Raw genomic sequence first — 57671 nt, 5'->3', positions numbered from 1 at the left:
CCCAAGATCCTGCTGGCCGCCTACTACCAGTTCCGGGGCATCGGCCTGCTGGTGCTGCCGCTGCTGCTCGGCTCCACCGTGGAACCGAGCATGATCATCTTCGTGGTGGTCTATGGCCTGGACTGGGTGGCCACCGTGCCCCCGACGGCGGCCATCTGCCGCAAGGTGTTCGGCGCCGACGGTTCCGTGGTGTTCGGCTGGGTGTTCGCCGCGCACCAGCTGGGCGCGGCCGCCGCAGCCCTGTTGGCCGGCTACATCCGCGATGCCACCGGCCACTACACCTACGCCTGGATCGGCGCCGCGGCCATGTGCACCGTGGCCGCCGTCATCAGCGCCACCATCCGCAAGGACGCGGGCACCAAGGAACCGGTGCCGGTAGGGGCCGCCTGACGCGAGCAGCCTCCCCAACTAGGTAGCAGCAGGTGTCGTTATGAGCCTTCAAAACGACGTTAACTGCTACCCAGTTGGGGTTCCCACTGCGTTTCTGGACGTTACCCGGCCGTCCCGATGCGCAGGGTCAGCGTGCGGGCCTCCGGGCGGAGCATGAAGTCCGGCCAGACGTCCGGGCCGCACGCCCGCGAGCCCAGGCCGTGTTGGGCAGCGTCCAGGTACAGGTAACTGTGCTTGCTCGGAGGCAGCTCGTGGGGATGGGCCGCGGCGCTGACCTCCTGTGCCGTGTGGCGGGCCAGCGTGAACCCGGGCCGGCGGCCGCGGGCATCCGGCACGGTGTCGATCCGCAGCCACGGAGCACCCGCGTTGTCCAGCTCGAGCGAACGCACTGCGCTGCGGTGCCCGCTCTCCTGTGGCTTTGCATACGGCACCGTGAGGTCCCCGATTGCTGCCGAATACCGCCCGATCATTGCTGCGTGCATGCTGTCCGGATACGATTCCCGGGGCCCGGCGCCAAACCAGCTGGCGCGGTCAACGGATCCGGGCAAGTCGAACCTGACGCCGAGGCGCGGCCAGACCATGTCCCATCCGGCGCTGGGAATCATGTCCAGGCGCAGCCACAGATCGCCGTCCATCAGTTGCCACTGCTCGTCCACCGTCACCGATTCCGCCCGGTCGGCCGCGGCGTACCGCGTCCGGACCAGGACACCTTCGGCGTCCGCCGAGACCGTCTCCACGCGGGCAGTTAGCCGGTCGAGCCCTGCCTGGCGCCACATCGCGGCCGACGCCGCGCCGTCGTTGTCGGTGGGTGCGCGCCAGAGTTCCAGGCGGGGGCCGGCCACTGACACGCCGCCGAGCGACACCAGCCGGCCATCCTCGAAGACCGCTGCTCCGAGGGTCACCGTTCCGGCGGCCAAGGAACCGGCGGCCGCCCCGGCTTCGACACGGCCGGAAGCCACTGGCCGTGGCCCGCGAACCGCCGGTGCAGGTACCGAGAGATCCAGCTGGGCGGACGAGATGACGTGCCCGGCCGGAGCCCAGCCGGTGTGCTTGCGGAGCACCACTTCAACGGTGAGCCAATGCTCCCCGCTGCCCGGGGCAGCGAACGCCGGCAGCTCCAGCCGCGCGGATTCGCCTGCGGCCAGGGCCTTGCCGGAGGCGCCGGAGACCGCCAGTTCGCCAGATTCGCTGCGGACACCGTCCACCTCGGTCCGCCAGCGAAGCACGACGTCGGACGCGTCCGCTGAGTGCCGCAGATTGGCGACGGAGACGAATCGCCGGGCACCGCCGTCGGACGCTTCTGTTTCGAAGCCCAAGCGGAGGGGGGCCACGATCTGCTTGTATTCAAAGAGCCCTGGGCTCGGCGTCGAATCGGAGAGGACCATGCCGTCCATGACGAAGTTGCCGTCGTGGACCACCTCGCCAAAGTCGCCGCCATAGGCAAAGAACTCGGTTCCGTCCTCCGTGTGGGTGCGGATGCCGTGATCGCGCCATTCCCAGACGAAGCCGCCGTGCAGCCGCGGGTAGCGGTCCACGAGGTCCTCGTACTGGTCGATGGCACCCGGGCCGTTGCCCATCGCATGCACGTACTCGCACAGGATGAACGGCTTGCTCCGCTGGCGTGCCGACTCGGCGGCGGAGCAGCCGAGCAGCAGCGAGCCGGAATCGTCCCGTCCGATGGCCTCGGTCTCGGGCACCGAGGAGTACATCCGCGAATAGACGTCCGTGTAGGCGCCGGTGTAGTCGCCTTCGTAGTGGACCGGACGGCTGCTGTCCCGGGCATGGGCCCACGCGGCCATGGCTGCGAGGTTGGCGCCCGTGCCGGCCTCGTTGCCAAGCGACCACATGACGATGGACGGGTGGTTCTTGTCGCGTTCGATGGTGCGCTCGATGCGGTCCACGAAGGCGTCGCGCCAGGCGGGATCGTCGCTGGGATTGCCAACCCAGTTCCGGGCATGGAAGCCGTGCGTTTCGAGGTCGCATTCCAGGATCACCCAGAAGCCCATTTCGTCGGCCAGGTCCAGCAGCCGCGGGTGCGGCGGGTAGTGGCTGGTGCGGATCGCGTTGACGTTGAACCGCTTCATGAGGGCCAGATCTGCGCGGGCAAACTCTTCGTCGAAGACGCGGCCCCGGTCGGGATGGGTCTCGTGCCGGTTCATGCCGTGGAACACCACACGCCGTCCGTTGATCAGGAAGCGGTCGCCCACGATTTCCACCGTGCGGAAGCCCAGGCGGAGGGAGATCGTCTCGGCGGCGCTGCTCACCGTTGCGTCATACAGCCGGGGGATCTCGGCGGACCACGGTTCGACGGCGGCGATCACCACCGGGGCGACGTCCGCGGCCGAGTTCCACGTGACGTCCACGCCCAGTTCCGGAACCGAGAGCGTCACGGGGAAGGCGCCGCCGCCGGCTGTGATTTCCGGCTCGATCCTGCCGGTGCCGGAATCACCGGAGCCGCTGAACGAAGTACGCAACCAGACGTCGTCGACGCCGCCTGCCGGCCGCGCCTGCAGCGTCACGTCGCGGAAGATGCCCGGCAGCCACCACTGGTCCTGGTCTTCGACGTAGCTCGACGCCGACCACTGGTGCACGCGCACCGCCAGCACATTTGCTCCAGGGCGCACGGCATCAGTGACGTCGAACTCCTGGGCCAGCCGGCTTCCGGTGCCGACGCCGATCGGAACGCCGTTGAGCCACACTTTGTAACGCGATTCGACGCCGTCGAACCGCAGCAGGATCCGCTCGGCAGCGGTCCATGATTCCGGCAGTTCGAAGCTGCGCCGGTAGTCGCCGGTGGGGTTCTCATCGGGGACGTGGGGTGCATCCGTGGGGAACGGGAACTGGACGTTCGTGTAGATCGGCCGCCCGTAGTGCCCATCGCCTTCCAGCACCCAATGGGCCGGAACGGGGATCTCGTCCCAGGACGAGTCGTCGAAAGCCTCTTCGGCGATGCCCTCCACGGCTTCGCCGGCGGGCAGGACGCCGCGGCCACCGGGGGTGCCGGGCGCGCCGGGCAGGAGCCGGAAGCGCCACATGCCGTTGAGTGACTGCGTGGGGGCATCGCTGTGCAGCCAGGAACGGGCGGCGCTCCGCCTGCCCGAGCCCGGTCCGCGGCTGGTGATGTAGGACGCATCGGCGGAGTCTGCCGGGGATGGGGTCATGTTGTGACGGCTCCTTCTATGGAACGGGGGGCTCCGGGTGTGACAACGCTAACATAAAATTCGAGTAAGAACTCTGGTTTCAAAGAAATGGGCTCTGCCCGCCTGTACACTGGCTTGCCATGACCACAAAGGACGCGGGCCGCACCGGGCGGAGGGGGCCGTACGCAAAATCCGAGGAACGGCGACGCACCATCCTTGACGCCGCGCACGCAGTGTTTGCCGCCCGGGGATACCGGGGCGGGTCCCTGCAGGATGTCGCCGACCGCGCCGGAATGAGCCAGACCAGCCTGCTGCACTACTTCCCCTCGAAGAGCGATCTCCTGATGGCCGTCCTGCAATGGCGCGACGAAGTCAGCGGCCGGGCGAACCCTGCCGAAGCGGAGGAATCATTCGTGGACGCGGTGATCCGCACGGCGCTCTACAACGAGGACATCCCCGGCGTCATCGAGCTCTACACCGTGTTGTGCGCGGAATCCGTCACGGACGGCCATCCGGGCCGGGCCTACTTCACTGAACGGTTCGAACGCCTGCGGCGGAGCTACGCGCGCCGCTTCGCCGAGTTGGCCGAGGCAGGCAGGCTGCGCCCCGGTGTCGATCCCGGGCAGGCGGCAACGTCCCTGGTTGCTCTGTGGGACGGCATCCAGACCCAGTGGTTGCTCGCGCCGGACACGGTGGACGTGGCGCAGTGCCTGCGTAGCTACTTCGAGCTGGTTATCCTGCCCGCGGAAAGCTAAGCCGCGCAGCTCGACGGGGCGCGGCTACCCCCTGAAAGCCGGAATTCCCGTGATGTGCTGCCCCAGGATCAGGGTGTGGACCTCGTCGGTGCCCTCGTAGGTGCGCACCGATTCCAGATTGTTGGCGTGGCGCAGGGGCGAGTAGTCCAAGGTCATGCCGTTGCCGCCCAGGATGGTGCGGGCTTCGCGGGCGATCTTGATGGCCTCGCGGACGTTGTTCAGCTTGCCCATGGAGATCTGTTGCGGCTGCAGGTGTCCGGCGTCCTTGAGCCGTCCCAAATGGAGTGCCAGCATGGTCCCTTTCTGGATTTCCAGGAGCATGTTCACCAGCTTCTCCTGGGTCAGCTGGTAACCGGCCAGCGGCTTGCCGAACTGCAGGCGCGTCCCTGCGTACTCAAGTGCAGCCTCGTAGGAATCCCGGGCGGCCCCCATGGCGCCCCAGGCGATGCCGTACCGCGCTTCGTTCAGGCAGGAGAACGGGCCGCGGAGCCCCTGCGCGCCCGGGAGGAGGGCGTCCGCCCCCAGCACCACGCCGTCGAACACTACATCGCACTGGATGGAGGCACGCATGGAGAGCTTCGGCTCGATGGGAGTGGCGGTGACGCCCGGCGTTCCGGCGGGGACCAGGAAGCCGCGGATGCCGTCCTCGGTGTTCGCCCACACCACCATGACGTCGGCGATCGAGGCCAGCCCGATCCAGCGCTTGGCGCCGTCCAGGACCCAGCCGGCGTCCTCGCCCGAGCCGTCGCGGCGGGCAAAGGTGGTCATCGACGACGGGTCCGAACCCGCCGTCGGCTCCGTCAGTGCGAAGCAGCCGATCAGCTCGCCGGCGGCCATCCGCGGCAGCCACTGTTCCTTCTGCGCCTCGGAGCCCCACTTGTGGATGGCCGTCATGGCCAGGGAGCCCTGAACCGAGACGAAGGTGCGGATGCCGGAGTCGCCGGCCTCCAGTTCCATGGCGGCCAGGCCGTATTCGACGGCGGAACGGCCGGGGCAGCCGTAGCCCTCCAGGTGCATGCCGAGCACGCCGAGTTCGCCGAGCTCGGGGACGATCCCGCGCGGGAAGACGGCGTCCTCGTACCAGCGGGCGATGTTGGGGCGGATCCGCTGCCGGGTGAAATCGCCCACCCGTTCCCGGAGCGCCAGTTCCTCCTCACTCAGGAGGGAATCGAGGGCAAGGAAATCCGAGGGATTCGTCGTTGAATGGCTCATGCCAGCATCCTACGGCCGTAGCCCGTGTGGCCGTCCAAGCCGCCCGTTTGGCCGCTTAAGTAGTATGTATTCGGGGGCCGGACCGTTCCCCGCTGCAACATCCGGAATATTGGGGGATACGGAATGGCACTGCCTGACGTCGATTTACGCGCCACGGCGGATGCCGCGGCACCGCGCACGGCCACATCAAAAACCGCTGCGCTTCTCCGCTGGCTGCCGCTGGCCGCCGTCGCCTGGCCACTGTGGATGCTGCTTGCCGACTGGGGCAAGCAGGGGATCGACTTCAGCGTGTACTGGTTCGGCGGGAGCATCCTGAACGACGCCGGTGCCTCGCCGTCGGATCTCTACGGCCCCAGCGTTGACTGGGCCGGCGGACCGAACCTCCCGTTCACTTACCCGCCCTTTGCAGCGCTCATCTTCGGCCTGCTGGCCCGCTTGCCCCAGCCCGTGGCACTGATGCTGTTCAATGTGGCCGGAGTGGCTGTGGCAGCCTGGGTCGGCGTCACCATCGTGCGGTACTGGGAGTCGAAGTCGAGCCTGCGCGGTGCCCTTGCATCGGCCCGGAACTGCTGGATTGCTGCCGCGCTGTTCCTTGCTGCCCTGTTCCTGGGGCCCTGGCGCGAAACGCTGGCGTTCGGCCAGATCAACATCCTGCTGATGGGCCTGATGGCCGCCGACTTGCTGGCGCGCAGTCCGCGCTGGCAGCGGGGCATCCCCGGCAGCGGCTTCCTGGTGGGCATTGCCGCCGGGATCAAGCTGACGCCCCTGGTCTTCGGCCTGTACTTCCTCATGCGCAAGGACTGGCGCGGGCTCGCGAACATGTCCATCGGCTTCGCTGGAACGGTTCTGCTGGGCTGGCTTCTCCGGCCGCTCGAATCGTTCCAGTTCTGGCTGGAGATCCTGCCGGATACGTCCCGGATCGGCGGGGCCGGGTATGTTGACAACCTTTCGATCAAGGGTGCGCTGCTGCACTTCGGCGTCCCGCAGGACGCCGTGACGCTTCCGTGGCTGGCATTGAGCCTCGCCGTCGTGGTCCTGGCCGCTGTCCTGATCCGTGCGGCGAGCGCCCAGGGCGCACGTGTCGTGGCGATGTCCGCCGCGGCGCTGGCCATGCTGCTCATCAGCCCTGTGTCCTGGTCCCACCACTGGGTGTGGATGGCCGCCGTGCTGCCGGCGTTCGCCTGGACGCTCCGGGAAACGCCGCGCCGCTACCGGGCCGGCAGGCTCACCATGGCCGCGGTCCTGTTCGTGTCCACGGTGGTGTTCTTCTTTTCGCCCAAGACGATCGGCACTGCACTGGGTGCCGCCGAGCTGAACGTCCAGACCCCGGGGCTGTGGATCATGGCCTCCAGCGCCGGCGTGTTCTGCGCCCTGGCGATCATGGCGTGCTGGCTTATTGCCCTGCGGCGGGGTGCACTGCCTGCTTCTGCGTGAAGTAGCCGCGCGTTGCCGGGGCGAAGCGGCACACCACGGCCAGGACCACGCCCAGGGCCAGCAGCACCACGCCGCTCACGAAGGCACCGCCGATGCCGGCGATCTGGGTGTCGCCGTATTCCGGGTCCCACATCTGCACGGCCGAGATGAAGAATGCCGCCGTCAGCAGCAGGGCACCCAGGAACGGCAGGATGCCGCGGAACCAGAGGTTGCGGGCGGAGTCGCGCAGTGTGCCGCGGAAGTACCAGGCACAGGCGAAGCCGGTAAGCGCGTAATAGAAGGCGATGAACAGGCTGATGGCGCTGATGGAATCGGACAGCAGGTTCTCGCTGAGGAAGCTCATGGCCACGTAATAGGCCGCGGCGGCCACGCCCATGACCTGGGTGGAGAAGCCGGGGGTCTGGTAGCGCTGGTGCACCTTGCCGAAACGGGCCGGCAGGGCGCCGTGCACGCCCATGGAAAGAGTGCCGCGGGCCGTGGGCAGGATGGTGGTCTGCGTGGAGGACAGCACGGAGGCCAGGACGGCCACCACGATCAGCCAGCCCCAGGGGCCCAGCACCACGTCCTTCATGGCCAGGAACACGTCGGCCTGGTTGGCCTCGTTGCCCAGGCCGATCCCTTCGGTGCCCACGTTGGCGTACATCATCACCAGCAGCGCGACGGAAACATAGATGGCCACCAGCACGAAGGCCGAGATCACGGCACCGCGGCCAGGGGTCTTGGCCGGGTTCTCCGTTTCCTCGTTGAGGGCCAGGCAGGTGTCCCAGCCCCAGTAGATGAACAGGGCCAGGAGCACGCCGTGCACCACGGCGCCAGGATCGGCAAAGGCCCCCGCAGGGTTGAACCATTCAAGGGCGAAGGCCTGGCCGCCCGCCGCTCCGCCCGTGGCGATCGCCACGATGACCGCAACGCCGAAGATGCCCAGCGAAATGTACTGGATATACGTCAGGGTGCGCTGCACGTGCTCGCCGAGGCGGATGCCGCGGTGGTTCACGTAGGTCATGAAGGCGATGAAGACGACGCCGGTGCCCGTCACCAGCCAGGTGTTCCCGGCCAGGGAACCGTCGCCGATCAGCAGCCAGAGGTACTGCCCGGCCACCTGGGCCAGGTTGGCGAGGACCACGATGCCGGCCAGCGCCACGCCCCAGCCGCCCAGCCAGCCCGCCCACGGGCCGAAGGCCCGCCGCGCCCACGTGAAGGTGGTGCCGCAGTCCGGCATGGCGCTGTTGAGCTCGCGGAAGGCGTAGGCGATGAACAGCACGGGGATGAAGCCCAGCAGCAGGATCAGCGGCGTGTAGTTGCCGTTGACCGCCACGATCAGGCCGAGGGTGGCGGCCAGCGAGTAGACCGGCGCAGTGGACGCCAGCCCCAGCATGACGGAGTCGCCAAGGTCCAGGATGCCGGCGTGCAGGCCCTTGGAAGGGACCGCACCGGCCCCGGGGCCGCCTGCCGGCGTCGACGTTTCTGTGCTCATAGCGCGGCTCCGTTGTTGGCGGCAGAGGTGGTGGCGCCGTGCGGCGCGGGGGCATCGATGGTGTTGGGGACGAAGCGGCAGAAGTAGTCCGTGACGGGGCCGTCCGATTCCCGGATGCCGCAGCCCACGGATTCGCCGTCTACCACCCACAGCCCCAGGACCGGCCGGTTGCCGTCGAAGTCCGGGAGTGCGTGGAACTGCTGGTAGCACCAGCCCTCGCGGCCGTAGTCGCCGGGCTGTTCGATCTCGATGCCGGGGGCATGGATGCGGATGTTGTCGCCTTCGCGCCCGTGCAGCGGCTTGGCCACCCATTCCTTGAGCGGCCCGGGGTTGTCCAGGTAGGCCGGCAGCAGGTTCTCGTGGCCGGGGAACAGGTGCCACAGGGCGGCCAGCAGGGCCTTGTTGGACAGCAGCATCTTCCAGGCCGGCTCCACCCAGCGCGGGTTGTGGGCGCGCTCCAGCAGCCGGTGCCCGAACGGCTCCTTCATCATCAGCTCCCACGGGTACAGCTTGAACAGGGTGCTGATCATGAAGTTGTCCAGGTCCACGAAACGGTTCAGGTTCGGGTCCCAGCCGATGTCCGACATGTTGATGCCGATGGTGGTCCAGCCGCCCTGGCTGGCGACATCGCGCATGTACGCGGCGGTCATCCAGTCCTCGCCGGATTCCTCCGCCTCCGAGTGCGCCACGTGCAGGGTGCTCATGCCGGTGCGGTACTGCAGCTTCTTCCACTGCCGAATCAGGGCCTCGTGGATGCCGTTCCACTGGTCCTTCTCCGGGAAGACGTCCTGCAGCCAGAACCACTGCGCCACCGCGGCCTCGATCAGCCCGGTGGGCGTGTCCGCGTTGTACTCAAGCATCTTGGCGGGGCCGCCCCGGCCGTCGTAGACAAAATCGAAGCGGCCGTAGATGTCCGGGTCGCCCGCCTGCAGCGACTCTGCTGCGAGTTCAAGGGCCTGGGGGCCGATGCCGATCCCGCCCATGGCCCCGGTGGCCAGGAACTTGGCGGCCTCCAGGCACATGAGGTGCATGTCCTCGGCGGTCTTCTCGAGGGTTTCCACCTCGTCCATGGTGAATTCGTAGTAGGCGGATTCGTGCCAGTACTCGATCTTCTTGCCGTCCGGCATGGTGGTGGTCGAAAAGACCAGGCCCTGTTCCTCGATCTTCTGCTTCCAGTCCGGGCGCGGCACGGAGGGGTATCGCTGCACGCCTAGCCTCCCGAGCTCTTGCCGCTGCCGCCACTGCCACCGCTGGTTCCGCTCTTGGAGCTGGTGCCGAAACCGCCGCGGCTCACGGTCCCGCCCTTGGTGCTGTACCCGGCGGAGGTCTTGGCCCCTGGCGGCACCGTGGTGGTGTAGCTGGGGTAGCTGGAGCGGTTCTGCCCCACGGCAGGCACGCTGGCGCCGCGGGAGTAGAAGTACCAGGCATAGAGCGCGGAGCTCCGGCCGGCGGAGCTGTTGCAGTTGGTGTCCTCGACGCGCTCGCCGGTTTCGTCGTTGAAACAGACCTGGGCGTAGTCGGCCTCGGCCTCGCTGCTGGCCACGACGGCGGTGATGGTGCCGGCCAGCAGGGCGGTGACGCCGAGGCCCACGACGACGGTGCGCCGCTGCGAGCGCTTCTTGCGCGCCACCGCCTGGGCTGCCTCGTGTTGGCGCTCCTTGGCGAAGGGATCCACGGTGGGGAGGGGCCCGGCCTCGCCCTGCTGGAGGAGTTCGGGGTGGAGCTCGGGCTTGGGCACCTGCCAGGGCGGGGGCTTGGGCTGGCCCTGTGGCTTCCCGGGGTCCTCCGGGCCCGGCGTTGCTGCACCGCCGGGCTGGTGGTTCGCGTTCATCTGCGTCCCCCTGACGTGGATGTGATCTTGACTGTGATGAGGTGCCCGGCCCGCTGCCGGACCGGAATCCTGAAGCAAGCCTAGTCCCTGGGGCCGACACCCGGCACTGGCTGCGGGGCAGGAACGCCGCCCGTCCAGACCGTGCAAAAATGAAGCCATGCCCGCCCCTGACGAGAACAGCCTCCATCTGCAGCTGCCACCCGTCAGTGGCATCGGCCGCGGCCGCGTTGCAGCCGGGCTCGTGCTCGCCGTACTCCTTCCGCCCGCCGTGGAAGTCCTGGTCACCGTGGCCGGCTACCGCAACTTTTCGATGATCATGCTCCTGCAGCTCGCCGTGGCCGTGGCCATCGCCGCGATCGGCGGACTCTGGCCCGCCGTCGTCGCGGCTGTCCTGGGCAGCTTCCTGCTGAACTACTTTTCCGCGGAGCCGGTGGGGTCCCTGTCCATTGCCGACCCCAGTACCCTGTTCACCCTGGTCATCTTCCTTGCCGTGGCCTGCGGGGTGGCGCTCGCCGTGGGGCTCGCCAGCCGCCGCGCCCAGGAAGCCGCGCGGTCCGGGGCGGAGGCCACCGCGCTGAGCGAGCTGTCCTTGCGGATCCTGCGTTCGGACGGCAGCCTGGAGTCCTTCCTGGACAAGGTCCGCGCCAACCTGGGCATGGACGCGGTCACGCTGCTGGCCAGCACGGGCAGCACGCCCGGCGGCATGCAGAGCGGCGGAGGCACCCGCCTGCCGGCCACGCCCGGCTGGCGGGTCCTGGCCACGTCCGGCCCGCAACCGCCGGTGACGCACGCCGCCGCCGACCATGCCGCCGTCGTCGATCCGCAGTACACGCTGCTGCTGCGCGGCGGACCGCTGTCCGCGCAGCACCGCCGCCTGCTGGCCGCGTTCGGCGCCTATGTGGTGGCCGTGCGCGAGCGGCAGCAGCTGGTCAGGAGCCGGCAGGACAATCTGCGGCTCTCCGAGGGCAACAGGATGCGGACCTCCATCCTGCGCGCCGTCTCGCACGATCTCCGCACCCCGCTGGCCGGGATCAAGCTGGCCGTCAGCAGCCTGCGCCAGGAGGACGTGCAGTTCGCGCCGGAGGACGAACGCGAGCTGCTGGCCACCATCGAGAACTACGCGGACCGCCTGGACCATCTGGTGGACAACCTGCTGGACATGTCCCGGCTGACCGCGGACGCCGTGAACCCGCTCCTGGCCGGAATCAGCTGGGCCGAGGTGCTGCCCGAGGCACTGCGCGGCGTGCCGCGGGAGCGGCTGCGCAACGAGCTGCCCGCCAACCTGCCGGCCGTGCAGGCCGACGCCGGCATGCTGGAGCGCGTGGTGGCCAACATCGTGGAGAACGCGGTGAAGTACGCGCCCGGCTCGGACGTCGTCTTGACTGCCCGGACCGGGGCGGGCATCACGCTGGGGGACCGGCCCGCCGGCGAGCTGCGCGTGGTGGACCACGGCCGGGGCGTGGACATCGCCGAAATCCTGGACATGTTCCGCCCTTTCCAGCGGCTCAGCGATTCTGCGGCAGCCACGGGGACCCAGAGCGGCATCGGGCTGGGGCTGGCGGTGGCCAAGGGTTTCAGCGAGGCGATGGGCGGCACCCTGGTGGCGGAGCCGACTCCGGGAGGCGGGCTCACCATGGTGGTGACCCTGCCGCTGTGGACCGGTTACGGGAGCAACGGAAGTGGCATGCAATGACGCTGGTGCTGATCGTCGAGGACGAGGCCCAGATCGCCCGGGCCATGCAGATCAATCTCCATGCCCACGGCTACCAGGCCCTGACAGTGTCCAACGGCGCCGAAGCCCTCCGGGCCGCGGCCCAGCAGCCCGTGGACATCGTGGTCCTGGACCTTGGCCTGCCGGACATGGACGGCGTGGACGTCATCCGGCGCATCCGGGGCTGGAGCAGCATGCCGATCATCGTGCTGTCCGCCCGGCACGCCTCCGAGGACAAGGTGGAAGCGCTCGACGCCGGTGCGGACGACTATGTGACCAAGCCCTTCGGACTCGATGAGCTGCTTGCGCGGCTGCGCGTGGCGTCCCGGCGCGTGGTCCCGGACGATGAGGAGCCCACCTTGGCCACGGCCGACTTCATGGTGGACCTCGCCGGAAAGAAGATCGTCAAGGACGGCGCCGAGGTCCGGCTCACCCCCACCGAGTGGAACATCCTGGAACTGCTGGTCCGCAACAAGGGCAAGCTGGTCAGCCAGCAGCAGATCCTCACCCAGGTGTGGGGCCAGGCCTACGCCAAGGAAACCCAGTACCTCCGCGTGTACATCGCCCAGCTGCGGCGCAAGCTCGAACGGGATCCTGCCGTTCCTCGCCACCTGCACACCGAAGCCGGAATGGGCTACCGTTTCGATCCGTAGACGCGCTGCCGCCGATCCGTAAACTGGTCCCATGGACACCGCCTCATTGATCGCAGTCTGCCGGGTACGCCAGCTCTTGGAAGACGGCGAGAGCCGGGTGGGCGTGACCGCCATCGACAAACAGCCCCTCGAAGGTCCCGTGAAGGTCCACAAGCTGGGCGTCCACGGCGATGTCCAGGCGGACAGGGTCAATCACGGCGGCGAGGACCAGGCCCTGTACGCCTACTCGCAGGACGATGCGGACTACTGGGTGGCGGAGCTCCAGCGTGAGATGCCGCCCGGGATCTTCGGCGAGAACCTGCGTGTCTCCGGCATTGCGACCACGGGCGCCGTGATCGGCGAGCGCTGGAAGATCGGCCTCGACGTGGAAGTGGAAGTGACCTCTCCCCGGGTCCCGTGCAGCACCTTCCAGCGGCGCATGGGGGAGCCCCATTGGGTCAAGCGCTTCACCGAGGCCGGCCGGGTGGGCACGTACCTGCGCGTCGTCAAGACCGGCACCATCAGCGCCGGGGACCACATCCACCGCCTGTTCGTGCCCAAGCACGGGGTGACGGTGGGTGCCTGGTTCAGTGATCCGACGGCGGAAGCCATGCAGATGCTGCTCGACGCCGAGGCCGACGGCGAGATCCGCCTGCAGCCCGAATATTACGACGAGTTCGAGAAGCTCAGGCGCCGCCAGGGCGCCTGAAACACAGGGCCCGCGGTGCTTGTGTGGGCAAGCTCACCGCCGCCGTCGACAGTTCTGTCACCAGGGCGCTAATCTGTGCCCTACAATTGAAACATCCCCCACTCCGGAAATCCCTTTATCCTGCCCAATTTTTGAGGCAGGACTGGTAAGTGTTGGGGCCCGCAAAATGTGTGCGGGCATTTTCATAGGGAGAGCCGGCTAAAGAAAACGCTGTACAGACTGCTGGGATAGCAGCCAAGAGATGCAGCGGGAAGTCCTGCCATGGGATTGCGACAGCGCCGGACTTCTTGCGAGCAGCAGAGCAACATCTGCCCTGCTTCTTGCAACGCGTACTGCGGCCAAGCCCAACCGGGCCGCGCCGACTGCCCTATGGATGAGGAATTCCCCTATGCCCGAAAATCTCAACGATCCCTTCGTCACCGAAAACGCCGAGTCTGCCGTTGTAGCAGAGACCGCCGTCGAGGTCATCGAAGCTGAAGCCCCGGCCGCTGCCGAGGCCCCCGTCGAGACCGCTGCCGCTGAAGCCGCAGCACCCGCCCACACCGACGCTCCTGCCCCGAAGGCGGAAGAAGAGGAAGAAGAAGGCGTCCGCTTCGTCGATCTCGGCATCGACGGCCGCGTTCTGGCCGCCCTGCAGGATGTCGGCTACGAAAAGCCGTCCCCCATCCAGGCAGCCACCATCCCGCTGCTGCTCGAAGGCCGCGACGTGGTTGGCCTGGCCCAGACCGGTACCGGCAAGACTGCAGCCTTCGCTGTTCCGGCCCTGTCCCGCCTTGCCGAACTCCACGACCTCAACGGCCCGTCCCGCAAAACCCAGGCACTGGTCCTGGCTCCGACGCGTGAACTGGCCCTGCAGGTTGCCGAGGCCTTCACCTCCTACGCCAAGCACATCGACGACTTCACGGTCCTGCCCGTCTACGGCGGCTCCGCCTACGGCCCGCAGCTCGCCGGCCTGCGCCGGGGTGCCCAGGTTGTTGTCGGTACCCCGGGCCGCGTGATCGACCACATCGCCAAGGGTTCCCTGGACCTGTCCGAACTCCAGTACCTCGTGCTGGACGAAGCTGACGAAATGCTGCGCATGGGCTTTGCCGATGACGTGGAGCAGATCTTCCAGCAGACCCCGGAGACCCGCCAGGTTGCCCTGTTCTCTGCCACCATGCCGGGCCAGATCCGCCGCATGTCCAAGCAGTACCTGAACGACCCCGCCGAAATCTCCGTGAAGTCCAAGACCTCCACGGGCACCAACATCAAGCAGCGCTACCTGCAGGTCATGGGCCCGCACAAGCTCGATGCCCTGACCCGCATCCTTGAGGTTGAAGAGTTCGACGGCGTCATCGCCTTCGTGCGCACCAAGATGGCCACTGAGGACCTCGCCGACAAGCTGAAGTCCCGCGGCTTCCAGGCTGCCGCCATCAACGGCGACATCCCGCAACAGCAGCGCGAGCGCACTGTTGAGGCGCTCAAGGAAGGCCGCATCGACATCCTGGTGGCCACCGACGTCGCGGCACGCGGCCTTGACGTTGAGCGCATCAGCCACGTGGTCAACTACGACATCCCGCACGACACCGAGTCCTACGTGCACCGCATCGGCCGCACCGGCCGTGCAGGCCGCGCCGGCGATGCCATCCTCTTCATGACCCCGCGTGAGAAGTACCTGCTCCGCGCCATCGAGAAGGCCACCCGCCAGCCGGTGGAGCAGATGCACCTGCCCACCGCCGAGACGGTCAACTCCCTGCGCATGGGCAAGTTCGCCGAGCGCATCACCGAGACCCTTGAGTCCGAGGACGTGGCCCTGTTCCGCGACCTCATCGCCTCCTACGAGGAAGAGCACAAGGTCCCGGCCGCGGAGATCGCAGCCGCACTGGCCGTCATGGCCCAGGGCGGCCAGCCGCTGCTCGTCAAGGAATTGCCGGCCGCGCCGGAATTCCAGAAGCGTGAGCGCTCCAAGGACGGCTTCGGCTCCCGTGGCCCCACCCGTGCGCTGACCGAGGGCAACGCCACCTACCGGATCGCCGTCGGACGCCGCCAGCGCGTCATGCCGGGCTCCATCGTGGGCGCCATTGCCAACGAAGGCGGCATTTCCTCCGCACAGATCGGCGGCATCGACATCCGCTCGGACCACTCCCTCGTGGAGCTCCCGGCAGACCTGAGCCCCGAGCAGCTGCGCGCCCTGTCCCGCACCCGCATCGGCGGCGAGCTGATCCACCTTGAACTGGACAACGGCCGCAAGCCGTCCGGCGACCGCGGTGGCTACTCGGGCGACCGCGGTGGAGACCGTGGGGGTTACTCCGGCGGCAGCCGTGGCGGCGACCGTGGTGGTTACTCCGGTGGCGACCGTGGCGGCAACTTCAAGGGCAACGGCGGCTTCAAGAAGGAATTCCGCAAGTCCGAGGGCGACCGTGGCGGCTACGCCGGCGGCGAGCGCTCCTCTGCCGACCGCGGCGGCCGTTCCTACAGCGACCGCAGCAGCGCCGGCGCCGGCAGCTACGGCGACCGTGACCGCGGTGCCTCCTACGGTGACAGCGACCGCGGCCAGGCCAGCGGTTCGCGCTTCGGCGGCCACGGCGACGGTGCCCGCAAGCCGCGCAGCGGCAGCGAAGGCGGCCACCGCGACTTCAACCGCAAGGGCAAGTGGTAAACAGCCCGGGTAACTGATCTACCCGCTTTTCGGCCAGGGGCCGGCTTTCGAGCCGGCCCCTGGCTGCGTTTAACGGCCGTTCACGGCGCTCCGTGCCATGTGAACGATCCTTGTCATCCATGTGAAATCCTGTCACGCCATGCGACTAATGCCTTGGAACGGCCGGTATGCGGCTTTACGATCAAGGGGCTACGAACGGCGTAGCTGCGGAACAGCACTGGACCGCACGCAGATGGAGGAGGGTAGTCCCATGGGATTCCTCGATGACTTGAAGAAGAACCTCGGGTTCGCCAAGGCCGGGCAAAAGCACACGGACGCACCGGCCGAAGCGCAGCCGGAGGCCCCTGCCGATACCTCCGTGGACGCAGGCGTCGACGCCTCCGCAGACACCGTCGCGGAATCCGACACGGCAGCCGCCGATGCCGCGGCCGCCGAGGCGGCCGAGAAGGCTGCGGCAGATGCTGCAGCGGCCCAGGCGGCCGCTGAGCAGGCCGCAGCGCAGGCAGCGGCCCAGCAGGCGGCGGCGGACGCCGCAGGCCAGCAGGCAGCCGCTGAGCAGGCCGCAGCGGCGCAGGCAGCAGCCGCCCGCGTGACCGAAGTCGTTGTGGAGCCGGGCGATACCCTCAGCGGCATCGCCGTGCAGTTCGGCGTGGACCTCGGCGCGCTCATCGCCGCCAACGCGGACACAGTGCCCAACCCGGACCTCATCTACCCCGGCCAGGTCCTGCGCCTGCCGTAGTTTCCGGCCGGTTCTAGATCAAGGATGCGGCGCCGATGCAAATTGTGTCGGCGCCGCATTTCCCTGCCTGGCGGCCGATTTGTAGCTTCTGAAAACGTCCGGTAGAGTATTTACTCGTTGCCCCCCTAGCTCAGTGGTAGAGCGCGTTCTTGGTAAGAACGAGGTCACCGGATCGATTCCGGTGGGGGGCTCTGAATGAGGGCCTGTGTCAAGGCGGTTTTTGACCGGCTTGACACAGGTTTTTCTCATTCGTGGCGGTGTAGCTCAGTTGGTTAGAGCGCACGACTCATAATCGTGAGGTCGGGAGATCGAGCCTCCCCACCGCTACAGGCTAAGCCCCTGGAATCCCCGAGATTCCGGGGGTTTTTCTGTCTTGGGTGACGGCTCATCTATGAGAGGCGTCTCTTAGATTATCCCAAAAACCCCATATTCTCCGAGGAGTGGCTGTTAAATGGCTGCTCCTGGCGCTGGGCGGGGCTGGTGTGGCTGCGTGAGCCCCTCAGTAGCCCTCTGCGGCCCCCATCGTCCTGGCGCAGCCTGATCCTACTTGTCCTCGCGTGATCGCCCCTAGATCGCCTGGAGCGGCCACTAGGAGGCCATGGTCCCCGGCTGCAGTGCCCGTCGGCCGCGGTTCGAAGTAGAACATTCGTCTGAGAATCGAAAGGTCACCGGATCGACGCCGGTCGGAGCCATCAGCTAGAACCCCGCAGTTCCCAGTTTTTTCAAGGAAGCCTGCGGGGCTTTTCGCTTTCTGGTGGACGGGGCGACTTTGCATCATCAGCTGGGATCAGCCGTGTTCTGGTACAGACCCTTGGTATTCCCTTGGTAGGGAAGCCGACCTCGGCAGCCGGCGGACCGCTGGTCCTCGGCGTCTGAGGCTGACGTCCCTAGCCGGCGGTGAACAGGGCTTTCCGGGAGTTTGGACGGCCGTGTCGTTGTCGAACGGGGAGTTAATCTTGGCGAGCCACGGGCACAGGGGCCGGGTGCCGCGAGGTGACCATGAGGGTTACTCCTTTCTGGCCCTGGCCTTCGCCGAATCTCATTTCCGCCAGTCCCGCGGCGTCGGCATCATTGATCAACGCTGAGGTTTGTTCGGCGTGACCGGTTAGGAAGCTGCCGGCGTCGAAATCGCGCCAGGACTGATCGATGTTTGCGGCTGTCCGTGCAGCGCTGTCATGGACGACTGCCCGGAGGGTGACGCCTATTGCGTGGTGGCTTGTGCCGTTTGACCCTGACCGTGCTGCGTTGCGAATGACCGACCGATGGCCTCAGGCGTTGACGGGTGTGGGGTCAATTCATGGTGGCGGCTTCCGTGGAGCTGCCCGTGGTGACGTCAACCAGGCCGAATTTGATCGCGTGCCGCCGATGTCGAATCCAAAGTAAAGGGTGCCGCGGTCGAAGTAAGGCACTTCATTCGGTTGTCCGTCTCTGGTGCGGTTGATTCATCCAGCGCTGAGTATGCAGCGCTGGATTGCTACGGATGCCGCTCCTCGAGCCCAGAGCATGGGGTCGTCCTCGATAACGCGGACATCGAGTGGTGCCGCTGCCGGAATTCGGCTCTGGCTGATGCCTTCCTGCAGGCGTTTCCACCCGGTTCGGGCTAGCCGGATCCCCTCCCCGGTAATGAGAATGCGTTCGGGCAGGGCGATATTCGCGACAGCCGCGATCAGTGTGCCGAAGGCCCTGGCGGCGTTGCCGACAATCTGGTCAGCCATCGGATTGTTCTCTTCGGCCAGGTCAAGGACTTCGTCGTAGGTAACAGCGCGTCCCAATGCGAGGGACGCGTTCAGCCGGATCGAATCCATCGAGAGCATGGCGTTGGAGCATCCGCGGTGCCCGTCGGGGCAAGCCGGACCGGACGCATCCAACGGGAAGTGCCCCAGTAACCCCAGGCCTGAGTCCCTGCTGGTCACCAGCTTGTCGTGCACAACCAGCCCTCCACCCACGCCGACGCCAATCGTGAGCACCGCGAAATTGCTGACGTCCCGTCCGTCGCCGAACCAGTTCTCTGCCTCGGTGAGGGCCTCCAGATCATTCGAGAGGACGGCCGGCACTCCAAAACGCTGCATGAGAAGGTCAGCGAAGGGAACATCCTTCCATCCGAGAAAAGGTGCCCGGGTAACGTGGCGGTAGTCGGCTACGGAGCCGCCGAGTCCGACGCCAATGCCTGAAACACCACCCCCGGCCGCTTTCATTCGGTCCACCACAACGCCGAGAGCGTCGATGATCTGCCCGGGCCCGTGGTCGGAAACTTCAATTGCAGCGGAGTCCTTGATGTCCGCGCGTAGGTTGGTCCGCACTACGTACGCGTGCGTGCCGGTCAGTTTGATGCCTACAAAGCTCTGGAAATCTGGATTAACGTCGAGGGGCTGGGGCGGCCGTCCACCTAACGCCACCCCCTTCTCGGGAACCTCCAGGAGCAGGCCCATGTCCAGCAATGGCTTGGTGAGGCGGCTGAGGCTGGCGGTCGAGAGCTGGAGCCGCTCCGCCAAGTCTTTGCGGGCAAGGGGCCCGTGCAAAAGCACTTCCATGCCCACCAGGCGGGTCGTCTCCGACAATGGTGCCCACTCTGTTGGGCCTACGACGGTTGTCATGCAGTTCTCACCCTTCTTTGCGTGACTTAGTTTTACAGCAGTATATATGACGGACGCGCCCTCGGCAGGCTCAAGCTAAAAATAAGGGTTGACAACGGAAGCTCGCAGCTGACTTAATGTTGCTACAACGAAAAGTCCCATGGGTCGATGGAGATCCCGCCCGACGGCTAATCCCCGTGGCGGCCACCAGATTTTCCCTCAACAGCCATGACGACGAAGTCGCAGATCGGGAGAGTGTTGACATTGGTAAGAAATTCAATCCGGGCAATCAGTGTGGCGGCAGCGGTCGCCTTTGCCCTTGCAGGCTGTTCGGGAAGCAGTTCTTCCCAGAGCACGGGGAGTGGCGTCGGCGAAGCCGGTGGAAAAATCTCCGGAACGGTCACCTTTTGGCACGCGTACAGCGCGGACTCAGCTGAGCTGAAGACCCTGGATCAGGTGCTCATCCCCAAGTTTGAGAAAGACCATCCGGGTGTGAAGGTGGAATCTGTCCCCATCCCTTACGACAACCTTCATCAGAAGCTCGTCACTGCCGTCGCCGGCGATGCTCTTCCGGACGTGGTCCGCTCGGACATCATTTGGGTGCCTGAACTGGCAGACCTGGGAGCGGTGGCACCTTTGGATCAGGAGATGCCGGACTTCCAGAAGTACGCGGATCAGATGTACAAGGGCCCCCTTGCCACAAACAAATGGAAGGACCACTACTATGGCCTTCCGCTGGACACCAATACCCGCGTCCTGATGTACAACCAGAAGACCCTGTCCGCGGCCGGTATTAATCAGCCGCCGGCAACGTTCGAGGATCTAAAGGAAGCCGCTCCCGCACTGAAGGAAAAGGGCGCCTTTACCTTCGCGGACAGCAACACCCAGGGCTGGAACGTTCTTCCCTGGATCTGGAGTGCCGGCGGTTCGATTACTGACGATGACGCCAAGAAAGCCACAGGACACCTGAACAGCCCTGCGTCCGTCAAGGGCATCCAGTTGCTGGTCGACCTTTACAAGCAAAATGCCATTCCTGAGCTCATCCTTGGAGCCAAGGGCGGAACCCCGACCTCCGACGGGTTGCCGGGTGGCAATTACGCCACCATTCTGGACGGCCCCTGGATGTTCCCCATTTTTGAGAAGCAGTACCCTGACTTTGACTTGAAGACTGCTCCGGTACCAGCAGGCGACGGCGGCAGCGTCTCGGTCGTGGGAGGGGAATCCGTAGTCCTCACACAGTCCTCGGACAACAAGCCCGCAGCGGCGGAATTCATGCGGTTCCTCGTCTCCGAGGAAGCCCAGTTGGAGATGGCCAAGGTCGGCCAGATGCCCGTCCTGAGCAGCCTCTCGGACGAGCTACCCAAGATTCACGAGTACTACGCCCCGTTCGTCAAGCAGATCGAAAACGCTCGTCCCCGCACACCAACCCCCGCCTGGCCGCGGATCGAAGAGGTCCTGCGCACCCAGGTGCAGCTCGCACTGCGCGGTGAACAGAGTGCCCAGCAATCCATGGACCAAGCAGCAGCGGAGATCGACAAGCTGCTGGCCCGATACAACAAGTGATCGGATTAGCCGTGACCTCCACAATGCCCCGGCCCACACGGCAAGCCCCGTCGGCGGCCGCCGGGCGGCCCTCCCCTTCTCGGAGGGCCGCCCGGCGGGGCGCCGCAATAGCCGGATACGCCTTTGTCCTGCCAGGCTTTGCGGTCTACGCACTGGTGATGCTCTACCCTGCTATGCAGGCCCTGCTGATAAGCCTGCGCGATTACAAGATAACTCCGGGAGCGGTCAGCCCCTGGGTGGGGCTGGATAACTACATCAGGGCGGTCCAGGACCCGGTGCTGCAGCAGTCCTTCGTCAACGCAGGGTTCTACATGCTCGCCACCGTGCCGGCACAGATCGTTATCGGTCTCTTCATCGCGGTGCTCCTGGACAGCAAGCTGCCCGGGCGGACACTGTTCCGTGTCCTGTTCTACATCCCGGTCATCACGAGCTGGGTTGTCGTCTCACTCCTGTTCCAGTACCTGTTCTCCTCCGACCGCGGCGTGGTCAATTGGTTCCTGGTCGATTTCACCGGACTGCTTGGCGAGAACGTCAACTGGCTGGGTGAGCGCTGGCCGGCCATGACTGCCATTTCAATTCTCGGCATCTGGAAAGGCGTCGGCTGGTCGATGCTGATCTTCCTGGCCGCTCTGACCGGCGTTCCCCGTGACCTGCACGAAGCTGCTGCCCTCGACGGCGCCGGCGCGTTCCGCCGGTTCCGCTACGTGTCCTTGCCCTTCATCCGCGGAACCATGACCACCGTGATGATTCTCCTGGTGATCGGCGGATTCAACGTCTTCACCTCCGTCCTTCTGATGACCGGCGGCGGCCCGCTGGACCAGACACAGGTGCCGCTGACCTACATGTACCAGCAGGCGTTCACCTTCCTGGACTTCGGCTACGGATCCGCGGTCTCATTCCTGCTCACACTCGTCGTCCTGGCCATTGCAGGGCTGCAGTACTGGGTGACCCAACGAACAGCCAAGGAAGGCACACCATGATCCAGGGAAACGCACGGCAGCGATACACGGCCGGCGCGGTCCGCTACGGGCTGCTGATACTCGGGGCGGCCATCCTGATCCTGCCGTTCATCTACATGCTCTCCACCTCGGCGAAACCGCACACCCTCCTACTGGAATATCCACCCAAGCTCATCCCCGATGAGCCAACAGTCGATAACTATGTCCAGGCCTGGAGCGCCAACAACTTTGGCCTCTACTTTCTCAACTCCACCCTCGTGGCGGTAGCCACGACGTTCTGCACGGTCCTGCTGTCCGCCATGATGGCCTACAGCTTTGCCCGATTCAGGTACCGCGGCAGGAGCGTCCTGTTCGGCGCAGTGATCCTGGGACTGACCATCCCGACGATGCTGCTGATCATCCCGCAGTTCCTGCTCGCCAAGGACCTGGGCCTGCTGAACTCGCTGCCCGGCCTCATTCCCTTCTACGTAGGCACCCAGCTGGCCTTCAGCACATTCCTGCTCCGCGCTTTCTTCGAACGCATCCCACTGGAACTGGATGAGGCGATGATCATCGACGGGGCCGGTCCCTGGCGGAGGTTCTGGAGCCTGGCCCTGCCGCTGGCGAAACCTGCCCTCGCCACCTCCGCGATCTTCACCTTCCTTGGCAGTTGGGACGAGTTTGTATGGGCACTGACCGTCATCAACGACGTGGCTCAACGCACACTGCCGATCGGGCTGGCCCTCTTCCAGGGGCAGCACGCCACGAGCTGGGGACTGGTTTTCGCCGGCTCAGTCATCGCGGTGGTGCCGGTCATCATCGTCTACATCGTTTTCCAACGCCAAATCGTCTCCGGTCTGACCAGCGGCGCCCTCAAATCGTGACCGGTTCCATACTGCCTTGACCTATCAATCCGATCTTGGAGACAGCATCCCCATGCCCATCGCCACGCCCCACCCTGTGCCAGACCTGATTCCCGTACGCAGCCTTTACCTGCCCTCGGAAGAGGTCACCGTCGAATTACGCGGGTGCACCCCAGGCTCAATGCTTCGAACCTGGCATCTCGGCGAACTTCTGAGCGAAGTCACGCCCGCCGACGACGGGGTCCTTTCCCTGGGTCCGCTCCCTTCCGGGGGATACGGCATCGAACTGACCACGAGTACCGGAACCGCGCGTACCGGGGTCCTCGTCACCGACAATCCCCGAAGCCGGCTGCGCTACGGCTTCGTCGCTTCCTACACACCCGACCGGGACATCAACGCCGTGCTGGAAAACGTTCGCCGTCTTCACCTGAACGGCATCCAGTTCTACGACTGGGCCTACCGTCACGCCGACCTGCTCGGCGGGGGAGAGGACTACCGTGACGCACTTGACCAGCCCGTATCCCTTGCCACGGTCCGGAAGCTCATTGAAGAACTCGGCAACACCGGTACGGACGCCATTGGATACGCCGCTGTGTACGCAGTCGGGCCGCAGGAATGGGACCAGTGGAAGCACGCGGCCCTCCTTCAAGCCGACGGCCAGCCGTACGGACTTGGCGACTTCCTCAACATCATCGACCCAGCCGACCCCCAGTGGATCGAACACTTCGCCAAGGAACTGAACAGGTCCGTCGAAGAAGTAGGATTCCACGGCTTCCACCTCGACCAGTACGGCTACCCCCGCCGTGCGGTTCTGCCCGACGGCAAGGAGGTCGACCTGTCCGAGTCCTTCCCGACCGTTATTGACGCTTCCAGACGGGGTGCCCCGGGCGCGCGACTGGTCTTCAACAACGTCAATGATTTCCCCACCTGGGCAACGGCCGCCACGGACCAGGACGCGATATACATTGAAGTCTGGGCGCCCCACACCACGCTGGGTTCCCTGGCGAAGGTCGTCACGCGTGCCCGCGCCGCATCCGCCGAAAAGCCCATTGTTATCGCCGCGTACCAGCACGTCTACGACTCAGCACCGGCAGCCGAGAGCGACACCGCCACCGCCTACACGATGGCCACCCTCTTCTCGCATGGAGCAACCCAGCTCCTAGCCGGAGAAGCAGACAGGATCCTCGTCGACCCCTACTACGTGCGCAACCACAAGACGGCGCCGTCGACGCAGTCCCTCCTGCAGCGATGGTACGACTACCTCGTCGAGCACGATGAACTTCTTCTGAACCCCGCCACCGTCGAGGTCACCGGGGCCTGGGTCGGCGACTACAACGAAGCCCTCGACGTCCACTTCGAGGACACCCCTGTCACGGAAGAACCCACCCCCGGAGCCGTATGGCGCCGCGTGACCGAAATCGACGGCAAACTCGTCCTTCACCTCATCAACCTCGCCGGGCAGGACCACACGCTCTGGGACGCAGCCCGTCCCGCTCCCGCACCCATCGGCTCAGGCACCCTCCGGCTCCGGACCACCGGGAACAGGCTTCCCCGGGTCCGCGTGGCGGACCCCGATCGCTGCGCGCGCCTCACCGACGTGCACGTGACAGCTGACGGCGAATACGCGATCGCGCACCTCCCCGAACCCCACATCTGGCAGACCGTCCTGGTCGAGCCCTAGCACCCGCCCCCAGAAAGAAGGAGTATCACTTTGCGATTCGCCAAACCAAGCCGGCTCGCCGCAGCGGCCTGCGCCCTGGCGGCGGCAAGCCTGGCCCTTGTGCCGGCCGCTCCCGCCGTCGCCAGCGGAGAGGTCGACCTGCTAGACGCCTACACCGACTTCGGCCGATACCAACCCGGGCAGAAGGTCACGGTAACGGCCAAGCTCACCGCCCACACCGCATGGTCCGGTCCCGTCACCTTCACCCTGACCCATCTCGGAGTCCAGGTAGCCACCGGGACCGTTCAGACCCAGGTGCAGGCCGGCGAGGAGAAGACCATCACCTGGGACGTCACGCCGCCAGCCAAAGACTTCAGCGGATACCTGGTTGAGGTCAAAGCCCCGGGCGACGCCACAGCCACCGCGCTGGATGTCTCCAGCGACTGGACCCACTTCCCCCGCATGGGCTACCTCCACGACTACGGGGCCGACGTAAGCGACCAGGAACGCGGGAACGTCGTCACCGAACTGACCCGCAAATACCACCTCAACGCCCTGCAGTTCTACGACTGGATGTGGCGGCACGAAAAGCCAGTCGAACGCAATGCCGACGGAAGCCTTGTCGACAGCTGGACCGCCTGGAACGGTGACGTTATCGCACCCTCCACCGTCAAGTCCTACATCGATGACGCCCACGACAAGAACGTTGCCGCCCTGCCGTACAGCATGAGCTACGCGGCCCTGGAGGGATTCCAGGAGCACGGAGTCAGCCCGGACTGGCGCCTGCAGTACGCCGACAGCGGCAGTGACTGGAAATTCCAGATGATACAGAACCGGCCCGAAACCAACCTGTGGATCATGAACCCGGCCAACCCCGGATGGCAGGACCACATCACCGCCGAATACGTCGACCAGGTCAAGACCATGGGCTTCGATGGCACCCATCTGGACCAATTGGGCAACTGGGGCAAGAACGCGCCCGGCGGAGAAGTCGACGGCGGCATGCAGGACATCAACGGCCAGCGGGTCAACCTTCCTAATGCCTTTGCAGACCTCGTCGGCAAAACCAAGAAGGCGCTGAAGAAGACCGACGGAAAAGTTGTCGGCTTCAACGCCGTGGACGGCTTCGGCGGCGACGCTTTGGCCGCGTCCGAAAGCGACTACCTCTACTCAGAACTGTGGGAAAACCACGAGAGCTATGCCCAGGTCAAGGCCTACCTGAACGGGCAGCGGGAGCTCTCCGGAGGAAAACCCGCCATCATCGCCGCCTACGAGAATTACAACAGCAACACCGGCGACCGCTACGAAGCCGAAAACGCCGCCCTTGCCGGCGGAACCAACACCAACAACAACCACCCCGGCTACACCGGGACCGGTTTCGTGGACGCCTTCGGACAGCCCGGGGACTCCGTCACGTTCACCGTCAACGCCACCGAATCCCGCCGATACGGCCTCGTCCCGGCCTACACCAACGGCACCCCCACCACGGCGACCCGCACCGTCACCGTTGATGGTGTCGTGCTGGGCAAATTCAGGATGCAAAGCACAAACGGCTGGGACGACTACAAGCATGACGCCTCGCTCTTCACCCACCTCGACGCGGGCCAACACACCGTGAAGATCTCCGTGGAGAACGACGACGCAGGCTACATCAACCTGGACAGCCTGACCCTGGGTACCTTCGACACCCCCTCTGTTCAGCTTGCGAACGCGGCAATTGCTGCCAATGGAGCGACCCAGATCGAAATGGGCCAGGACAACCAGAAGCTCGCCGCTCCCTACTTCCTGGATCACTCCAAGCAGATGAGCGTCGAACTCGAAGAATGGATGAACACCTACTACGACGTCATCACCGCCTACGAGAACGTCCTCTACGGGCCGGATCTGAAGCAGGTCGATCCTCAGACGAACCCCGTCACCATCACCGGAAAGCCCACAAGCAACGACGGAACCGCGAACGCCATCTGGACCAACGTCATGCGCAACGGCAACACCGATGTCATCCACCTGATCAACCTCCTGGGAAACAGCGGCACTTGGAGGGAAGGGCCGAAGAGCACCATCCCGACCCAGGCAAACCTTCCCGTCAAGTACTACATCGGGGCCAATGCCGATCCCAGTTCGGTGAAGATCGCAAGCCCTGACCACAACCAGGGAGCCAGTGAAACCCTCCCGTTCGTGATCGGGACCGACGCCGGCGGACGCTACGTCAGCTTCACCGTTCCACAGCTCGATGCCTGGAGCTTCGTCTACCTGGAGCAGAACGGGAAGCCCGGCAAGGACAAGCCAACCAAGCCGCACGCTGGGGCGTCGCTTGAGCCCTACCGGCCGGAAGAATTGCTCCAGTAACCCGCGGCACTGCCAACAATCCAAGCAACGTCAGCGTGGTGTCCCCGCCCAGGCCGGGACACCACGCAAGCTACAGAAAGAACACGACATGTCCAGCATCGAATCCGTCGCCGAGGCCACGGCATTTCACCCAGCGTCGACCAGCAGCTGGTGGAAATCGGCCGTCGTCTACCAGATTTATCCCCGAAGCTTCGCGGATTCCAACGGCGACGGAATCGGAGACCTCAAAGGCATCACTGCAAGGCTGGACCATCTGCAGCTGCTTGGAGTCGATGTCATCTGGTTGTCGCCCATCTACCAGTCACCGCAGGCCGACAACGGCTACGACATCAGCGACTACCGGGCCATAGACCCGGCATTCGGCACGATGGAAGACTTCGAGGAGCTGCTATCAGCCGTCCATGACCGTGGAATGAAGCTGGTCATGGATCTGGTGGTCAACCACACATCCGACGAACACCCCTGGTTCAAGGAGTCACGCTCCTCCAAGGACAACCCGAAACGAGACTGGTACTGGTGGCGCCCTGCACGCAACGGAACCACCCCTGGCCAGCCAGGATCCGAACCAACGAACTGGCAATCATTCTTCTCAGGACCCACCTGGAGCTGGGACGAGACAAGCCAGGAATACTACCTGCACCTCTTTGACCGGAAACAACCCGACCTGAACTGGGAGAACCCCGAAGTCCGGCGCGCCGTCTACGACATGATGTCCTGGTGGCTCGACCGCGGCGTTGACGGCTTCCGCATGGACGTCATCAACTTCATCTCCAAAGACGTCGCCCTCCCGGACGGCAAGAAGAACGGGGACACCTACGGCGACGGGTTCCCATACTTCGCCAGCGGACCCCGCATTCACGAATTCCTTCAGGAAATGCACCAGGAAGTATTCGACGGACGGACCGGAGAATACCTCACCGTTGGCGAAATGCCGGGCGTCACCTGGCAGGACGCCATCCTCTTCACAGACCCGGCCCGGCGAGAAGTGGACATGGTGTTCCAATTCGAACACGTCTCCCTTGACCATGGGACCAACAAATTCGACGTCCAGCCCTTCGACGCGAAAAAACTCAAAGCATCCCTCAGCCAATGGCAGACCCAGCTCGGGCAAAGAGGCTGGAACAGCCTGTACCTGAACAACCACGACCAGCCCCGCGCCGTGTCCCGCTTCGGCGACGACCTTGACCACTGGGAGCGATCCGCCAAGGCCCTGGCAACCATGCTGCACCTGCAGCGCGGAACCCCCTATATCTATCAGGGAGAAGAGCTGGGAATGACAAACTACCCCTTCACCTCGATAGACCAGTTCCGGGACCTCGAATCGATCAACCACTACCGGGAAGCCTGCCAGAACGGAGCTGACCCGTCAGCTGTCTTGGCCTCACTGCGCAGCATGAGCCGCGACAACGCCCGAACACCCATGCAATGGGATGCCACGGCCAACGCCGGATTCACCACGGGTACGCCCTGGCTCGCAGTCAACCCCAACCACGGGCGGGTCAACGCTGAAAGGCAGTATTCCGATGCCGATTCCGTCTTCAACTACTTCCAGAAGCTGATCCGTGTCAGGCACAGCCTGCCCGTCGTTGCGTACGGAGATTTCACACCGCTGCTCGAAGACCATTCCCATGTCTACGCCTACACCCGCGCGTATCAAAACGACCAGCTTCTCGTCCTATCCAACCTCTCCGGCCAGAACCAGCAGGTTGTTGTCGGCACGGAATGGAAGGACGCAACACTGATACTTGGCAACTACCAGGAAGCCAGCAATGCGACAAAGGAACTCCGCCCCTGGGAGACCCGTGTCTACTCGCTGGAAACGTCTCTCTAAGACAGCTTCCGTCCAAGGCACCGACCTCAACAGGGAAGCAATTATGCGACAACAAATCGTTGCCGACATCATCGTCACGAACCCAACCCAACGGGACATTGAATTGAACATGGCCGTACAGATGGCTGCAGAATGTGCGGCGGAGGACAAACGCCAAGGGATCCTGGTCACGCGCCACGACTTTTCGAGATTTACGGTGGCGCTCACACCGGATGTTCCGTTCGGTCTCATCCGTGAACGCGATCTTGCGGCCACGTAGTCCATCGCTGTCGCTTGCGCCTAAGAAGGAGTGAGCGGAGCCGGCCTCGCGTGCGGCTATTCGGAGAAAAACTACTTGGAGGTCCGCCAGTAGCGGGCTAAGTCCTTCTCGATGATCCGCCGGTCTCTCCACCGTCCCAATAGGGCGCTAACCGCAATCGGCACCGTACTGGATCCAGAACACCCTGAAGGTCGCCGCCGGGGTGCGTTTGACGATGCCCAGCTCTTCGCGGACGATGCGCAGTCGTCAGCCAAGGTGGTGGGCTACAGGGCAAGACCCCGCAGATTCTTCTGCGGGGTCTTTTTTGTCGTCGCCTGCTGCCAGAATGTGGGCATGCCGAAAATTGCGATCATCGGAGGCCACGGCAAGGTGGCCATGCTTCTGTCCAGGATCCTCAGCGATGAAGGACACTCCGTCACCTCGTTCGTCCGGAATCCCCAGCATGTGCCGGATGTCACTGCCACCGGCGCAGCCCCGGTGGTCCTGGACGTTGAAAACTCGACGACGACGGAGATCGCCGCTGCGCTCGGCGGCCAGGACGCCGTGGTGTGGAGCGCCGGTGCCGGCGGCGGGAATCCCGCCCGGACGTATGCCGTGGACCGGGACGCCGCCATCCGCTCCATGGACGCCGCGGCGCTGGCCGGCGTCGGGCGGTATGTCATGGTGTCCTATCTGGGCGCGGGACCCGGCCACGGCGTCCCGGAGAGCCACAGCTTCTTCGCCTACGCGGAGGCGAAGGCGGCGGCCGACGAATACCTCCGCGCCACCGGCCTCGACTGGACGGTGCTGGGGCCCGGGACGCTGACCGGGGAGCCGGCAACGGGGCTCATCGAGACGGATCCCGAAAACCCAGGCAACGGCACGCAGACGTCCCGGGCGAATGTGGCCCTTGTGGCCGCGGCCGTCCTGGAACTCCCGGAGACCGTCCACCGGACCATCACCTTCAAGGATGGAACTGTGGACGTGGTGGAGGCACTCACAGCGGAGTGACACCCACCCCGGGATATGTTGGTAGAGCACGTCCCGGGGCCTGTGCCGCGGCGTGGCCACTACGACGTCTGGGGAAAACGGGAACATGGACCAGTTGGCGCTGATTGTTGGATTGCTGCTTGCCACGGTGGTGGCGGTGGGCCTGGGGGACCGGCTCCGGCTGCCGTATCCGGTGTTGATGCTGCTCCTGGCCGCGGCCCTGACGTTCATCCCCGGCTTCCCGGAGTTCGAGATTTCCCCGGAGCTGATACTGCCGATCTTCCTGCCGCCGCTGCTGTTCGCCACGGCGCAGAAGAGTTCCTGGGCCGTGTTCAGGGTCCGCTGGCGCACGCTCCTGCTGATGGCCGTTGCCCTGGTGGTGGTCTCCACGGCGGTGGTGGCCGGTGCCGCTTGGCTCATGATCCCGGGCATCGGGATCCCGGCGGCGATCGCCCTGGGTGCCATGGTGGCCCCGCCGGACCCGGTGGCCGTGGAATCCGTGGCCGGCCGCGTGCACATGCCCCGCCGCCTCATCACCGTGCTCCAGAGCGAGGGCCTGTTCAACGACGCCGCGGCCATCGTCATCTTCCAGGCGGCCGTGGCAGCCACCGTGTCCGGGACGCGCGTGGGCCCGGACGTCATCTTCCAGTTCGTGGTGGGCGCGGCCCTGGCCGTGGTCATCGGCATCGCCATGGGCTGGTTGACCAAGCTCATCAACCGGCTGGTCACGGCCATGGTGGCGCGCAGCGCGGTCACCCTGGTGGTGCCCTTCGCCGCCTACATCCTCGCGGAAGAGCTGCACGCCTCAGGCGTGGTGGCCGTCGTCGTCACGGCGCTGGAACTGCAGCGGCACGCCCGCCCCCAGGACGCCGCCGAGCGCATCACCCGCACGGCCTTCTGGGACGTGGTGGAGTTGCTAGCCACCGGCCTGGCCTTCGGCCTGGTGGGGCTGGAGATCCGCCAGGTCATCCGGGACGAAGGCACCGCGATTTTCGGCATGCTCGGGGTGGCCGTGGTGGTGTGCGTGCTGGTCTTCGTGGTCCGCTTCCTGTGGCTGGGCCTGCTGGCGCTCACGGCGCGCAAGCGCAGGAACCTGCTGCAGCCCACCTCGCCCACGGAAGTGCTGATCCTGACGTGGTGCGGCATGCGCGGCCTGGCCACGCTCGCCCTGGCGCTGGCCCTCCCGGTAACGCTCACGGACGGCAGCGACTTCCCGGCCCGGCACGAAATCCTGGTCATCTCCTGCGCCGTGCTGCTGGCCACCCTGGTCCTCCCGGGCCTGACGCTGCCGTGGCTCATGCGCGTCCTGAAGGCCTCCGAGGACGGCTCCCATGAGAAGGATGCCGCCCGGCTGCTGGCCCGGCGCGCCCAGACCGCCGCCACTTCGGCGCTGAAGGACCACGAGCTGATGAAGGAGCTGCCGGCGGAGAAGGTGGCGCTGGTCAAGGAAAAGATGCGGCGGCTGCACTCCGAGCTGCTGGACGGGTCCCTGAAGAACGAATCCGCGGCGGAGAAGCGGCAGCGCGGCCGGGAGTTGGCCATTGCCGTGCAGACCATCGCGCTGGACGCCGCCCGCCGCGAGGTCCTGGACGCGCGCAGCGAGCCGGGAATGGACCCTGAGGTGGCGGACCGGGTGCTGCGGCAGCTGGACCTGCGCACCATGTCCATGCCGGACTAGAAAACTCCATGCCGGACCAGAAAACGGCCCCGTGCATCAGCTGCTGGCTCGAGCCTCTGATCGTGCGTGCCAGATATCCAGCGCGTGGTCCTTGGCCAGCAATCCTGCGGCGGTCACCGCACCTTGTACAACCACGTCGGCTCCGAGTTCAGAGACCATGATGTCCGGCGCCGGGAGGTGGAGGTCGTCCGGAAGGGCGCGGCGGGCTGCTTCCACTATCGAACTCACACCCGCCGAGACCGCGCCGCAGATGATGACCCGCTGCGGATCGTACATGCTTCCGAGCACGCTCACCACCCGGGCGAGCATGGCTCCGACGCGCGCCACGACGCGTCCGGCGTCGGGGTCGCCCTGCGCGGCCAGCTCCAACACGGCGCGGCCGTCAAGGGACTCGGGCGGCACCTGGGCCATGGCGCCGTTCGGATCGACGGCCCCGGCGGCGATCGCGTCGCGGGCCCATTCAGCGGCGCGGTGCCCAAGACCGTGCGCGGCTCCGACTCCGACGACGTGGTCGAAGGCGATCATTTCCCCCACGCCGCCGTGGGCGCCGCGGAGGAGGCGGCCATCGACCACCACGCCCGAGCCCAGACGGGCGCCTGCCAGGAGGGCAACGTAATCGTTGCACCCTGCGGCAGCACCCGATTTTCCCTCGGCGACCGCCGCCAGCGATGCGTCGTTGTCCACCCTGACGAGAGGCGCCCATTCGGCAAGAAGATCAACCAGATCCGGATTCATGCGCCCCCAGAAGCCATCCGGATGAACCGGCGACCGCCCGTGACGGTCCACCGGAGCCGGCACCCCGGCGCAGATGGCGAGGACCTCGCTGCGGGACCGGCCCGCCTGGCTGAGCGCGGCACCGACCGCCGCGTCGATCTGGCTTCGCCGTTCTTCGGCGGAGTCGTGCTCGGGGTCGAGAGCCTGCCGAAGCTGTGAGAGCTCGGTGCCGCCGAAGTCCGCGACTTTGACTGCGAGGTGTTCGCGACCGGCGTCCACGCCCACCACGACGCCCGCTGTGCTTCGCAGGCAAAACCGGCGCGATGGCCGCCCTGTTCGGTACTTCCCGGCAACTCGGGCGTTCGGGAGTTCCTTCAGCAGGCCGATCTCCACCAGTGCGTCGAGGGCCTCGATCGTGGTTGAGCGGGTGAGGCCCACATTCTCCAGGGCCTCGCCGGCGGTGAACTCGCCGGCGTCCCAGGCATAGGCAAGGACGGTGTCACGGCTCGATGGGCGCCCAGCGACATCAGGAGCGTATTTCGACACGGGTATTGCCCTTTCTCCGGCTCTCATGCCAATATTACTCATCGAGAGTTTATTCGGAGCGAAAATTTACTCGACATATAAACGCGGCTGTCGAGGCCGCATGACGAAGGGACAAGGGAGTCTGTGAAACTAACGCACGCCATGCGCACTGCAGCGATGGGTCTCGGTCTGGTCCTGCTCGCCGGTCTCCTCTCGGGCTGCACAGTGGACTCGGGCAGGGAGACCATCCGGTTCACGTTCAGCAAGCGGGAGGCCATCGGTTTCATGACGAAGCTCGTCGCCGACTACAACGCCTCGCAGGACAAGACCACGGTTGTCATGGACACCTCAGGGGTCGACGTTGTCTCCGCGAGTTTCGTTCGCGGCAACCCGCCCGACATCGCACTGGCGAACTACAACATGGAAACCTCCCGGTTCGTGCAGCGCGGTGCCCTGAGTGACCTGTCGGGAACCGATGCCGCCGGCCGTGTCCGTCCGGACCTGAAGCCGCTGATGGAGCAGTACGGGTCATATCCTGGCCGAACCAGCGCCTTGCCGTATTCGATCATGGCGTCCTCCGTGATCTACAACAAGGAGATCTTCGACGCGCACGGCATCGAGGTACCGAAGACCTGGAGTGAGTTGATCGCGGCGTGTGACAAGCTGCAGGCCGCCGGCGTGGCACCGTTCTACGCCACGTGGAAGGACGACTGGACGATCGGCCAAGGGTGGTTCGACTACTCGGTAGGTGGTCAGCTCGACACCATCGATTTCTTCAAGAAGCTCACCGAGGAAGGCACGAAGGTCGGGCCGGACTCGGCTGTGTCCTTCCAGAAGGACTTCGAAGAGCCTGTCGGGAAGATGCTGAAGCTCGCAGGCACCTATGTCAACAAGGATGCCTCGAGCCGAGGCTACGCTGACGGCAACCTCGCGTTTGCGCAAGGCAAGGCCGCCATGTACCTGCAGGGCCCTTGGGCGTTCGGCGAGATTGCCAAGACGTCTCCCGACCTCAAGCTTGGAACCTTTCCGTTGCCGATGACCGATGATTCCAACGACTTGCGCGTACGCGTCAACGTCGATCTCGCGGCGTGGATTCCGGAGGCATCCAAGCACAAGGACGCCGCGCACGACTTCCTTGAGTACCTGTACCGGCCGGAAATCATCGACGCCTACAACGCGTCGCAGTTGGGTTTCACCCCGACGGCGGACGCCTCAGGTGCCACGGACCCCCGGGTCCAGGGGATGGTTGAGTACTACCACAAGGGCCAGGTCTACCAAGGTCCCTCGGTGCTGGTGCCCCGCACGATCCCGATCTTCAACTACACGCAGGCGGTCGTGTTCGGCGCTGATCCTGCATCCACCCTTCGCACACTCGACGCGGACTGGGCTCGGCTGGCGTTCCGCCAGTAGAGCAGAAGAAGGAGCCAGACACATGTCCACCACCACATCGATCAGACCAGGAAGGGATCGCCAGGTGCGTCGCAGCAAGCGGCGGGTCGAACCGATCTACTACCTGTTCCTGCTGCCCAGTCTCGTGCTGTTCACTCTTGCAATCACGATTCCCGGCATCATCGGCATCTTCTTCAGCTTCACCGATTCAATCGGGATCGGTGACTGGGAGTTCAACGGCCTGACCAACTACATTGCGATCTTCAGCGATCCCGCGATTCTGCAGAGCTACTTGTTCACCTTCGGATTCTCGATCGTCACCGTGCTTGTGGTGAACGTGATCGCATTCCTCCTCGCAATCGGACTCAACTCGCGCATCCGGATGAAGACGGGCCTGCGGGCAGTCTTTGTCATTCCAATGGTGGTCTCCGGCATCATCATCGCGTACGTCTTCAATTTCCTCTTCTCGAACTCTCTGCCCGCGGCAGGCGCGGCCGCCGGCATCCCGTGGCTGGAGACAAGCCTGCTGGCCAACCCCAACCTCGCGTGGATCGCAATCGTGATTGTCACGGCCTGGCAGGCGGTGCCCGGGGCGCTGCTTATCTACATCGCAGGTCTCCTCTCGATTCCCGCCGACGTGTATGAGGCCGCGGAGATCGATGGTGCAGGCAAGTTCCAGCAACTCCTGAAGATCACAGCGCCCCTTGTAGCCGGCTATGTAGTCATCAACATCATTCTCGGCTTCAAAGGGTTCCTCAACGCGTACGACATCATCGTCGGCCTGACAGCCGGCGGCCCGGGAACGTCAACGCGAAGCATCTCAATGACGGTCATCTCAGGCTTCAACGGCGGCGACTACGCCTACCAGATGGCCAACGCGACCATCTTCTTCGTCGTCGCAATCCTCATCTCTCTCCTGCAGCTTTCGCTGACTCGCGGACGGAACGCACTCTGATGACCCAACAATCCACCCTCGCCGCCGAAGACCTCTCCACCCCCTCGACCGTCACCGCCGGACGCGGGCGACGACCGTCGAAATCGAAGATGGAGCGGGTGAACTGGTCCGGCACCACCATCCTTATCCTGTGTTCGGTCACTGTGCTCCTTCCGCTGTACGTCACGCTCTCCATGGCCTTCAAGACCCAAGGACAAGCGGTCGACGGCAACGCCTTCTCGTTCCCCGCACCATTCAGCATCGACGGTTTCGTGCAGGCCTGGACGCTGACGAACTTCCCCGTCGGCGCCGCCATGTCACTGCTGGTGACCGCCGGGACCGTCGTCGCGACAATCGTTCTGGCCGCATTCGCTTCCTACGCGATCGTGCGCAACTGGGAACGCCGGCTCTTCCGCTACTCGTTCTTCTACCTGCTCGCCGCCATGTTCATCCCGTTCCCGGTCGTAGCGCTGCCGCAAATCCAACTCACCGGTCGCTTGGGCCTGGACAACCCTATGGGCGTGATTCTGCTCGCCACGATGTTCCAGCTGAGCTTCAGTGTGCTGCTGTTCACGGCATTCCTGCGCTCGATCCCCATGGAGCTGGAAGAGAGCGCCCGTATCGACGGCGCGACGACCTGGCAGACGTTCTGGAAGCTGATCTTCCCGCTGCTGGCCCCCATGAGTGCAACAGTCGGCATCTTCGCGTTCCTCTATGCCTGGAATGACTTCATGATGCCTTCGCTCATCATCTCCGACCCGGCACTGCAGACCCTTCCGGTACGGCAAAACCTGTTCCAGACGCAATTCAGCAACAACTACCACGTGTCCTTCGCGTCCTACCTGATGGCAATGTCACCGGCCATCGTCGCCTATCTGTTTACGCAGCGCTGGGTCATGGAAGGCGTCACGCAGGGCGCCGTCAAGGGCTGATCCGGAACATCCGGCATCCGGGCAACACAATAACCATCCGAACTCCCACTCGAGAAAGAAGCATCTTCTTGTCCACCACCGCCCACCTGGCACACCCCACCGACTCCGAGCGCATGGCCGATCCCAACTGGTGGCGCCAGGCCGCGGTCTACCAGATCTACCCGCGCAGCTTCTCCGACTCCAACGGCGACGGCCTGGGCGACATCAAGGGCATCACCGCCAAGGTCCCGTACCTGAAGGAACTGGGGATCGACGCCGCCTGGCTGAGCCCCTTCTACCCGTCAGCCCTCGCTGACGGCGGCTACGACGTGGACGATTACCGTAACGTGGACCCGAAACTCGGAACCCTTGAGGACTTCGACGAGATGGTGGCTGCCCTGCACGCCGCGGGCATCAAATTGGTGGCCGACATCGTCCCGAACCACTCCTCGGACCGGCACGAATGGTTCAAGGAAGCCCTCGCCTCGCCGAAGGGCTCGGCCGCCCGTGAACGCTACATCTTCCGCGACGGCAAGGGCGCCAACGGCGAACTGCCGCCGGCCGACTGGGAATCCGTGTTCGGTGGCCCGGCCTGGGAGCGCATCACCGAGCCGGACGGCACACCGGGCCAGTGGTACATGCACATCTTCGCCAAGGAACAGCCCGACTTCAACTGGGCCAACCCGGAGGTCCGCGAGGACTTCCTGAAGACCCTGCGCTTCTGGTCCGACCGCGGCGTGGACGGCTTTCGCATCGACGTGGCCCACGCGCTGACCAAGGACCTGTCCGAGCCGCTGCCGAGCACGGCCGAGCTTGAGGCGAAGAGCGCCGGCGGCGACGGCTTCGTCGACGGCTCCCACCCGTTCTGGGACCGCAACGAGGTCCACGAGGTCTACGCCGAGTGGCGCAAGCTCTTCAACGAGTACAACCCGCCGCGCACCGCGGTGGCCGAGGCCTGGGTCCATGAGAGCCGCCGCGCCCGCTACGCGAGCCCCGAAGGGCTGGGCCAGGCGTTCAACTTCGACCTCCTGCAGGCCGACTTCGAGGCATCCAAGTTCAAGAAGATCATCACTGACAACCTCGTGGCCGCCAAGGACACGGGGGCATCCTCCACCTGGGTGTTCTCCAACCACGATGTGGTCCGCCATGCCACGCGCTACGGACTGCCCAAGGGCAGCGGCACGGCCGCCCAGGGGACCAACGCCGCCCAGGACGTCACCGCGAAGGAACCCAAGGGCCAGGACGGCAAGGCATGGCTGCTGGCCGGCGCCCCGGCCGAGGAGCTCGACATCGAGCTCGGCCTGCGCCGCGCCCGGGCCGCATCGCTGCTGATGTTCGCCCTGCCCGGTTCCGCCTACCTGTACCAGGGCGAGGAACTGGGGCTGCAGGAGGTTGCCGCGATCCCCGACGCCGAGCGCCAGGACCCGTCCTTCTTCCGCAACCCGGGCGTGGAGATCGGCCGTGACGGCTGCCGCGTGCCGCTGCCCTGGACCACGCACGGCGCCTCCTACGGCTTCGGCGAGGGCAAGGCGCACCTGCCGCAGCCGGAATGGTTTGCAGGTTATTCCGTTGAGGCCCAGGACGGCGTGGACGGCTCCACCCTGGAGCTGTACCGCAAGGCCCTGGAGCTGCGCTCGGAACTGCAGGCCGCCGAGGAACTGGAATGGCTCCCCACCGCCAGCGCGGACGTGCTGCACTTCGCCCGCCCCAACGGCTGGCAGTCGGTGACCAACTTCGGCACCAAGGCCGTGGCACTCCCGCAAGGAACCGTCGTCGAGAGCAGCGGCCCGCTTGAGGCCGGCAGGCTGCCGGCCAACACCACGGCCTGGCTGCTCGGCTGACCCTTCCCTACGAGACAACAAAGCGTGGCGGCGCCCTTGACGGGGCGCCGCCACCGGCGTGTCCGGCGTCATGCAGTGACTCGGACGGCATCAAGTGAAAGAGTTCAACAATGACTGCACACAGCGAACACGCGTCCGGCCGCCTCATCTACGGGTGCATGGGCCTCGGCGGCCCCTGGGGCACCGACGGTTACGGCGCGGCCGAGGTCGACGAGGCCGCTGCCGCCATTGATGCAGCCCGGGCCATCGGCATCGCCTTGTTCGACCACGCCGACATCTACCGCGGCGGCAAGTCCGAGGCCGCCTTCGGCGAGGTCCTGGCCAGCACGCCCGGCCTCCGGGATGCCATCCAGCTGCAGACCAAGTGCGGGATCCGGCTCGGTGAACGGGGCCTGGCCACGCACTACGATCTGAGCCGGCACGGCATCCTGGAGCGGGTGAACGGCAGCCTGCAAAGGCTCCGCACGGACTACGTGGACATCCTGATGCTGCACCGCCCGGATCCGCTCTTGGACGTGCGCGAGGTGGCGGGCGCCGTCGGGCAGCTGATCGCGGAAGGCAAGGTGCGGCAGCTGGGCGTGTCCAACATGTCCGGAGCCCAGATCGGCTACCTGCAGGACCACCTTGGCGTGCCGATCGTGGCCAACCAGCTGGAAATGAGCCTGTTCCGCCGCGCCTGGCTGGAAAGCACCGTGCTGGTCAACCACGACGACGGCCTCGCCCACAGCTTCCCGCACGGGACGCTGGAGCACTGTCAGCGGGACGGGATCGAACTGCAGGCCTACGGTTCGCTGGCCCAGGGCCGGTACTCCGGCTCGCCGTCGGACAGCCCGACGGCGGCCGACACCGCCACCGCTGCCATGGTCGCCGCGCTGGCGGCGGAGAAGGGCGCCACGGCCGAGGCGGTGCTGCTGGGCTGGCTCATGAAGCACCCGGCGCGCATTTCCCCGGTGATCGGCACCTCCAACCCGGGACGGATCGCGGCGTGCGCGGACGCCGAGGCCGTGGCCTCGGCCATGACCCGTGCCGAGTGGTACGGGCTGTGGATCGCGGCGCGCGGCGGCGACCTCCCCTAAGCGCCGTTTAACCCAACTGGGTCGCATTTGTTGTCGTTATGAACGCTGAAAACGACAACAAATGCGACCCAGATGGGAAACGGGAGCTGCTACAACAACACATGTGTGCTAAATCCGCCCGCTACGCGGCTGCCGCAGCCGGCGCCGGGACCGTTGGGGAGTACGTGGTCGAATCGCCCTTGAGCGCCTGGCTCGGCTTGCCGTCCACGCCCACGGGGATGTCGCCGGCGATGGTCACGCGGTTGAGCTTGCGCGGCTGGCCGTCGTAGTTGTCCGGGGCGTAGTGCTGGGTGATGCGGTTGTCGAAGAGCACCAGCTGGTTGGGCTCCCAGTTCACGCGCACCACGTTCTCGGGACGGGTCACATAGGCCTGCAGCAGCCGGATGATGTCCTTCGATTCCGTGTTGGACAGGCCCACGATCCTGAGCCGTTGCGCGAAGCCCCCAATGAACAATCCGCGCTCTCCGGTCAGGGGGTGGACCCGCACCACGGGGTGGGCGGTTTCGAACTTCAGCCGGGTGAATTCCTGCCGGCGCTCCTCGGCGTTCTTGTGCTCAAGGTTCTTGGGCACGGAGTAGTCGTAGTCGTTGGTGTGGATGGCCCACAGGGTGTCCGCGAAGTTCCGCAGCTCCTCCGGCAGGTCGGCGTACGCGCCGGCCGAGGACGCAATCAGGGTTTCGCCGCCGTAGGCGGGAAGGTCGATGCTGCGCAGCGTGGAGGCCTGCGGCGGATTGACCACGAACGTGACGTCCGTGTGCCAGTTGTTGGCCGAACCGTTCTCGCTGTCCACGGGCAGGACGTTCTCCTCGCCCTCCACGGACGCCACGGTGGGGTGGGCCTTGGTGAGCGGGCCGAAGTGGCTGGCGAACGCCACCTGGGCTTCGTCGGAGCTGATGTTGGCCTCGCGGAACACCAAGGCCTTGTGCTCGTTCAGGGCGGCCCGGATCTGGGCGACGGTGTCCTCGCTGAGCTCTCCGCTGAGGTCGAAGCCGCGGATTTCGGCGCCGATGCGGGAGCCGAGCTTGGCGAATTCGAGCTTGGTTTCGGTAGTGACGGACATTGTTCTTTCCTTACTGTTGTGATGGTTGCGGCGGGCGCCGCGGGGAAACCGGGGAAAGCCGGGGAACCGGGGAAAGCAGTGCTCAGGCGGCGTCGGCCCCGACGGCGGTCCGCCAGCGGGAGAAGTGCCGTTCCAGGGCGACCAGCAGGAAGTTCACGGCCAGGCCCAGCAGCGAGACCGTGAGGATGCCGGCGTACATGTCCGGGATCAGGAAGCTGCTCTGCGCGTTGACGATCAGGTAGCCGAGCCCGGCCTTGGCCCCCACCATTTCCGCGGCGACGAGCACCAGGATGGACGCGGTTCCGGCCATCCGGATGCCCGTGAAGATGGTGGGCACCGCCGAGGGCAGGATGACCTTCTGGAAGAGCCGGAAGCTGTTCAGGCCCAGGGATCGGGCTGCCCGGATGAGCAGCGGGTCCACGGTCTTCACACCGGCGATCGTGTTGAGCAGCACGGGGAAGAACGCCGCATAGGCCACGATGCTGATCTTGGATTCCTCCCCGATGCCCAGCAGCAGCGTGAACACGGGAAGCAGGGCCAGCGCCGCGGTGTTGCGGAACAGTTCCAGCAGCGGGTTGAGCACGGCGTTCAGCCGCCCGTACCAGGCAATGAGCAGGCCCAGGGAGACGCCGGCCGCCAGCGCCGCGCCGAAGCCGGTCACCGAGCGGGTGAGGCTCGCCGCGATGTGCCCCTGGATGGACCCGGTTTCGAAGAGCCTGCCCCACGCCGCGAGCACCTCATGCAGCGGCGGAAGGAAGACCCGCGTGGACGGGCTCGCCAGGTACGTCGGCCCCAGCTCCCAGAGCGCCAGGAAGGCCAGGATGGCAGCGGACTTCCACACGAGGGAACCCGCGCGGGCGGCGGCGGTCCCCGCGGCGGCAAGCACCGCCGTCGTGCGCTGCTGTGCGGGCCGGCCGGCCGGAGCGGAGGGCCCGACGGCGGCCGCCGCCGGGGGTGCGGCCGGTGCCTGGGGCTCGCGGATCAGTGTTGCGCTCATCAGGCGGCGCTCCTTTCGGGAAGGGATTCATGGGTGGCGGAGGACGGTTCGTCCGGGGCGGTGCCGTCCGGGAGGATCTTGCGGTGCCCGGCGTCCTGGGCCAGCCGGACCTCGTCGTGCAGCAGCGTCCACACCTTGTGGCGCTGCTCCACGAAGGCGGGGTGCGAGCGGATGTCGTCCGCGCCATCCCGGTCCGGGATGTCAACCTCCACGATTTCCTTGAGCCGGCCGGGACGGGCACTGAGCACTGCCACGCGCTGGCCCAGGTACACGGCCTCGTCGATGCCGTGGGTGATAAACACGACGGTCTTGCCTGTGGCCTTCCAGATCCGCAGCAGCTCGTCCTGCAGCTGTTCGCGGGTCTGGGCGTCGAGGGCCGCGAACGGCTCGTCCATCAGGAGGACATCCGGCTCATAGGCGAGGCTCCGTGCAATGGCCACGCGCTGCTTCATACCGCCGGACAACTCATGCGGGTAACGGTCCTCGAAACCGGCCAGGCCCACCAGCTCCAGGTACTCCCGGGCCTTCGCCGCGCGCTCGCGGCGGTTCAGCTTCCTGCCGTCCGCGCCCTTGCCTTCCAGCCCGATCGACACATTGGCGGAGGCCGTGCGCCAAGGGAAGAGCGCGTACTGCTGGAACACCACGGCCCGGTCCTTGCCCGGCCCGGTGACGGGCTTGCCGTCCACCAGGACCTCGCCCGACGTCGGGCTGGAGAGTCCCGCGAGCAGGTCCAGGAGGGTGGTCTTGCCGGAGCCGCTGGGTCCCACCAGGGTGAGGAACTCGCCGTCGCGCACGTCCAGGCTGAGCGACTCGATGGCGGTGAGGGTCGTGCTTGCGGTGGTCCCGGAGCGGGTCCCGGAACCCTTCCCGGGCCGGACGGTGAACTGTTTGCTCACGCCGCGGAGGCTGATCTTGGCGGTCATGGCTATCCCTTCTTCGCGTTTTCAGGCGCGAGTCCGTTGAACTTGTTGGTGTAGTACTTGGCGGTGCTGAGATCGCTCTTGACGATCCCGCTGGTCTTGAGCCAGGTGGCCCAGCGGGTGAAGTCCTGGTCCTGGATCACGCCGTTGTCCGGCACGCCCGGGCTCTTCCAGTACTGCAGGTTGGCGGTGCTTTCATTGCGGCCGCGGGCCTCGATGATCTTCTTGAAGCGGGCGATCACTTCCTCCCGCGGCGTTTCGGTCTCCCACTTGATGGCCTTGGCAATGGCCGTGGTAAACGTCCGCGCCGTGGTGGGGTTCTTCTCCAGGAAGTCGTTGCGGAGCACGATCTGGCCACCGGCGAATGATCCAAAGAGCTCCACGTCGCTGAACAGCGAGCGCAGCCCGCCCGCCTCGACGGCCCGGTCCTGCAGCACGCTGCCCAGGGTGCCCGCGTCCACCTGTCCGCGCCGGATGGCTTCCTCGGTGTCGTTGGGTGCCAGCGGCACCAGCTGGACCTGCTTGATCTCGTCCTGGCTGAGGCCGTTCTTGCTCAGGTAGCTGTTGATGACGGCTTCGTGGTGCGCGCCCAGGGTGTTGACGGCGATCTTCTTGCCGATCAGGTCACGGGGCGCCTTGATGGGGCTGTCGGCTTTGACGTAGTAGCCGCTGAAGGTCTTGGTGTCCGAGCCGTAGTAGTTGACCACGGCCGTGACCGGGGCGCCGGCCTCGATGAGCTTCACCACGGCCCCGGCGAACGCGCCGCCGATGTCCGTCTGGTTGGTGGCCGCCGACTGGATGTCCTGCGGGCCGCTGGTGGTGTTGCCCACCCATTTGAGGCTGACGTCGCCCAGGTACCCGAGGTCCTGTGCCAGTTCGGGGAGCGTAACGTTGTTGGCCGAACCCTGGTAGCGGAGTTCCTTGACCTCCGTGCCGGCCTGCGCGGCGCTGCCCGCCTCGGCAGCTCCGCCGCAGCCGGACACCGTCAGCGCAAGTACGACGGCGGCCGCGACGCTCAGCAGGGGCAGGTGCAGTTTCATGGGAGCTACTTTCCGGGGAGGGGATGTGGTTGGTCCGGTGCGGTTGTGCTTGCCGGTGGGAACGATGTAAGCGCATCCCGGGGGCGGCTGGGAAGCCCGCAAGTAACGCCCGGAAACCGCGGGAAATCCCGGGAAACGGCGGGAAACCGGGCGCCATCCGGGGCAATCTGATGACACATGTCGCGGTGCGGCGCCGTGCGTCGGCCGGGCTTCACGGGAGGTCTCCGAACGTCAGGAAAGGCGTCCCTCCCGGGTCTTCCCGGGGAGGTGCGGCTGTGTCACGATGGGCACCAAGCCGCCGGACCGCGGCAACGGGGATCGTGGACGCGGGCCGAGGGCTGCTTTGCTGCTCGATGTCCCTTCGAGAGTCAGGACCAGTGCCATGTCCCAGAAAGCGATCCGGGGAACCTTCCTGGACTTCATCGACGATCCGTGGAAGCACGTGGGACATGAGCAGGACGCGGCCCGCTTCTTCGCCGACGGACTCCTGGTCATCGAGGACGGGATCATCACCGCCTTCGGTCCGTATGCCGAACTCTCCGGGACGTACCGGGGCGTGGAGACCATCGAAATCCGGGACCGCGTCATCCTGCCCGGATTCATCGACGGCCACATCCACGTTCCGCAGACCCGCATCCTGGGCGCCTACGGGGAACAGCTGCTGCCGTGGCTGAAGAAATGGGTCTTCCCCGAGGAACGCAAGTACCGTGACCGCGGCTACGCGAAGGAAGGCGTTTCGCACTTCTTCGACAACCTGCTGGCCTCAGGAACCACCACGTGCCAGGCCTTCACCACCAGCACCGCCGTCTGTGCCGAAGAAGTCTTCGAGGAGGCCGCGCGCCGGAACATGAGGGTGATCACGGGCATCACCGGCATCGACCGGAACGCCCCGGACTGGTTCACCATTTCGCCCGAGGACTTCTACGCCGAAAGCACGGCGCTCATCCGGAAGTACCACGGGGCGGGGCGGAACCTCTACGCGATCACGCCCCGCTTTGCCTTCGGCGCCTCGGAGGAGCTGCTGGAGGCCTGCCGCAGGCTCAAGACGGAGCATCCCGGACTCTGGGTGCACACGCACATCTCGGAGAACCCGGCCGAGATCCGCGGCGTGGCGGCGATGTTCGGGGACTGTGCCGACTACCTTGCCGTGTACGAGAAGTTCGGGTTGGTTGGCCCCAGATTCACCGGCGGGCACGGTGTCTGGCTCACCGACGACGAGTTCCGGCGGCTCTCCGCCGCCGGTGCCGCGGTGACGTTCTGCGCCGGTTCGAACCTCTACCTGGGCAGCGGCCTGTTCCGCCTCGGCCGCGCCACGGACCCAGAGCACCGGGTGCTGATGACCATGGGGACCGACGTGGGCGGCGGGAACCGCTTCAGCCTCCTGAACACCCTGGAGGAGGCCTACAAGGTGGGCATGCTGAACAGCACCGTCCTGGACGGCAGCATCGATCCACGGCAGCAGGACCTGGCCGAATCGGAACGCAACAAGCTCTCGCCTTACCGGGCCTTCTACTCCATCACCAAGGGCGGGGCCGAGGCCCTGTACCTTGACCATCTGGTGGGCAATTTCGACGCCGGCAAGGAGGCCGACTTCGTGGTGCTCGACTGGAACGGCGGACCTCCGGGCACTGCCTGGCACATGAGCCTCTTCGCGGCGGACGGCGGCCCGCAGGACATCGCGACGGCGGCCGAACTGCTGTTCGGCATCATGATGGTGGGCGATGACCGCGCCGTCGACGAGACCTGGGTGATGGGCGAGCGCGCCTACAAGAAAGCTTCGTCTGGGAAAGCATCCCCATGACGGCGGCGGCAGCCGACGCGGTGGAGCCGGAAGCCCATGAACGGGTGCTCCGCTGGAAAACCGCCACCTGGCTCATGGCCGCACTGGCCCTGTGGCTGGCCATGGCGGAGGTGGACCGGCTCGTTGGCGGGCTGATCGTATCCGGCGAGAGCAGGCGCATCGCGGACGTGGTCGGGGCGGCCGCCTTCGAAAGCCGGGACAGCTGGGAGATCTGGAGCCGGCTGGATCCGCAGGACGGGCCGCGGCTGTCGGTCCTGATCCGCATCCATGCAAGCCTGGACCTCCTCTTCGCTGCCAGCTACGTCTGGCTTCTGTGGCGCCTGGTCCGGCCGCGCTGGCAACTGGGAACTCTCGCCGGGATCATTGCGCTCGCGGAGCTGGCCGAAGCAGGCCTGCTGTTCATCGGTGCCGCGGACGTGCAGCAACACCGCGCGTCCTGGGCCGGAGATCCCCTCGCGTGGGTGGCGCTCGCCAAATGGCTCGCGGTGATCCTCTTCCTGCTGTGCTGCCTGCTGGTTCCGGGGGTGCGGACGCGGATCCTGCGTGGGATTCGAAGGATCGCGCTGACGCTGCATTTCCAGCGTTTGTCGGCCGCCGTGGTGGCGTTGATCGCGGTCCTGGCACTGCTGCCCATTCCCGGGGTCAATGACCAGATGCCCGATTCCCAGCGGCTCTGGGCCGTGGAAGGGCCGTTCAGCCCCAGCTGGCTGAGCACGGCCGTTGTGGTGGTCGTGGTGACCATCGGATTGTTTGTCCTGGGCCGACGGCGTTCCGATCTGGCCTGGCAGCTGTGGGAGCTGGGCAAGGTTCCCAACGACCCGCCCAGCCGCCTGTGGTGGCTGATCGGTCCGGTGGCCGTCCTGGCCGGGATCATCTGGGCTACGGTCGGCAACGGGCAACTCGCCTGGTTCCAGATCCTGCTGTTCGTGCTTCCTCCACTGGCGCTGCCCGCCCTGTCCGTGTGGCTTCCCTCTCCGGCGCTGGCTCCCGTCACCCAGGACCGGGAACGCGCCCTGGATGCCTGGTGCGGCGGCGACAACCTCGCCGTCGCGCTGCTGGCGGTCGCGGGACTCGCGGGCGTCAGGTCCTTCGCCGGCCCTGTAGTGAACGGGCTGATCCAAGCGGACGTGCCGGCCCAGCAGGACAGTGCGCGCATCGGCTGGGCCGTGTTCTTCCTGGCCTTCGGCGCGCTCCAGGCCGTGGCGGCATACCCCTTCAAGGCGTTCGTTGTCCGGCGGATCATGAAGCGGGCACCATCCGGCAAAGGCATGGGCGCGTTGTCCGCATGGCTGAATCCGAGCGGGGGACCGCCGGACGCTTTCAGGAAGTGGCTGCTCGCGCTTTTCGTTCTCGCCGTGCTCTTCCTGACGGCCCTGGCCGTCCTGCCCGGACCCGTGACCGGCTTCATCGGAGTGTCCGCCACCGCCGTGGGAGGCGTGGGATCGTGGGCCCTGGTCCTCGGCTTCCTGATCGTCCAGGTCCAGGAGCAGAAGCCGCTCGAGATCTTCCAGCTCATGGGATTCACCGCCAACCCCGTCCTGACCCTCCTCGCAGTGATCCTGGCCATCGGCCAGATCAACGGGGGAAACGCGCAGGTCCATGCCTTGCGTCAGCCAGGGGAAGCGACGCAGGCCGTACGTCTGGACATTCAGGGCCGGTTCGCAGAGTGGCTGGGAACAAGCAAGCCCTGCGAGCAAGATACGGGCGGGGGAAAGGGCGTCAGGCCCATGCTGCTGGTCGCGTCCGAGGGCGGGGGCATCCGGGCGGCCAGCTGGACGGCCCGGGTCTTTGCCGAACTGGCGAACGCCGACGCCGGTTGCGGGCCCGTGGCCACGCTGGCTTCGAGCGGAGTCAGTGGTGGCTCCTTGGGGCTGGCCCTGGTGGACCTCTACGGTTCAGGACCCGACATGGTCCGGACCGTGGACGCCGTCGCGGCGCCCGATGCCCTGGCCGCAGGCGTGGCGGGGGCCATTGTGGGGGATCTGGTGGCCGGAGGTGTGGGCGTCATGTTGCCCACGGACCAAGGCGCCGGCTGGCAGTGGCACGACCGCGCGGGGCTGATGGAAACCATCTGGGAGTCGCAGGCAGGCAAACTGGGCGAACCTTTCGACGTTTCCACGCGTGGGCCTGCAGGGGCCCTTCTTCTCAATTCCACGGCGACAGGGTCCGGCTGCCGGCTGCTCGTCGGCCACCTCGATCTCACCGCGGCAACGCCGGATCCCCGGAAACCGGGGTGCACGGCGACTGAAGGCCAACCCGTCACCCTGGATCTCCTGGAAGCCGGGCAGTTCTGCAACACGCATCTCAACTGGTCCACCGCTGTGGGCCTGTCTGCCAGGTTCCCGATCATTTCCCCGGCCGGCAGGGTCTTCTACCCCGGGGACGGCCCCGCGGGTCAGAAGCCTTCATGCCCGGATGACCTGGGCCTTGCGTCGTCACTGCAGGCCATCGACGGCGGCTATGCGGAAGGATCCGGCCTGGGCACCATTGCCGACCTGTGGTGGGAGCTCAGAGCGGTGGTGGCGCAGCACAACAGGGACGTGGAACTCTCAACGCCATTGGCCCAGCGGCTCACCCGGGTGGAGGCGGCGCAGGACTCCTTCGTTGTTCCGATCTTCGTCTACATCCGCAACTCGCCGGGATCCGACGTCGCACGCGCCATCCCGAAGCCGGTTTCCGAACTCGCCGTCCCCCTGGCCGGGATCAAGGCAAAGGACGCGCAGTCCGATGCCGCCGCCTGGAAGCAGCGGCTCCAGGAGGGTGCCGGTGTCTGCGAGCTGCCCGTGCCCGCCACGGAACCCGTGCCGGCCGCACCACCCGTGCCGGCCACCGGAGACGACAACCAGGCTGGACCGGATTGCCTGGCAGCCACGTCGGCCCTTGCCGGCTTGCTGGGCACCAACAGGGTGGTCGAGGTCGCACCGAACAGCGAACCGGCCATCGACCCGCCGCTGGGCTGGACGCTGTCCAGCTTCTCCATCAATCGACTGGACACCGCCATGATCACCGAGAAGCACGCCTGCCAGCCGGACGGGTCAGGCTGCAGCGACTTCAGGAGGCTGCTGGATATCCTTGCCCGGTGAGGCGCGCTGAAGGCCGCCGGGAGCCGCTGAATCCCGCCGCACCCCGGTCATATCGCCTTTAGTTCGTATTGCTACTCACACGCGGGCCGATTTCTTCGGCGCGGCGGCGGCTGGGCGGATACGGTAGATACATGACGTCTAGCACCGCCGCCGCTTCTGTACGGCCTACCCGCAACATTCCCGCCGAAATCGCCCGCTCCTGGCTCCTCGTGAACGCCATGAAGACGGAACTCTTCGACGAATCGGCCAGCTCGCGGGCGGACGCCATCATCCTTGACATCGAAGACGCCGTGGACCCCTCGCAGAAGGACGCCGCGCGCCACAACGTCATCAACTGGCTGACCGCCGGCGGCAAGGCCTGGGTCCGCATCAACGATGCCACCAGCCCGTTCTGGGCCGATGACCTCGCCGGACTCCGCGGCACGCCCGGCCTGCTGGGCGTCATGCTCGCGAAGACCGAATCCGCGGACCAGGTCACCGAGTCCTTCCACCGCATGGACGGCAAGACCCCGGTGGTTGCCCTGGTGGAGTCCGCCCTGGGCATCGAGGAAGCCAACCACATCGCGCGCGCCCAGGGTGCCTTCCGCCTGGCCTTCGGTTCCGGCGACTTCCGCCGCGACACCGGCATGGCGGCCACCCCGGAAGCCATGGCCTACCCCCGCGCCAAGCTGGTTGTCGCCAGCCGCGTGGGCAACCTGCCGGGCCCCATCGATGGCCCCACCGTCGGCACCAACCACCCCATCCTGCGCGAGCAGACGGGCATCACGGTCGCCATGGGCATGACCGGCAAGCTGTGCCTGGCCATCGACCAGACCAAGATCATCAACGAGGTCATCAGCCCCACGCCGTCCGACGTCGCCTGGGCCACCGACTTCATGAACGACTTCGAGGCCAACGGCCGCGTGATCCGCGATGGCTCGGACCTCCCGCGCCTGGGCCGCGCCGAGAAGATCATGAAGCTTGCCGTGGCCTTCGGGGTCCAGCCTTCCCTGTAGCCATGGAAGCTGCAGAACTGCTGGTCCACGGCGTTTCCTGGAACGGTCCGCCGGACCAGGACGCGCCCGACGGCGGTCTGCCGGCGTTGCAGCTCCAGTCACCGTCCGGTGGACGCACCGCGGTTCCGCTGTCCGCGGCTTCCCGCCTTGGACTGCGCATCCTTCCCGGCCTGTGGTGCCTGGGCCATGTCAAGGTCCACGGGCCGGGGGAGCGCACGCACGTCCCGTGCAAGGACCGTGCACCGGCCGTCCGCGGCAAGCAGTGCGGCCCCTGCTTCGCCCGCGACGACTCCCGGCTCATGCATGACTTCCACCGGGGCGGCCCCGTGCCCGCCGGTCTGCGCGCCTACCTCATGCAGCCGCACTGGCTCTACGTTGCCACGTTCGCCGGCGGCGCCACCAAGATCGGCACGGCCTCGGCCCCGCGCAAGTGGAACCGGCTGGCCGAACAGGGAGCCGTCCACGCCTCCTACGTTGCCCATGCCGAGGATGGCCGGGTGGTCCGGGTGCTCGAGGACCTGGCCACCCGCGAGCTGGGCCTCGTCCAGCAGGTCCGCTCCGCCGGAAAGGCCGCCGCGCTGCTGGAGCCGCGTCCAGCCGTCGAACTTTCCGCCGTCAACAAGCAGGCAGCCGCCCGCGTGCGCGAGCTCCTTGCCGGCCTGGCCATGACAGGCTTCGCCGTCGTGGAGGAAGAGTGGCAACGGCCGGCCCTCGCGCGGGAACTCTGCGGCCCGGGCCGCAGGCTTGCCTACCCCGCAGCGTTCGACGGCGGCGGGCACGGCCTCGAGATCCGTTCACTCTCCGGGGCCATCGCCCTGGCCATGCTCCCTGATGCGGCCGGCGTGCCGGTGGAGGGTGACTTCGTGGCCGATCTCGGCGCCCTCAAGGGCCGCCGGATCGAGTTCGGGGACCACCACACCGAGATCCCGGCCCTGCAGGACTCCCTCTTCTGAACGCGGGAGTCCACACCGCACCAGTACACTTGGACGGTGCTGAACGAATTCTGGGCCACCGCGTCCACCGCCTACAAGACGCTGGTTTTCGGCGCCATGGGGCTCATCGCCGTCGGGATCATCCTCAACATCGTGGCCAACACCTCCCAGAACCAGGGCCTGGCCATGGCCTCGCTGGCCGTGATCGGAGCGGGCCTGGTGCTGCACGTCGTGGGCCTCGTGTACCGCGGGCAGCAAATCCGCAAGGGCTACAAGAAGTAACCGCACGCCACCCCGTGCCGCAGCGCCCCATCACGTCGCCGTGTCCTTGGCGCGTTCGTTTCTTCGCACATGGCTCCGGGCGTGTTCAACGGCTGGCTCCAGTTCTGCGAACAGATGCTTATGGTGCCGGAGGGACCTGATAACCCCCACGTTCGTGACCAGTGACAGGTGCTCGGCCTGGATGCCCTTGATAAGCACCGTGATGCCGCGCAGCTCCAATGCCGAGACAACATCCACCAAGGCGTGCGCCCCCGTAGCATCCAGCATCCTGAGCTGTGACAACCTGATGATGGCGACCTCTATGTCCCGGACTTGGCTGATCTCCTGCAGAACGCGCTCCGCTGCTCCGAAGAACATCGCGCCGTCCAGCGTGAACACCGCGATGTGCTGATCGCCGTCCACGGGTGGCCCTTGGATCTCTTCGCGCCGCACCCCGGTCAGGGAGGCCACCTTGCGCAGCGTCAGCACCGCGGCCGCAGCGAGGCCGATCTCAATGGCGATGATCAGGTCAAAGGCGACCGTGATGATGGCGGTGATGACAAACACGGCGGCGTCAGAACGGGTGGAGCGCAGGATCGCTGAGATGGTTCGCGTCGACACCATGCGCGCCGCCGTGACCATGAGGATCCCGCCCAGGGCTGCCAGCGGTATCCGTCCCACCAGGCCGGCAGCGAGGTAAATGATGGCCAGCAGCACGATCGCATGGACGATGGCCGACACACGGGTCCGGGCGCCGGAACGAACATTGACTGCGGTCCGGGCGATCGCGCCGGTGGCAGGCATGCCCCCGAAGAATCCAGCGGCGATGGAAGCCAGGCCCTGCCCCGTGAGCTCGCGGTCCGGACTGTAGGGGCCGGTGGGCCTGCCGTCCGGGCCCATCAGGCCAGTGGCGACCCGGGCGGACAACAGGGACTCGATGGCAGCCAGGGCGGCCACCGCCAGGGCGGGCATGAGGAGGCTTCCGAAAGAGGCCAGGTCAAAAGACGGGATGCCGGGCACCGGAAGGGAATGCGGCAGGCTACCGATGCGCGGGATGTCCAGGCCAAGGAGTTCTGTGGCCGCGGTAGCCAGGACGACGGCGATGAGGCTCGCCGGGAGCGCCCTGTGGAGGCGCGGCACGGCGAGCATGATTCCGGCCACCACAGCGACAACGGCCAGTGTCTGAAAGACGGCCGGGCCGCTGGCACGGGCTCCTGCTTCGAAGGCGGCCAGAAGGGTATTGTGGCCGGGAATGGCGGCCGTGCCCGTGGCCAAGGGAACCTGCTGCAGGAAGATGATCGCGGCGATGCCCAGGGTGAACCCTTCAACTACCGGCCAGGGGATGAGCGAGACCGCCCGGCCCAGACGGCTGAGGCCCAGGACGCAGACCATGATCCCGGCCAGGACGGACACCACGGCCACGCTTCCCGCCCCGTGGGCGGCCACGATGGGGGCCAGTACCACCACCATGGCGCCGGTCGGTCCGGAGACCTGCACATTGGATCCACCCATCACCGCGGCCACCAGTCCTGCCACCACCGCTGTAATCAGGCCGGCTTCTGCGCCGACCCCGGAACTGACGCCGAAGGCCAAGGCCAGCGGCAGCGCGACGATCCCCACCGTGACGCCGGCCAGCAGATCACTTTTCCACGAGGATCCCAGTGCGGAGTAGTCGGCCCGCGCTGGCAGGAACCGGCGGAAAAGGGCCATGTTCACGATGCGCTCTCCGTTTGCGCGTCGTGGGAGGACGACTTGGCGGGCGCCGGGCCCGTGGCGACGACGCCAGGCAGTTGCTCTGCCAGCTGCAGCTGTTCGCGAGACTCGGCCAGGCTGTCCAGCAGGAAGGTGCGGGCGATTGCAAGAAGCTCCGCGATGAGCGGGTGCGCCAGGCTGTAGTTCACCGAGTTGGCGGTTCGGGACGACGTGACCACCTTGTGCCGGCGCAAGGTGGCCAGATGCTGTGAAAGGTGGGAGGCCTCCAGCCCCGTTTCTGCCAGGAGATAGCTCACGGGGGCGGTGGTGCCGGGTGCCGCCGCCAGCAGTTCGAGGACCCTGATCCGGGCGGGGTGCGCCAGTCCCTTGAAAAGGTTGGCTTTGATCTCGTACAGCGGTGCTTGGGCTGCTGAAAACACGGCGTCCTTGCCATCCTTGATTTGACGATATGATGGATTCATCATATCAGCAGCCATGTGTCCCATGTCATCCCGGATGCCGGACAGGCGACAGCGCTGCTGCGGTCCGGGCAGCTGGGCCGATAGGGTTGGACCATGAGTATCAATCCGGACCTGCAGGGCCGCAGCTACCCTGCCGCAGAGGTTTACGACGTCGGCCGTGAAAAGATCCGCGAGTTCGCCCGGGCCGTGAAGGCCAGCAACCCGGCGCACTTCGATGTGGAGGCCGCCAAGGCCCTCGGCCACAGGGACCTCGTGGCCCCGCCCACCTTCGCCATCATCGTGGCCCAGCGCGCCGACGCCCTGCTCGTGGAAGACCCCGAGTCCGGCATCGACTTCTCGCGCGTGGTCCATGCAGACCAGCGCTTCACCCACCACCGCGCCATCGTCGCCGGCGACCAGCTGGTGGCCGAACTGCACGTGGACGGCGTCCGCGCCATGGGCGGCGGCGCCATGATCACCACCCGCTCGGAGATTTCCACGGTGGCAGGCGAGAAGGTTGCCACCACCACCTCGTCCATCCTGGTCCGCGGAGAGGGACAGTAACCATGAGCCCCACCCTTGCAGAACTGGCAGTCGGCCAGGAAATCGGCACGCGCAGCATTGAGGTCACCCGCCAGGACCTCGTGAAATACGCAGGCGCCTCCGGCGACTTCAACCCGATCCACTGGAACGAAGCCTTCGCCACCGGCGTCGAACTTCCCGGCGTCATCGCCCACGGCATGTTCACCATGGGATCCGCGGTGCAGCTGGTCAGCGACTGGGCGGGCGATCCCGCCGCCGTGGTCGACTACCAGACCCGCTTCACCAAGCCCGTCCTGGTCGCCGACACCACAGGCACCGGCGAGCCCGGCGCGGTCATCGAGGTCACCGGCGTGGTGGGAGCGCTCGACGCCGACGCCGGCACCGCGCGCATCGACCTCACGGTGGTCTCCGCCGGCCTGAAGGTGCTCATGAAGTCCCAGGCCGTCGTCAAGCTGCCTTGAAAAGCACGTTGAACCACGGCAAGGGCGCCACCTCAGCAGAAATTGCGAGGTGGCGTCTTGCTGTCATGGCAGCCTACGGTGCCAGTGGAATCGCGGCGGCAACGTGGGTCTCCCGGCTTCCCGCCGTGCGGAACGGGCTCGATCTCACCCCGGCCACGGTGGGGCTCATGCTGTTGTGCCTGACGGCGGCATCGTTTTCCTCGGTGTCCGTCTCGGGGCTCGTGGTGCTGCGCCTGGGATCAACCCGTGTGGCCAGGATTGCCGGCGTCCTGAGTGGCAGCGGACTGTTGCTCCTGGGCCTCGGTACCTCGGTCCTGTCCAGCCTTGTGGTTGCCGCCGGCGGTCTCGCCCTTCTGGGCCTGGCCAACGGTTGCTACAACACGGCGCTCAACGTGGAGGGTGCCGCCGTCGAGCGGGCCCTGGGCAAGCACGTCATGCCATGGCTCCACGGCTCCTTCAGCCTGGGCACCGTGGCCGGTGCCGCCGCGGGCGCATGGGCGGCGGCAGCACAGCTCTCCGTTGCCTGGCACCTGGGCTTGGTGGGCGCCGTGGCGATCTCCACGGTGATGACTGCCAGCCTGTCCTTCCGTGCGGACCGGGATGGCACACGCGGAGGCAAACCGGTGCAGCACCGCAGGGCAGACACCTTCGAGGACCCATCCACGGGCCCCTTGCCCGTGATCAACCCGGCCCTGGCCTCGGAATCGGCGGCCTTGCACGGCAAGCGTTTGGTTGCCATGGCGTGGCGCGAGCCACGGACCCTCTTGCTGGGCCTCCTGTTGCTCGGCCTGGCGCTGTCCGAAGGCGCTGCCGGCGACTGGGCCGCCCTGGCGCTGACCGACGGCCACGGACAAACCGAGGCGGCGGGTGCCGCCGGCTACGGCGTGTTTGTGACGTTCATGACCGTGGGCCGTTTTGCCGGGACCTTCCTGCTGGACCGCTTCGGCCGCGTCACCGTGATGCGTTGCTGCGCGGCGCTGGCCTTTCTGGGCGTGACAACCTTCGTCTTTGCGCCGGCCGCCTGGATCGCGTTCGTTGGACTCGGCATTTGGGGCCTGGGCACATCCCTTGGCTTCCCGGTGGGAATGTCCGCCGCGGCCGATGATCCCGTCCATGCCGCAGCACGGGTCTCCGTGGCATCCACCGTCGCGTACGGGGCATTCCTGTGCGGCCCGCCCGTCCTGGGCTTCCTCGCCGAACACGTCGGCATCCTCCACTCCCTGCTTTTCGTGTTGCTCTTCCAGGCGCTGAGCTTCTTCCTGGCCCCGGTGCTCCGGAAACCGGTCCACGGGCACGGTGGCGGGCGCCGCGGGCACGACGGGCACGAAGGACCAGGCCGAAAGCTTGCAGGCTCCGGCACCCCGTAAGCTTGTTCGGTGACCCAGATGATGCTCTCCGAACTGACCACTGCCGCCGTGGGCGGCCCCGCAGGCAACTACGTGGTGGCCGGAACCGAGGCCGAAATCATCGAGGCCGTCCGTTCCGCCGACGCCGCGGGGGAGAAGCTGCTCATCATCGGCGGCGGGTCCAATCTGCTGGTGTCCGACGACGGATACCCGGGCACCGTCCTGAAGGTCGCCTCCGAAGGCTTCACCGTCACGGCCGAGGACAGCTGCGGGGGAGTCTCTGTGGTGGTCCAGGCCGGGCACAACTGGGACGCCCTGGTGGAACACTCCGTCCTGCACGCATGGTCGGGACTTGAGGCGCTTTCCGGCATTCCCGGGGCCACCGGCGCCACGCCGGTGCAGAACGTGGGCGCTTACGGTGCCGACGTCTCGCAGACCATCGCGACGGTGCGGACCTGGGACCGAGAACGCAATGCCGTCCAGACCTTCACCAGCTCCGAGCTGAAGTTCGGGTACAGGGACTCCATCCTCAAGCAGACCACGGTGGAAGGTTCGCCGCGCTACGTGGTACTGACGGTCGAATTCCAGCTCCCGCTAGGCCGCATGAGCGCCCCCATCCGCTATGCCGAGCTGGCCCGGGTCCTCGGCGTCGAAGCCGGCAAGCGCGCCTATGCCAACGATGTCCGCCGCGAGGTCCTGCGCCTGCGCGCGTCCAAGGGCATGGTCCTGGACGCCGCAGACCGGGACACCTATTCCACGGGATCCTTCTTCACCAACCCCATCGTCACCACCGAGGCAGCCGCCGTGCTGCCGGAGAACGCGCCGCGGTACCCGGCCGGGGCCGACGACCTCGTGAAACTTTCCGCGGCCTGGCTGATCGACCAGGCAGGTTTCGGCAAGGGCTTCGGGATCGAGCCCGGCAGCGTCTCCGGCGGCCGGGCCTCGCTCTCCACCAAGCACACGCTGGCCATCACCAACCGCGGCTCGGCCAGCGCAGCTGACATGGTGGCAGTCGCACGCGCGGTGCGTGCCGGCGTCGTTGAGCGTTTTGGCATTGAACTGCACCCCGAACCGCTGCTGATCGGCGTCGCGCTCTAACGCTGCGCGTAAGCGGCTGGCCGCCCGCTGCCGGGACCGCCCAACCGTCAGGGCAGCGGCGTCTCGCGGTCCGCCTGGGGCAGCACCTTGTTCAGGAGCACGAACGTCAGGCCGCAGCTCACGGACCCCTGCAGGAAGATCTGCGTGAACGCCAGGCTCTGCGGAGACGGCCCGCTGGGCAGGAACAGCCCTGCGGCCGCAAAGCCGGCCAGTCCGAGCAGCAGCACGATGGCTCCCAGCAGGAAACTGCGGACCTGCGATGCGGCGGCCGGGTAGGCCCACGGCTCCGGCACTTCCTCGGCGCCCGCGGTGGGCTGGCATGCCGCTCCGAGGCCGATGAGCAGGGCCGAAGCCGCCGTGGCAATGAGCCCTGCTGTCTGGACCAGCTGCATCCCCGGGGGCAGGCTCACGCCCGTTCCAAGCGCCACGGCCAGTCCGGCCGCCAAACCTGCAGCCGTGAAGCACCAGCCAGCGGTCGCCAGACGCCGGCTCAGGGGCCGCAGGAGCGGGGACAGGTCACCGAAGAGCATGCCACCACTGTAGTGACGGCTGCTGCGAGGTGGCTGGGAACCGCGTGTGCGTAGACGGGATGGGACTCCACCGCTCCGGCACCGCCGGCAATCAAGGACACCAATGGTCCGCATGGGCCCCTAGGATGGGGCCATGGCAGCTTCCGCGAAAGTCCATGTCACACCCCAGGTCATCGGCCGCCTGCGGCTCGCCAGCCAGGGTCTGCAGGATGGTTTCGGCAGCGTGGCTGAGTGCGTCTCGAAGATGGGCGCGATGCAGGCGCAGGACCTGGCCTCGGCGTTCTGGGCGGTGGGTCAGCGCGTGCCCGGATCGGGGTTGTCGGACGTGTTGGAGGCGCTGGAAAACGGAACCGTGGTCCGCTCGTGGCCCATGCGCGGCACGCTGCACCTGGTGCCGCCCGGAGAGCTGCGCTGGATCCTGGCCATCACCACGGAGCGGGCCATGCGTTCGGCCACCGCCCGCCACCGGGACCTGGGCATCGACGCCGCAGACATCGCGATCTGCCGGGAGCTGGCCCTTGGACATGTCGCCGGAACTCCCGGTGCCACCCGCGAGGAGCTGTTCAAGGTCTTTGAAGGGGCCGGCCAAGGCACCAAGGCCCAGCGTGGCATCCACCTGCTCTGGATCCTCTGCCAGCATGGCTGGCTGGTTCAGGGGCCGCCGGCCGGCACGGCGGGCAGGGCGCTGGGACAGCAGCTGTTCGTGGCTTTCGACGAGTGGATCCCCGAATCCCGGACGCTTGACCGCGACGAGGGAATCGCCGAGTTCCTGCTCCGCTACCTGCGCAGCCACGGACCCGCCACCGAACGCGACTTTTCCTGGTGGAGCCAGATACCCCTCGCGGAAGTTCGGAAGGCGCTGGCCGCCGTCAGCGGGCAGCTCGTGGAGCTCGTTTTCCGGGACACCAGCTATTGGCTGTCTCCGGAGGCCGCCGCAATGCTCGACGACGGCGTGCCCGGTTCCCGCACGCTCCTCGCCTTGCCGGGATTCGACGAATTCCTGCTCGGCTACCAGGACCGGAGCCTGGTCCTGCCCCCGGAACACGCCCAGAAGGTGGTGCCCGGCGGCAACGGAGTCTTCAAGCGGATGATCGTCTCCGGTGGCCGGGTGGTGGGTACGTGGTCGCGGGAAGGAACGGGCAAGGGCACCGCCGTGGTGCCCGAACCGTTCGAGGGCACCCTGGGCCCGGCCGCGCAGCGCTCCTTCGAACTCCAGGCCGCCAAGTACCTCGGTTTCCTGGGACGCTGAAGGGCCGCAGAAGCGCCGAAAGGCCGGCGGGGCACTGGAAGCGGTGATTCCCGGGCTCGTAGTATGGAAGCGAGGGAGGCTTCCGTGCTGGGCGGGGGTCTTCCTCCTGCTTCGGCCGGCGTCCCGGCCGGCGTCCCGGACGGCGCACCAACGCCGCGCGCCCCGGACGCCGCGCCAAGCCGGCGCACGAACGAAATCGGCCCCGGTTCCCACGCTTTTCAGCGGTGGAACCGGGGCCGGTTGCGCGTGTTGGCTAGAGCTTGCCGGTGGCGATGTTCAGCATGCGGCGCAGCGGCTCGGCCGCACCCCACAGGAGCTGGTCGCCCACTGTGAAGGCGCTGATGTACTCGGGGCCCATCTCCATCTTGCGGATACGGCCAACCGGGATTTCCAGGGTTCCGGAAGCAGCCACAGGGGTCAGGTCCGCCATGGAGGCTTCCTTGGTGTTGGGAACCACCTTGGCC

The 57671-nt window shown here is 66.4% G+C and carries 47 protein-coding genes and 2 tRNA genes (2 of these 49 only partly in view); 34 read left to right on the top strand and 15 right to left on the bottom strand.

From position 1 onward, the window contains the following. A protein-coding gene (locus NVV90_RS15695; protein WP_258438178.1) for an MFS transporter crosses the window boundary here: on the top strand, positions 1–390 show its end. The gene continues 990 nt to the left of window position 1, outside the view; 390 of the gene's 1380 nt are visible here — the last part of the coding sequence; its start codon lies off the left edge, out of view; the stop codon is at positions 388–390. A gap of 101 nt (positions 391–491) precedes the next feature. On the opposite strand, the gene NVV90_RS15690 is transcribed toward NVV90_RS15695, so the two are convergent. Next, positions 492–3551: a glycoside hydrolase family 2 TIM barrel-domain containing protein gene (locus NVV90_RS15690; protein ID WP_258438177.1), complete on the bottom strand. Its 3060-nt coding sequence runs from the start codon at positions 3549–3551 to the stop codon at positions 492–494. A gap of 119 nt (positions 3552–3670) precedes the next feature. On the opposite strand from NVV90_RS15690, the gene NVV90_RS15685 reads away from it, so the two are divergent. Continuing rightward, a complete protein-coding gene (locus tag NVV90_RS15685) occupies positions 3671–4285 on the top strand; it encodes a TetR/AcrR family transcriptional regulator (RefSeq protein WP_258438176.1) in 615 nt (204 codons plus the stop codon). A 24-nt stretch (positions 4286–4309) separates the two neighbouring features. Here the strand turns inward: NVV90_RS15685 and NVV90_RS15680 are convergent, their stop codons facing one another. Next, positions 4310–5497 (bottom strand): acyl-CoA dehydrogenase family protein, encoded by a 1188-nt coding sequence (locus NVV90_RS15680; RefSeq protein WP_258438175.1) that lies wholly within the window; start codon positions 5495–5497, stop codon positions 4310–4312. A 123-nt stretch (positions 5498–5620) separates the two neighbouring features. Here NVV90_RS15680 and NVV90_RS15675 point away from each other — a divergent pair, with 123 nt between their 5' ends. Continuing rightward, positions 5621–6931 carry a glycosyltransferase 87 family protein gene (locus NVV90_RS15675; protein WP_258438174.1) on the top strand — a complete coding sequence of 437 codons (1311 nt, stop codon included), beginning with the start codon at positions 5621–5623 and terminating at the stop codon, positions 6929–6931. Here NVV90_RS15675 and NVV90_RS15670 read toward each other — a convergent pair. Genes NVV90_RS15670 through NVV90_RS15660 form a run of 3 tightly spaced genes read right to left on the bottom strand, consistent with a single transcriptional unit; the run spans position 6891 to position 10236 of the window. Beyond that, on the bottom strand, positions 6891–8405 hold the full coding sequence (locus NVV90_RS15670; protein ID WP_258438173.1) for an APC family permease: 1515 nt from the start codon (positions 8403–8405) through the stop codon (positions 6891–6893). The genes NVV90_RS15675 and NVV90_RS15670 overlap by 41 nt on opposite strands. Next, the gene (locus NVV90_RS15665) at positions 8402–9613 is read right to left on the bottom strand and encodes a glutathionylspermidine synthase family protein (protein WP_258438172.1); all 1212 of its coding nucleotides are present in this window, start codon (positions 9611–9613) and stop codon (positions 8402–8404) included. The genes NVV90_RS15670 and NVV90_RS15665 overlap by 4 nt, the downstream gene beginning before the upstream one ends. A 2-nt stretch (positions 9614–9615) precedes the next feature. Continuing rightward, complete coding sequence (locus NVV90_RS15660; protein WP_258438171.1) at positions 9616–10236, bottom strand: Tat pathway signal protein; 621 nt, start codon at positions 10234–10236, stop codon at positions 9616–9618. A gap of 157 nt (positions 10237–10393) precedes the next feature. Between NVV90_RS15660 and NVV90_RS15655 the strand changes: the two genes are divergently transcribed. The 7 genes from NVV90_RS15655 (at position 10394) to NVV90_RS15625 (ending at position 16992) form a co-directional block, all read left to right on the top strand. Next, positions 10394–11929 carry an ATP-binding protein gene (locus tag NVV90_RS15655; protein ID WP_258438170.1) on the top strand — a complete coding sequence of 512 codons (1536 nt, stop codon included), beginning with the start codon at positions 10394–10396 and terminating at the stop codon, positions 11927–11929. Beyond that, a complete protein-coding gene (locus tag NVV90_RS15650) occupies positions 11926–12600 on the top strand; it encodes a response regulator (protein ID WP_258438169.1) in 675 nt (224 codons plus the stop codon). The genes NVV90_RS15655 and NVV90_RS15650 overlap by 4 nt, the downstream gene beginning before the upstream one ends. Positions 12601–12631: 31 nt before the next feature. Next, positions 12632–13288 carry an MOSC domain-containing protein gene (locus NVV90_RS15645; protein ID WP_258438168.1) on the top strand — a complete coding sequence of 219 codons (657 nt, stop codon included), beginning with the start codon at positions 12632–12634 and terminating at the stop codon, positions 13286–13288. Positions 13289–13676: 388 nt separating this feature from the next. Next, positions 13677–15926, top strand: a complete 2250-nt coding sequence (locus tag NVV90_RS15640) for a DEAD/DEAH box helicase (protein WP_258438167.1) — start codon at positions 13677–13679, stop codon at positions 15924–15926. A 250-nt stretch (positions 15927–16176) separates the two neighbouring features. Beyond that, positions 16177–16665: a LysM domain-containing protein gene (locus NVV90_RS15635; RefSeq protein WP_258438166.1), complete on the top strand. Its 489-nt coding sequence runs from the start codon at positions 16177–16179 to the stop codon at positions 16663–16665. Positions 16666–16784: 119 nt separating this feature from the next. Next, positions 16785–16856 (top strand) — tRNA-Thr (locus tag NVV90_RS15630). 62 nt (positions 16857–16918) lie between these two features. After that, positions 16919–16992, top strand: a tRNA-Met gene (locus NVV90_RS15625). A 1115-nt stretch (positions 16993–18107) separates the two neighbouring features. Here the strand turns inward: NVV90_RS15625 and NVV90_RS15620 are convergent. Further along, on the bottom strand, positions 18108–19223 hold the full coding sequence (locus NVV90_RS15620; RefSeq protein WP_258438165.1) for an ROK family transcriptional regulator: 1116 nt from the start codon (positions 19221–19223) through the stop codon (positions 18108–18110). A gap of 243 nt (positions 19224–19466) precedes the next feature. Here NVV90_RS15620 and NVV90_RS15615 point away from each other — a divergent pair, with 243 nt between their 5' ends. The 9 genes from NVV90_RS15615 (at position 19467) to NVV90_RS15575 (ending at position 31348) form a co-directional block, all read left to right on the top strand. Then, entirely contained in the window at positions 19467–20801 is a 1335-nt protein-coding gene (locus NVV90_RS15615; protein ID WP_258438164.1) for an extracellular solute-binding protein, read from the top strand. Positions 20802–20959: 158 nt separating this feature from the next. Continuing rightward, positions 20960–21781, top strand: coding sequence for a carbohydrate ABC transporter permease (locus NVV90_RS15610; protein WP_258438163.1), 822 nt, complete (start codon positions 20960–20962; stop codon positions 21779–21781). Next, positions 21778–22623: a carbohydrate ABC transporter permease gene (locus tag NVV90_RS15605; RefSeq protein ID WP_258438162.1), complete on the top strand. Its 846-nt coding sequence runs from the start codon at positions 21778–21780 to the stop codon at positions 22621–22623. Before NVV90_RS15610 ends, NVV90_RS15605 begins: the two co-directional genes overlap by 4 nt. A gap of 160 nt (positions 22624–22783) precedes the next feature. Continuing rightward, a complete protein-coding gene (locus NVV90_RS15600) occupies positions 22784–24283 on the top strand; it encodes a glycoside hydrolase family 66 protein (protein ID WP_258438161.1) in 1500 nt (499 codons plus the stop codon). Between the two features lie 30 nt (positions 24284–24313). Next, entirely contained in the window at positions 24314–26611 is a 2298-nt protein-coding gene (locus NVV90_RS15595; RefSeq protein ID WP_258438160.1) for a glycoside hydrolase family 66 protein, read from the top strand. Between the two features lie 88 nt (positions 26612–26699). Then, complete coding sequence (locus tag NVV90_RS15590; RefSeq protein ID WP_258438159.1) at positions 26700–28442, top strand: alpha-glucosidase; 1743 nt, start codon at positions 26700–26702, stop codon at positions 28440–28442. Between the two features lie 43 nt (positions 28443–28485). After that, positions 28486–28701 carry a hypothetical protein gene (locus NVV90_RS15585; protein ID WP_258438158.1) on the top strand — a complete coding sequence of 72 codons (216 nt, stop codon included), beginning with the start codon at positions 28486–28488 and terminating at the stop codon, positions 28699–28701. Between the two features lie 333 nt (positions 28702–29034). Further along, positions 29035–29691 carry an SDR family oxidoreductase gene (locus tag NVV90_RS15580; RefSeq protein WP_258438157.1) on the top strand — a complete coding sequence of 219 codons (657 nt, stop codon included), beginning with the start codon at positions 29035–29037 and terminating at the stop codon, positions 29689–29691. 85 nt (positions 29692–29776) lie between these two features. Beyond that, positions 29777–31348: a Na+/H+ antiporter gene (locus NVV90_RS15575; RefSeq protein ID WP_258438156.1), complete on the top strand. Its 1572-nt coding sequence runs from the start codon at positions 29777–29779 to the stop codon at positions 31346–31348. Between the two features lie 36 nt (positions 31349–31384). Here the strand turns inward: NVV90_RS15575 and NVV90_RS15570 are convergent, their stop codons facing one another. Beyond that, positions 31385–32608 carry an ROK family transcriptional regulator gene (locus NVV90_RS15570; protein ID WP_258438155.1) on the bottom strand — a complete coding sequence of 408 codons (1224 nt, stop codon included), beginning with the start codon at positions 32606–32608 and terminating at the stop codon, positions 31385–31387. Positions 32609–32749: 141 nt separating this feature from the next. Between NVV90_RS15570 and NVV90_RS15565 the strand changes: the two genes are divergently transcribed. The 5 genes from NVV90_RS15565 (at position 32750) to NVV90_RS15545 (ending at position 38738) form a co-directional block, all read left to right on the top strand. After that, positions 32750–33997 carry an ABC transporter substrate-binding protein gene (locus NVV90_RS15565; protein WP_258438154.1) on the top strand — a complete coding sequence of 416 codons (1248 nt, stop codon included), beginning with the start codon at positions 32750–32752 and terminating at the stop codon, positions 33995–33997. Between the two features lie 22 nt (positions 33998–34019). Next, positions 34020–34931: a carbohydrate ABC transporter permease gene (locus NVV90_RS15560; protein ID WP_258438153.1), complete on the top strand. Its 912-nt coding sequence runs from the start codon at positions 34020–34022 to the stop codon at positions 34929–34931. Continuing rightward, positions 34931–35842: a carbohydrate ABC transporter permease gene (locus NVV90_RS15555; RefSeq protein ID WP_258438152.1), complete on the top strand. Its 912-nt coding sequence runs from the start codon at positions 34931–34933 to the stop codon at positions 35840–35842. Before NVV90_RS15560 ends, NVV90_RS15555 begins: the two co-directional genes overlap by 1 nt. A gap of 68 nt (positions 35843–35910) precedes the next feature. Beyond that, the gene (locus NVV90_RS15550; RefSeq protein ID WP_258438151.1) at positions 35911–37662 is read left to right on the top strand and encodes a glycoside hydrolase family 13 protein; all 1752 of its coding nucleotides are present in this window, start codon (positions 35911–35913) and stop codon (positions 37660–37662) included. A gap of 110 nt (positions 37663–37772) precedes the next feature. After that, positions 37773–38738, top strand: a complete 966-nt coding sequence (locus NVV90_RS15545) for an aldo/keto reductase family oxidoreductase (RefSeq protein ID WP_258438150.1) — start codon at positions 37773–37775, stop codon at positions 38736–38738. Between the two features lie 121 nt (positions 38739–38859). Here NVV90_RS15545 and NVV90_RS15540 read toward each other — a convergent pair whose 3' ends face one another. The 4 genes from NVV90_RS15540 to NVV90_RS15525 all read right to left on the bottom strand — a co-directional run bounded on the left by NVV90_RS15540 (position 38860) and on the right by NVV90_RS15525 (position 42755). Then, on the bottom strand, positions 38860–39798 hold the full coding sequence (locus NVV90_RS15540; RefSeq protein ID WP_258438149.1) for a TauD/TfdA family dioxygenase: 939 nt from the start codon (positions 39796–39798) through the stop codon (positions 38860–38862). A gap of 82 nt (positions 39799–39880) precedes the next feature. After that, positions 39881–40795 carry an ABC transporter permease gene (locus NVV90_RS15535; protein ID WP_258438148.1) on the bottom strand — a complete coding sequence of 305 codons (915 nt, stop codon included), beginning with the start codon at positions 40793–40795 and terminating at the stop codon, positions 39881–39883. Next, positions 40795–41718 (bottom strand): ABC transporter ATP-binding protein, encoded by a 924-nt coding sequence (locus tag NVV90_RS15530; protein WP_258438147.1) that lies wholly within the window; start codon positions 41716–41718, stop codon positions 40795–40797. Before NVV90_RS15530 ends, NVV90_RS15535 begins: the two co-directional genes overlap by 1 nt. A 2-nt stretch (positions 41719–41720) precedes the next feature. Beyond that, positions 41721–42755, bottom strand: coding sequence for an ABC transporter substrate-binding protein (locus NVV90_RS15525; RefSeq protein ID WP_258438146.1), 1035 nt, complete (start codon positions 42753–42755; stop codon positions 41721–41723). A 382-nt stretch (positions 42756–43137) separates the two neighbouring features. Between NVV90_RS15525 and guaD the strand changes: the two genes are divergently transcribed. The 5 genes from guaD to NVV90_RS15500 all read left to right on the top strand — a co-directional run bounded on the left by guaD (position 43138) and on the right by NVV90_RS15500 (position 49848). Then, positions 43138–44556, top strand: a complete 1419-nt coding sequence (gene guaD / locus NVV90_RS15520) for a guanine deaminase (protein ID WP_258438145.1) — start codon at positions 43138–43140, stop codon at positions 44554–44556. Further along, positions 44553–47639 carry a hypothetical protein gene (locus NVV90_RS15515; RefSeq protein WP_258438144.1) on the top strand — a complete coding sequence of 1029 codons (3087 nt, stop codon included), beginning with the start codon at positions 44553–44555 and terminating at the stop codon, positions 47637–47639. Before guaD ends, NVV90_RS15515 begins: the two co-directional genes overlap by 4 nt. A gap of 131 nt (positions 47640–47770) precedes the next feature. Further along, a complete protein-coding gene (locus tag NVV90_RS15510; protein WP_258438143.1) occupies positions 47771–48634 on the top strand; it encodes a CoA ester lyase in 864 nt (287 codons plus the stop codon). A gap of 2 nt (positions 48635–48636) precedes the next feature. Then, a complete protein-coding gene (locus tag NVV90_RS15505) occupies positions 48637–49587 on the top strand; it encodes a DUF2797 domain-containing protein (protein WP_258438142.1) in 951 nt (316 codons plus the stop codon). Between the two features lie 36 nt (positions 49588–49623). Beyond that, positions 49624–49848 carry a DUF3188 domain-containing protein gene (locus NVV90_RS15500; RefSeq protein ID WP_258438141.1) on the top strand — a complete coding sequence of 75 codons (225 nt, stop codon included), beginning with the start codon at positions 49624–49626 and terminating at the stop codon, positions 49846–49848. A 30-nt stretch (positions 49849–49878) separates the two neighbouring features. On the opposite strand, the gene NVV90_RS15495 is transcribed toward NVV90_RS15500, so the two are convergent. Together NVV90_RS15495 and NVV90_RS15490 are read right to left on the bottom strand one after the other, a co-directional pair. Next, positions 49879–51537 (bottom strand): SulP family inorganic anion transporter, encoded by a 1659-nt coding sequence (locus NVV90_RS15495; protein ID WP_258441209.1) that lies wholly within the window; start codon positions 51535–51537, stop codon positions 49879–49881. 2 nt (positions 51538–51539) lie between these two features. Then, positions 51540–51959 (bottom strand): metalloregulator ArsR/SmtB family transcription factor, encoded by a 420-nt coding sequence (locus NVV90_RS15490; protein WP_258438140.1) that lies wholly within the window; start codon positions 51957–51959, stop codon positions 51540–51542. Between the two features lie 135 nt (positions 51960–52094). Here NVV90_RS15490 and NVV90_RS15485 point away from each other — a divergent pair, with 135 nt between their 5' ends. The 4 genes from NVV90_RS15485 (at position 52095) to NVV90_RS15470 (ending at position 55428) form a co-directional block, all read left to right on the top strand. Then, a complete protein-coding gene (locus NVV90_RS15485) occupies positions 52095–52544 on the top strand; it encodes a MaoC family dehydratase N-terminal domain-containing protein (protein WP_258438139.1) in 450 nt (149 codons plus the stop codon). A 2-nt stretch (positions 52545–52546) separates the two neighbouring features. Then, entirely contained in the window at positions 52547–52984 is a 438-nt protein-coding gene (locus NVV90_RS15480) for a MaoC family dehydratase (RefSeq protein ID WP_258438138.1), read from the top strand. A 65-nt stretch (positions 52985–53049) separates the two neighbouring features. Further along, a complete protein-coding gene (locus NVV90_RS15475; RefSeq protein ID WP_258438137.1) occupies positions 53050–54351 on the top strand; it encodes an MFS transporter in 1302 nt (433 codons plus the stop codon). 9 nt (positions 54352–54360) lie between these two features. Further along, positions 54361–55428, top strand: a complete 1068-nt coding sequence (locus NVV90_RS15470) for a UDP-N-acetylmuramate dehydrogenase (protein ID WP_258438136.1) — start codon at positions 54361–54363, stop codon at positions 55426–55428. A gap of 47 nt (positions 55429–55475) precedes the next feature. On the opposite strand, the gene NVV90_RS15465 is transcribed toward NVV90_RS15470, so the two are convergent. Then, the gene (locus NVV90_RS15465) at positions 55476–55958 is read right to left on the bottom strand and encodes a hypothetical protein (RefSeq protein ID WP_258438135.1); all 483 of its coding nucleotides are present in this window, start codon (positions 55956–55958) and stop codon (positions 55476–55478) included. A 133-nt stretch (positions 55959–56091) separates the two neighbouring features. On the opposite strand from NVV90_RS15465, the gene NVV90_RS15460 reads away from it, so the two are divergent. Continuing rightward, entirely contained in the window at positions 56092–57207 is a 1116-nt protein-coding gene (locus NVV90_RS15460) for a winged helix DNA-binding domain-containing protein (RefSeq protein ID WP_258438134.1), read from the top strand. Between the two features lie 253 nt (positions 57208–57460). On the opposite strand, the gene asd is transcribed toward NVV90_RS15460, so the two are convergent. Continuing rightward, on the bottom strand, positions 57461–57671 hold the 3' portion of the coding sequence (gene asd, locus NVV90_RS15455) for an aspartate-semialdehyde dehydrogenase (RefSeq protein WP_258438133.1). 920 nt of this gene lie beyond the right edge of the window; 211 of the gene's 1131 nt are visible here — the last part of the coding sequence; its start codon lies beyond the right edge, outside the window; its stop codon occupies positions 57461–57463.

Origin of the sequence: Arthrobacter sp. CJ23 (genome assembly GCF_024741795.1) — a bacterium.
In the GTDB taxonomy this organism is placed as follows: domain Bacteria; phylum Actinomycetota; class Actinomycetes; order Actinomycetales; family Micrococcaceae; genus Arthrobacter.
The sequence above is the reverse complement of the archived record's forward strand: the minus strand, read 5'-3'. Positions and strand labels throughout refer to the sequence as shown.

Bases quoted from the DNA above. Each gene is read 5' to 3' on its own strand.
- NVV90_RS15535 (WP_258438148.1), bottom strand. From the start codon at position 40,795: ATGAGCGCAACACTGATCCGCGAGCCCCAGGCACCGGCCGCACCCCCG.
- NVV90_RS15475 (WP_258438137.1), top strand. From the start codon at position 53,050: ATGGCAGCCTACGGTGCCAGTGGAATCGCGGCGGCAACGTGGGTCTCC.
- NVV90_RS15505 (WP_258438142.1), top strand. From the start codon at position 48,637: ATGGAAGCTGCAGAACTGCTGGTCCACGGCGTTTCCTGGAACGGTCCG.
- NVV90_RS15610 (WP_258438163.1), top strand. From the start codon at position 20,960: ATGCTCTACCCTGCTATGCAGGCCCTGCTGATAAGCCTGCGCGATTAC.
- NVV90_RS15655 (WP_258438170.1), top strand. From the start codon at position 10,394: ATGCCCGCCCCTGACGAGAACAGCCTCCATCTGCAGCTGCCACCCGTC.
- NVV90_RS15495 (WP_258441209.1), bottom strand. From the start codon at position 51,537: ATGGCCCTTTTCCGCCGGTTCCTGCCAGCGCGGGCCGACTACTCCGCA.
- NVV90_RS15605 (WP_258438162.1), top strand. From the start codon at position 21,778: ATGATCCAGGGAAACGCACGGCAGCGATACACGGCCGGCGCGGTCCGC.
- NVV90_RS15685 (WP_258438176.1), top strand. From the start codon at position 3,671: ATGACCACAAAGGACGCGGGCCGCACCGGGCGGAGGGGGCCGTACGCA.
- NVV90_RS15545 (WP_258438150.1), top strand. From the start codon at position 37,773: ATGACTGCACACAGCGAACACGCGTCCGGCCGCCTCATCTACGGGTGC.
- NVV90_RS15560 (WP_258438153.1), top strand. From the start codon at position 34,020: ATGTCCACCACCACATCGATCAGACCAGGAAGGGATCGCCAGGTGCGT.
- NVV90_RS15580 (WP_258438157.1), top strand. From the start codon at position 29,035: ATGCCGAAAATTGCGATCATCGGAGGCCACGGCAAGGTGGCCATGCTT.
- NVV90_RS15590 (WP_258438159.1), top strand. From the start codon at position 26,700: ATGTCCAGCATCGAATCCGTCGCCGAGGCCACGGCATTTCACCCAGCG.
- NVV90_RS15645 (WP_258438168.1), top strand. From the start codon at position 12,632: ATGGACACCGCCTCATTGATCGCAGTCTGCCGGGTACGCCAGCTCTTG.
- guaD (WP_258438145.1), top strand. From the start codon at position 43,138: ATGTCCCAGAAAGCGATCCGGGGAACCTTCCTGGACTTCATCGACGAT.
- NVV90_RS15585 (WP_258438158.1), top strand. From the start codon at position 28,486: ATGCGACAACAAATCGTTGCCGACATCATCGTCACGAACCCAACCCAA.
- NVV90_RS15600 (WP_258438161.1), top strand. From the start codon at position 22,784: ATGCTTCGAACCTGGCATCTCGGCGAACTTCTGAGCGAAGTCACGCCC.
- NVV90_RS15555 (WP_258438152.1), top strand. From the start codon at position 34,931: ATGACCCAACAATCCACCCTCGCCGCCGAAGACCTCTCCACCCCCTCG.
- NVV90_RS15650 (WP_258438169.1), top strand. From the start codon at position 11,926: ATGACGCTGGTGCTGATCGTCGAGGACGAGGCCCAGATCGCCCGGGCC.
- NVV90_RS15540 (WP_258438149.1), bottom strand. From the start codon at position 39,798: ATGTCCGTCACTACCGAAACCAAGCTCGAATTCGCCAAGCTCGGCTCC.
- NVV90_RS15690 (WP_258438177.1), bottom strand. From the start codon at position 3,551: ATGACCCCATCCCCGGCAGACTCCGCCGATGCGTCCTACATCACCAGC.
- NVV90_RS15635 (WP_258438166.1), top strand. From the start codon at position 16,177: ATGGGATTCCTCGATGACTTGAAGAAGAACCTCGGGTTCGCCAAGGCC.
- NVV90_RS15465 (WP_258438135.1), bottom strand. From the start codon at position 55,958: ATGCTCTTCGGTGACCTGTCCCCGCTCCTGCGGCCCCTGAGCCGGCGT.
- NVV90_RS15460 (WP_258438134.1), top strand. From the start codon at position 56,092: ATGGCAGCTTCCGCGAAAGTCCATGTCACACCCCAGGTCATCGGCCGC.
- NVV90_RS15480 (WP_258438138.1), top strand. From the start codon at position 52,547: ATGAGCCCCACCCTTGCAGAACTGGCAGTCGGCCAGGAAATCGGCACG.
- NVV90_RS15640 (WP_258438167.1), top strand. From the start codon at position 13,677: ATGCCCGAAAATCTCAACGATCCCTTCGTCACCGAAAACGCCGAGTCT.
- NVV90_RS15485 (WP_258438139.1), top strand. From the start codon at position 52,095: ATGAGTATCAATCCGGACCTGCAGGGCCGCAGCTACCCTGCCGCAGAG.
- NVV90_RS15575 (WP_258438156.1), top strand. From the start codon at position 29,777: ATGGACCAGTTGGCGCTGATTGTTGGATTGCTGCTTGCCACGGTGGTG.
- NVV90_RS15565 (WP_258438154.1), top strand. From the start codon at position 32,750: ATGCGCACTGCAGCGATGGGTCTCGGTCTGGTCCTGCTCGCCGGTCTC.
- NVV90_RS15615 (WP_258438164.1), top strand. From the start codon at position 19,467: ATGACGACGAAGTCGCAGATCGGGAGAGTGTTGACATTGGTAAGAAAT.
- NVV90_RS15675 (WP_258438174.1), top strand. From the start codon at position 5,621: ATGGCACTGCCTGACGTCGATTTACGCGCCACGGCGGATGCCGCGGCA.
- NVV90_RS15660 (WP_258438171.1), bottom strand. From the start codon at position 10,236: ATGAACGCGAACCACCAGCCCGGCGGTGCAGCAACGCCGGGCCCGGAG.
- NVV90_RS15680 (WP_258438175.1), bottom strand. From the start codon at position 5,497: ATGAGCCATTCAACGACGAATCCCTCGGATTTCCTTGCCCTCGATTCC.
- NVV90_RS15670 (WP_258438173.1), bottom strand. From the start codon at position 8,405: ATGAGCACAGAAACGTCGACGCCGGCAGGCGGCCCCGGGGCCGGTGCG.
- NVV90_RS15525 (WP_258438146.1), bottom strand. From the start codon at position 42,755: ATGAAACTGCACCTGCCCCTGCTGAGCGTCGCGGCCGCCGTCGTACTT.
- NVV90_RS15530 (WP_258438147.1), bottom strand. From the start codon at position 41,718: ATGACCGCCAAGATCAGCCTCCGCGGCGTGAGCAAACAGTTCACCGTC.
- NVV90_RS15510 (WP_258438143.1), top strand. From the start codon at position 47,771: ATGACGTCTAGCACCGCCGCCGCTTCTGTACGGCCTACCCGCAACATT.
- NVV90_RS15515 (WP_258438144.1), top strand. From the start codon at position 44,553: ATGACGGCGGCGGCAGCCGACGCGGTGGAGCCGGAAGCCCATGAACGG.